Genomic DNA, 48901 nt, shown 5'->3' on the forward strand with positions numbered 1-48901 from the left:
AATCTACTACCGCTTCATCGGCAAAATCGACTGACCTTTCTTTTTTACCCAACAATATCTTTAATTAAGGGAGACGGGAATAAATATGCCAGATCTCAGTATACTTGTTCAACTTGCTGAATACTACGATGTTGAGATGAGAGAGCTCCTGGATGGAGAAAGGAGCCAGACTATGAATAAAGAGATGAAAGAAACACTGGACAAAGTTGCGGTGTATGAAGGATGGGTGAAACAAAAAGCATTAAAGGCTGGAAATCTTGCATTTGCATCAATGTTTGTGATTAGTGTGTTAGCGATTATTATTCAGATGTTATTAACTGTGGATATTCGCTTGGTTTTAGGAGAGACAGCAACTGCTTTGGTAGGAGGAATCCTGTACGCCTCTATTATGGTGTACAATGGAATATGGGATAAATGTTTGCCAAAAAGTGCTACTATATGGAGAGATTTTCTCACCAGTGTGATATGTGCAGGAATTTTTACAGTCATCTATGGTGTATGCTTATTCAGAATGGGAGCTACAGAAACACAGATAACACGATTAGCATTGGGATTTCTGATTGGTATTACTATTGTGGCATTTATTATTCTTAGGCTCTTGGCATTTATTAATCGAAAAAGAAACCAGAATTTGTCAAATGTTCAGGAGAAAAAGGAAATTTCCCTATCTAAGGTAGAATGGACAAAAATTTATAATGCACAGAATATAGTAGAGACAGAACAACTTGTAGAAATGTTAAAGCAAAATGGAATAGCAGCTTTTTCACAGGAAGCAGGTGCGAATGTTGCAATGCATGGAGCACCTGGATTTGGAATATATGGTGTGGATATATTCGTGAAAACCGATGATGCAGAGAAGGCAGTACAGCTGATTAAGAAGATTAATAACCAAGAGAATGAAGAAAATTTTTGACATTTTCACACATGCGTGCTAATATGATTATAGAAAAAGAGTGCTACCGATAGACGGTTAGTCCGATATATGTTTTGACAAAAATTGCCGCTTAGTTTACCAGACCAGGGCGGCTATTTTTGTGGTTTATTATTATCCTTGCCAAAGGTATATCCAAGACCAAAGCAGGTTAAGCCGAAGCTCACTACTGCTATAAAATCAACAATACTCATGGCTTAGCCCTCCTTTCCAGTGGATTCTCTTTCGAGTTTCTATGTAATCAGAGGGTCACAGTCCCTCTGCTGAAGGACTAACCGCCTACCGTTATGATAGCACCCATGTTTCGATTATAACAGTCAAGGTGGGAATCTGCAACCGGAAAGTTGACAGCTCATGAAAATCTGGCTGTGATACCATTTTGATACTAAAAAATGAAGAGAACAGAAATATAGCGTAGAAATCCTATAACACAGGACAATAAAGACACGAAAATCACAGAAAATAATGAGATTTTAAGAACCTCACAAACGTGAAGGTGGACGTACTGTAGGATCAGGACGTGTTGCTACAATCATCGAGTAATACAATCTGAAAATAGATTTGTTATCGCAAGATAACGTTGTGTCCAAATGTAAGATACCCGTAGAACTTCGGTTCTACGGGTTTTTCTGTTGCTTAAAAAAGTTAAATAAGTCGGAAAAGAATAACGAATGATAAAGAAAAACGGTTGCCGGGAGATTATCCTAACAACCGTTTGTGATAACAGAATGATAACAAAATATGAAATTTTCACCAATTTGATAACAGATACAGTGGATTTGTTCATATATCACAGATATGGGTGTGGATTAAGTCAGATCATATGTCTTAATGTCATTACCATCTGTGCCCTTCTTAACAATAGTGTGACACCCTATCGTTGTTCCCATAGCACGCAATTTCCATTCTTCCTGGGTAGCGTTCAGTTTATCCAGTTCTGCCTGTCTTTTATCTTCATCTTCAATAGCTAATATTTCAGCTTTTTCCTTTTCATAGACATTTTTAAATTGACACCATTTCCTGAAAAAGTCCTGCATTGTAGGATTTTCGAATGTCAGTGCAACCTTCTGCTCAGGTGTTTCAGCAAGTGAGAGGTTCACCGAATCATCAATAGAAAACAACAGAGAGAGTACATCTCCGACTGTTTCAATATTAAAATCCAGAAAAACACTTACATTTAATCCCAGTGCAGTTGCAATCTTTTCTAACTGATCCGGTTTCGGATTCCGGATTCCCAGTTCATATTTTCTGATTGTTCCTACGTTAATGCCGGACAGCTCGGCTAACTGTATCTGACTGTATCCTCTAAATTCCCGGAATGCCCGGATTTTTTTGCCAACCATAATGCTGCCTCCTTAATAATATTTGTGCTTCTATTCTAGCACAAAAGTGAATGATACAAAAGAGTGAGATTTAACAAATTGCCGATACGCAAGCAATAGGTATGGAATGGAAAAAATAAATTCGCAAATGTTTATTGACAAATTCACAAAAGTGAATTATTATAAGAGAACAACGAAAGAGTCACAAAAGTGACTGGAAAGGAGGACGCTATGAGAACTAATTATATGATGACTGTTGATGATGTCATGGAAGAATTAGGCGTGAAACGCAGTAAAGCATATTCCATTCTGAAGCAGCTTAATGATGAACTGGCAAAGGAAGGATATGTGGCAGTTCGTGGAAAGATTCCACGTCCCTACTGGGAAACAAAATTTTATGGATGCTCTCAGAGAGCAGTGTGAAGGAGGTTTTAAGATGTCAGCTTACAAGGACAAAACACAGGGAACCTGGTATGTGAGCTTCCGCTATATTGACTGGACAGGTAAGAAAACGCAGAAGCTGAAAAGAGGGTTCAAGACAAAGAAAGAAGCATTGAATTATGAAAAGGAATTCATAAGAAAGACTGCAGCGGATATGAAAATGGAGATGAACAGTTTTATTCAAGTCTATTTTGAAGATAAAAAGAATGAACTGAAAGAAAATTCAATCCGTAACAAGCAGCACATGATGAACAAGCACATTGTTCCGTATTTTGGAACAAGAAAAATGAATGAGATCACACCGGCAGAGATTATCCAGTGGCAGAACACCATTCAGGAAAAAGGTTGCAGCAAGACTTATGAGCGTATGATTCAGAATCAGTTAAATGCACTGTTTAATCATGCACAGAAAATTTACAATCTGAAGGAAAATCCATGTAAGAAAGTAAAAAAGATGGGGAAATCGGATGCTAATAAGCTGGAATTTTGGACGAAAGCAGAATATGACAGCTTTATCGCCGGGATTGAGCCAGAGAGTGAGGATTATCTGATATTTGAAATCCTGTTCTGGACAGGAATCAGGGAAGGAGAACTTCTGGCATTGAGTCTTTCAGACTTTGATATGAGTGGTAATCTTTTGCATATCAATAAGACTTATAACCGGATCAGGAAAAGAGATGTGATTGATACTCCAAAAACAGAAAATTCAGTCCGTACCATTGATATTCCTAATTTTCTTAAAGAAGAGGTGCAGGAGTATGCGAAGAAGCATTATGGATTTCCGGAAAATCAGCGGTTATTTCCGATTGTGGCGAGAACACTGCAGAAACGGCTTAAGAAGTATGAAGCATTGACCGGTGTAAAACCAATCAGAGTGCATGATATCCGTCACAGCCATGTAGCATATCTGATTTATCAGGGTGTAGAGCCACTGATCATCAAGGAAAGACTGGGGCACAAAGATATTCAGATGACATTAAACACTTATGGTCACCTGTATCCGTCACAGCAAAAAAAGGTAGCTGAGATGTTGGACAACAAACGTTAAATATGGAGGAAAAGACACATGAAAACAAAGAAAGTAGTCAGAAAAATATTTGATACGCTCAATTATAGTAAGAAGCTGAAGATAAGTTCCATTTTACCGGATCGAGATTCGGATTATGCGATTCTTCTTGAATTAGAGGATGGAAGCAAATTTGAAATTATCATTATCCCAACAAGGAGATTCGTATAAGGAGTGGAACTATGGCTACTAACAGACAAAAAGAAAAAGCCCAGACAAAATATCTGAGCAAGTTCTCTGATAATCAGATTCACTGATATATCATCTTGGCAGATTCAGTATATCACGAATTGAACGATACAACAATTCCCGAATATCTGTTCATCAGAGACTTGTCCGGAGGGGCAGGAGGTAGAAGTGACATTATTTGAACAGGTAAAAGAATGTGTGACAGCCAGACAGGCTGCGGAGCATTACGGGATTAAAGTAAAAAGAAATGGAATGGCGTGTTGTCCGTTTCATAAAGACCGACACCCAAGTATGAAGGCCGATAAAATATATCACTGCTTTGCATGTGGAGTGGGCGGTGATGCGATAGATTTTACAGCAAGGTTATTTGGAATATCACAGTATGAAGCTGCGAAAAAGATGATAGAAGATTTTGGACTGGATATAAAAATCGAAGACAGAAACAAATACAAAAGGATGCACCAAAGCAGGAATACTTTGATATCAAAGAAACCTAAAGTTGTGATGATCAGAGAAAAACTGGAGCAGTGGTTGAAACATGCAACAGACGTGCTGATCAGATATCTGAAATGGATTCAGTTCTGGAAAGAGATTTACAAACCAGAACCAGATGAAGAGTGGCACGAATTATTTACGGAGGCATTGGCAAATGAAAGAAAGATAAATGACTATCTGGACGTGCTGATGTTTGGAACAGGAGAAGAGATTGTAGAGTTTTTCAAGATGAAGAGAAGGGAGGTTGAAAAAATTGAAGAAAGAATTAACGAATATCAGCGAGAAGTCCTTGATGGAATTAGAAGATATTGTGAACGAGGAAATGCTTACAACAGAAGATGTCAATAATATGTTGGAGCATACGGATAAAGGAAGAACAAAGCAGACAATTAGAAATTGTGTAACCGTACTTCAAAATGATCCGGTATTGAAAAAAGCGATTAAACGAAATGAACTTTCTGGAAGGATGGACATTGTAAAAGAGGTTCCCTGGGAGCGGAGGAATAACAGTCCTACGGTTACAGATACTGATGAAAATAATTTGAAGATGTATCTGGAAGAAAATTATGAACTGACAAGTGAGCGTGTGATCAAAGCAGGAATAGATATTGTTTCCAATGAAAATAAATATCACCCAATTAGAGATTATCTGGAGAGTCTGGTCTGGGACGGAATTCCAAGAATAGAAAATATGCTTCCACATTTTCTGGGAGCAGAAAAGAGCAAATATACAATCGGAGTAATGAAAATGCACATGCTGGCAGCGATTTCAAGAATTTATGAACCGGGAATAAAATATGATATTATGTTGTGTTTGGTTGGGAGTCAGGGAGCCGGAAAGTCCACATTTTTCAAATATCTAGCGATAAAAGAAGAATGGTTCAGCGACAATCTGGATCATTTGGATGATGAAAATATTTACAGAAAACTGCAAAATCACTGGATTATCGAAATGGGAGAAATGAAGGCAACTATCACAGCAAAGAATATTGAACAGATAAAATCGTTTCTGAGCAGACAGAAAGAAACTTATAAAGTACCTTATGAAGTTCACCCGGAAGACAGACCGAGACAGTGTGTATTTTGCGGTACTTCAAATGATTTGAATTTCCTTCCGCTGGACAGAACCGGAAACAGAAGATTTGCTCCGGTGATGACAGATATGTCGAAAGCAGAAGTTCATATTCTGGACAATGAGGCAGAGAGCAAAGCCTATATCGAACAGGCTTGGGCAGAGGCAATGGTACTGTATCGACAGGGAAATGTGTTCTTAGGATTTACAAAGGAAATTGAGGAAGAGGCAAAGCGTCTGCAGAAAGAATTTATGCCGGAAGATACCAATGCCGGAATCATACAGGAATTTCTTGATGACTACGATGACGATTATGTATGTACAAGAATTCTGTTCGATGAAGCGCTACATCGAACCGGAGAAATGAAACAGTGGGAAGGTAAAGAAATTGCCAATATTATGAACAATGCGATTGTAGGCTGGAAACCACATGGTACACATCGATTCGGAAAGGAATATGGAATACAGCGGTCATGGAAACGGATGAAAGATTCGGTGAAGAAAGATAAAGACGGATTTATAGAAGTACCGGAACAGTTGGAAATACCGTTTGAGTAAAGATTATTGTAAACGATGTAAACGGAACTTGAAGAAAAAACTTAAAACGTTAACTTTTAAAATCTTTTGAACTCCGTTTACAAATTTCGTTTACAGACTGGAAAGGAGCAGAAAATGATGAAACAGGGAAGATTAGGATATAACAGCAGCAATGGAAGATATGGATTATTATCATCAGATTTATGGATTGATACAGGATTTCACTGCGGAGAAGGACTGGAAGTGCTGGTAGATGATGAATGGGTACAGACCAGAATGGAGATGAATCTGGCAAGAGAATGGTATCTGGTGGGAACACCTTATTGTGGAGATTTGGAATATGTGCAGGCGAGGATACCAGAATAAACAGATCTATGATTCACTTCGGTCGGTGCAGAACAGACGTCCATAAGGACGTTATGCCCCCGGCAGGGCGCAAGGGGACTTTTGATGGACGGTACGGCTGTCGAAAGTGCTTTTGCGTTACTTTTGACAAAAGTAACAAAAGAGGGGCTTGTCCCCGATACTTCTCGAACTACTAATGTTCGAGAAGGTTCCTAAATATCGTATCCGGCGAAAATTTCTTAAATATCGCCATAACTGGCGTAAATAAAAATTATGTGCCATGTCTGGCACTCGAGTAGAAAAGAGGTGAGAAAATTTATGATGAAACGGACAATCAGTGGCATGATCGGAGCCGGTTCACTGGCTCATAACAGACGGGATTTTGTAGCAGAAAATGTAGATCCGGACAGAGTGCAATTGAACATTTGTTATAAGAATGAGAATCTGAAAGAAGTTTATAAGGAACTGTTTGACGATGCTACGGAGAGATACAATGTCGGGAAAAGAAAGGACCGGCAGATTGCAAATTATTATGAAAAAATCCGACAGAGCAAACAGGAAAAGTTGTTCCATGAAGTGATATTCCAGATTGGAAATCGAGAGGATATGGCAGTGGGAACAACAGAAGGAAATCTGGCTGTAAAGGTATTGGACGAATATATGAAAGATTTCCAGAAGCGGAATCCGACACTTCGGGTATTTAGTTGCTATCTGCATCAGGACGAAGCTACTCCACATCTGCATATCGATTTTGTCCCTTATGTGACCAACTGGAAGGGAAAAGGAATGGATACTAGAGTTTCACTGAAGCAGGCATTAAAAAGTCTTGGATTTCAAGGCGGAAATAAGCATGATACAGAACTGAATCAGTGGATAAATCATGAAAAAGAAGTGCTGGCAGAAATCGCAATGCAACGTGGAATTGAATGGGAACAGAAAGGTACACATGAAGAGCATCTGGACGTTTATAATTTCAAGAAAAAGGAACGTAAAAAGGAAGTGCAGGAACTGGAGCAGGAAAAAGAAAATCTGACAGCAGAGAACGAAGGATTGATTTCTCAGATTGCGGACGCAAGGGCAGATATTAAACTACTGGAAGAAGAAAAAATTCAGTTCCAGAAAGATAAAGAAATAGCAGAAAAACGTGCCGAGAACGCAGAAACGGAATTGAAAAAACTGGAGGACAGAAGAGAATTCCTGCAACCGGTGATGGATAATGTCAGTAAGGAAATAAAAGAATATGGAATGATCAAAACATTTTTGCCGGAAGCTACAGCATTGGAACGTGCGGTAACTTATCGGGATAAGAAAATAAAACCCTTGTTCATTGAAATGAAGAATAAAATTGGTGCGATGGCTGCACAGGTTAAAGAACTTACCAGAGAAAGAGATAAGTGGAAAAGTAAGTTTCAGAAGAAAAAGCAGGAGCACGAGAACACTAAAAAGGAACTGGCAGAAGTTCAGAAGGATTATCAGAAATTATCCGGTGAGAAAGAAATATTGCAGGGATTTGCAGACAGATACAATCGACTTTTACGTATGCTGGGGAAAGATATGGTAGAAAGACTGGTGCAGGACGATATCCGGATGCAGGCGGAACTTGAAGCGAAAAAGCAGAAAGAACAAATGCCGAAAAAATAGGCGACCGTATACAATGGGCAAGAGAACGAAGTGAAGAACACAATGTACAGATAAAGAAGAACAAAACAAAATATAGAGAAATGGAGTTGTAAGAATATGAAGAAACAGATTTATGATGAAAAGAACGGACTGAACTACACACTGCATGGAGATTATTATCTGCCGGATCTGGAAATCAATGAGGAAGAACCCACATATGGGAAATATGGAATAATGCGAAAACAGTTTCTGAAGGAACACAGGAGTGCCAGGTATCAATATCTGGTACTGACCGGGAAATTGACGGAGCATTTGAATCAGGTCGATAAAGAAGCGAGAGAAAAAGTTGAAATGCTGGTGGAACAGATGGCTGAGCAGTGGGGCGTGACAGAAAAACTGAAGATGCAGGATCAGATGGAATGGGTTAGGAAAATGAATAATATTCGTAGCAGAGCAGTAGAGATTATAGATGTAGAATTGATTTGTGTTTAGGAGGACAAAGCGGCAGATATAATGTTAAAAGTAGTTGCGTGCGCACGCATATTGTATTATAATACTGGTGGTTAGGAGGAATATATCTATGAAACTATTAAAATGGCTTTCAGTAACAGACCGATTTTACAAAATCTATTTGGATAAACAGCTTGCCCCCTTTGGAATCAACAACAGCCAATATATGTTTTTGATTAAAATCTGTCGTTCGCCTGGCATTTTACAGGATTCTTTAATGGATATGTTTTATGTTCATCCGAGCAATATTGTACGGACAGTTGCGGCATTAGAAAAGCAGGGAATGATTATGCGTTCCCCAAATGATAAGGATAAGCGGACGTGTAAGCTGTATCCTACGGAACGTGCGCTGTCTGTAATTGATGAGATACAGACGGTATGTGAAAAGACAGAAGCTCTTTTATTGCAAGGCTTCAGGGAATCCGATAAAAACCTCTTTATTGATTTGCTGATTCAGGCAGGTGAAAATATTACAGCGGAACTCCGTATAGAAAGAAAGGGGGATGAATTTAATGACTGAGAATCCCCTAGGATATGAAAAAATTTCAAAACTGTTGAAAGATTTTGCCATTCCCAGTATTATGGCGTCTCTTGTCGGCTCAATCTACAATATTGTGGATCAGATTTTTATTGGTCAAGGGGTCGGTTATCTGGGAAATGCAGCAACCAATGTTGCCTACCCGTTCTCTACCATCTGCCTTGCTATTGCACTGCTGGTTGGAATTGGCAGTGCTTCCCGTGTTTCCCTCTGTCTTGGACGCAAAGAGCCGAAAGCTGCCGCCAAAGCAGCGGGAAATGGTATTGTTCTGATGGGGATTTTCGGAATTATTTATTTATTGGTTGGTGAAGCTTTTCTGTCTTTGCTCCTAAAGGCATTTGGGGCAACGACAGATGTATTTCCATATGCAAAGCAGTATGCTAGCATAACATTGATTGGAATGCCGTTTCTTATTGTAACGAATGGTATGAGCAATTTGATTCGAGCAGATGGAAAACCAAAGTATTCAATGGTTTGCATGGTTATGGGAGCTATTATCAATACCATTCTTGACCCTATTTTTATTTTTGCTTGCGATTGGGGGATTGCCGGCGCAGCTTGGGCAACAGTTATTGGGCAAATTTTTTCCTTCATACTCGCACTCCGTTATCTATGGCGTTTCCAAACAATCCATTTTGAAAAAGAGTCGTTTTTATTGGACATCAAAGAAAGTATGAAAATTTGCAGCATGGGAATCAGCAGCAGCTCAAACCAGATTGCAGTTACCGTGATTCAAATCATTCAGTACAATTCGTTGACTTATTACGGCGCATTAACAAAATATGGAACAGATATTCCCTTAGCTGCTTGCGGAATCGTTATGAAAACAAATGCCATAATCCTTGCGATTGTTGTAGGAATCTCGCAGGGAACACAGCCGATTATCGGCTTCAACTATGGGGCAAGGCAATACCATCGTGTACGGGAGGCTTACCTGCTTGCGGTAAAATGGAACCTTGTTGTTTCCACAATTGCTTTCATCGCATTTCAATTTTTCCCGCAATCTATCATTTCGCTATTCGGAGATGGGAACGAGCTGTATTTTGAATTTGCTGTTTTGTTCATGCGTACCTATCTTTTCATGGTGTTGGTAAATGGTGTGCAGTTGCTTTCTTCCAGTTTTTTTACCGCAATAGGAAAATCGTTAAAAGGTGCTCTGTTGGCATTAACAAGGCAGACCTTTGTGTTGATTCCGCTTACCCTGCTGCTCCCGCTTCGTTTCGGAATTATGGGAGTATTGCTTGCGGGACCTGTTGCTGATTTTTCAGCGTTTATGCTATCTGTTGTACTGGTGGGTATAGAATTAAAAAAACAAAAAAATGACATGTAAACAACAGCCCTATGTGAAAACATTCTTTTTCCGCCGTTAAGTAATCAAGAAGCAAAAACTTAAAAACCGTTGCGATAAATTTTATAAATTCACCACCACAATCTGCGCAAAACATGAGTCCGGTTAACGGATTTGCTTTGCCCTGTGCTATTGGGCGGTGCTTGGTCTCTCTGATTTTCTGAACCACATACCAGGTGTCTTCATCAACAATAGCTTCCTGCGTATCTCTGAATATCATCCAGTCCTCCGGATTAGTATATTGGGAATGCTTGTCTTCGCAAGATAGTAGGATGGACGCTCAACCTTTTCGTTTGTGAGTATTCTGGCAACCTGCATCGGTCCATTCCCTTCAATAATTAACTGGAAAATACGTCTTACCACAGCAGCGGCTTCTTCATCAACAAGCCAGTGGTTGTTATCTTCCGGGTCTTTTTTGTATCCGTAGATGGCATTAGAAGTCAGATGTTTGCCTTCCATACCCTTGTTGCGAAGTACAGACTTGATTTTTCTGCTGGTATCACGCACATACCATTCATTCATAATGTTTAAGAATGGTGCAAATTCATTGGATTCAGAATGTGTGCTGTCAACACCATTGGAAATGGCAATAAAGCGGACGCCTTTTTCTCGGAATAAAACCTCCGTATAAAAGCCTACTTCCAGATAATTTCTGCCGATTCGACTCATATCCTTGACGATAACACATCCGATTTTTCCTTCTTCAATGTCGGCAGTCAACCGCTTCCAATCCGGTCTGTCAAAGTTAGTACCGCTATATCCATCGTCGGTATAGTGTGCAAGGTTCGTAAACCCCTGTTCTTTGGCATACTTTTCAAGCATTTTCTTCTGGTTTACAATGCTGTTGCTGTCCCCATTCAGTTCATCATCTCGTGACAGTCTTTTGTAAAGTGCTGTTATTTTGTTGTTGTCCGGTCTCTTCATAAAATCTCCTTTCCGAGGTAGCAATACCTCTGTGACCGGGCATCTATGGATGAATTTATTCTATCATACAGGGTCACTGCTATATAATCTTGTGATTCGGGAACAGATTTTCTAAAAATGACCATAAAAATGACAGGGCATGTAACCCTGTCATAAAGTTAGAAATTGTTCCTTCACTTATAGGAGAAATTCGAGGGGATAAACGGAACTGTTTTTTTCTAAACAATAGTATGTAAATGTTTACGACAAACTGCGATTTTCCTACGATTCATCATATCTTATTTATCAGTTTTTCTATTCACGAATTCACTTCCTCCGGTGCATCGGTATTTGAATTATGTCCTGCATTTTTAATCCATGCAATAGGAATTCCAGTATTTTTATGCCATGCATTATTGTAACGAATACAAGAACCGGCATGATCTTTTTCTCCACATATCAGTTGAGCCGGACAGTTTATCCTGTATGGAAGATTAGTTTCCATTGCTTCTGCCAATATTCTAAAACCATGACCTGCGATTTTGGCATATCTTTTTTGGTCACCATCGTAGATCATCATAATATCATGCATTAATTTTCTACCATATTCGGATGTAGCCACACCATTTGTTCCCGTTTTCAATAATGATTTCCAAGGATAGTATCTATATACTGGCTCCATTTTTTTCAGAAGCCACAGCTCGATTCCTGTTACATATTTTCTTTGTAAAGGAGCAGAATCAATAGAAATAAATCCTTTCAGCTTGTTGGGAAATAATTCTGCATACGCTTGACCAACATAACCTCCCATGGATTGTCCTATAATCACTGGATACCGAATGTTTTCCAAGCTCAAAATATCATCAAGCCATTTCGCTTTATCCGACAAAGAAAAATTAAATTCAAACGGCCAGGATTTTGCATGACCAGGTGCATCCCATACAAAAACATTATATATGCCTTCAAAGAATTCAATTTGTTTATCAAATAGTCTATGGTCGGCAGTTAAACCTGGAAGGAAAATCAAGGTTGCTTTTTCTGGATCTTGTCCCAGATTTATCCAATAATGAATACATCCACTTTGCGTTTTATATATCTTTTCATTCATTGCAAACACTCTTTCAAATTCAAGTTTTCTTTATTATAGTACTGATTAAAACGTGATACAACATATAAGAAGGACGGGACTAAATAAATGTCCTGTCCATATCATTATGCTATGAATATATCAGTTGTCAGGGCTCCAGCCTATCCGCAAATACAGTTCATAATCACGCTTATCATCAGAAGCTCCATGCGGAAGCGAAACGGCATTTATTATTATGTATATCCGTGTGTGTACCGGGATAAAAAACTGACCTGCCTTGCCTATGCAACGTCGAAAAGTCCGTTAGGGCCATTTACTTATCAGGGGATAATTATTGATAATGCCAAATGCGACCCGAAATCCTGGAATATACACGGAAGCAGAGCCGGGAACCTATGAAATCAAAGTAACCTGTAAAGGAGATGTGGTACTGCATTCCGTGACCATTCAGTAAAGGAAATGCAAACCTATTTTTACAATAAATAACTCAAAACTATAATACGAAAAGAAAAATATATGCTATCTTTATCCAAAAGAGAAAGATTGGCAGGAGGATGAAACATGGAAACAGCAAAAATAAAAGAATTGGTCTCCAGAATGACTCTGGAGGAGAAAGCATCTTTGTGTTCCGGGCTTGATTTCTGGCACACAAAAGGAGTGGAACGTCTCGGAATCCCTTCGGAAATGGTCTCAGACGGACCTCACGGACTCCGCAAGCAGGACGATAAAGCAGACCATTTGGGAATCAACGACAGCATTCAGGCTGTTTGCTTTCCAGCGGGATGTGCAACCGCATCCAGCTTTAACCGTGAGCTGGTGACAAAACTTGGAGAAACACTGGGGGAAGAGTGTCAGGCAGAAAATGTAAGCACAATCTTAGGCCCGGCTATGAACATTAAGCGTTCCCCGCTGTGCGGACGTAATTTTGAATACTATTCAGAGGACCCACTTGTGTCAACGGAAATGGCAGGTGCGCTTGTCCACGGCGTCCAGAGCAAACATATCGGAACAAGTCCGAAGCATTTTATGGCAAATAACCAGGAATATCACCGCTTAACAAGCTCTTCAGAAATGGATGAACGCACCATGCGTGAAATTTACCTTGCTTCTTTTGAAGGAATGGTAAAGAAGGAAAAGCCGTGGACCATTATGAACGCATACAACAAGCTGAACGGCACATACCTTTGTGAAAATAAAGAAATGCTCACAGATGTGCTCCGCAAGGAATGGGGATTTGACGGCTATGTAATGACAGACTGGGGTGCGATGAATGACCGTGTGGAAGCTCTGAAAGCAGGCTGCAATCTGGAAATGCCGTCCTGTGAAGGCGCTACGGATGTGGAAATTGTTGCCGCAGTACAGGACGGAACACTGGATGAATCTGTACTGGACAAGTCCTGTGAAGAATATTTGAATGTTATTTTCAAATATGAGGAAAACAGAGACAAAAACGCGGTATTTCAGCATGAAAAAGACCATGAGACAGCCCGGGAAATCGAAGAGGAGTGTATTGTGCTTCTGAAAAATGAGGATGCGCTTCTCCCGTTGTCCGCAGACAAAAAGGTGGCTTTTATCGGCAAATACGCCGAGGAACCACGCTATCAGGGCGGCGGAAGTTCCCACATCAACAGCTTTAAAACAGAATCTGCAATGGACGCCGTAGAATTTCTCGCAACTGTAAAAAAGGAAAACATCACATTTGCCAAAGGCTTTGATGATGTTGAGGATAAAGTGGATGAAGCATTGGCTGCAAAAGCCGTAGAGGCTGCTGCTAATGCGGATGTGGCGGTAATCTTTGCCGGACTGCCGGACAGCTTTGAATCCGAAGGGTATGACCGGAAGCATCTTGGGATGCCGAACTGCCAGAACGCACTGATTGAAGCGGTGGCGGAAGCACAGCCGAACACCATAGTTGTGCTTCACAACGGCGCTCCGATAGAAATGCCGTGGCTCGGAAAAGTAAAAGCCGTGCTGGAAGCCTACCTGGGCGGACAGGCTGTGGGCGGCGCAGTGGTCAATGTGCTTTACGGAAATGCAAATCCAAGCGGACGATTGGCGGAAACATTCCCACTTCGGATACAGGATACGCCGTGCTATTTGAATTACGGCGGAGAACATGACAAATCGGTTTATTCAGAGGGCGTATTTGTGGGATACCGCTATTACACATCCAAAGAAATGGAAGTCCTGTTCCCGTTCGGATACGGATTGTCTTATACGACCTTTTCTTACGGCAATCTTACGGTGGACAAAAAGGAGTTTAAGGAAAGTGAAAAACTGCTGGTATCCGTAGACGTAACAAATACAGGCGCATGTACAGGAAAGGAAGTCGTACAGCTTTACGTAGCGCCGAAGGGCGGAACAATCATCCGCCCGGTACGGGAGTTAAAAGCATTTGAAAAAACAGAACTTGCACCGGGTGAGACAAAAACCGTCACCTTTGAACTTGACAGCAGAGCCTATGCATACTGGAATACGGAAATCCATGACTGGCATGTGGAGACCGGAGCCTATGAAATCCAGATTTGCCGGAATGCACAGGAAGTGCTTCTGTCAGAGGAAGTACAGGTAGAATCAGAAACCGTCCTGCCGAAAGTGTATACCCTCAATTCCACAATGGGAGAAATCATGGCAGACCCGAAAGGAAAAGCCATATTGGAACAGGCAATGGGTGAAATGGAAGGAATGGACGGCGAGAGTACAGAGGAACAGATGCAGGATGATTCCGGAGTGATCAACGACGAAATGATGGCGGCAATGATGGAAGCCATGCCGCTCAGACAGATGCTGAGTTTTGTACCGGGAGTGACAAAGGAAGCACTGAACCAGCTTGTTGCAGCGCTAAACGCAGCAGAATAAACATACAGATCTACAAAAAAATACCGGAACAGGGGATTCAAGTTTCCTCTGTCCCGGTATTTTTCTAGGACCACCAGGTGTCAGGCATTATTAAATTTCCTAACTCAAAAATTATTTAACAAACAACTCCCGCAGTGCTTTTCGGAATTCGAAGAAGAACAGTACTGCAGTGAATGTGACCGCCAAGAAGTCTGCAATCGGCTCAGCCATATACACAGCCATTGTCTGGTTGCTATGTAAGATTGCCGGCATGATGTAGATCAACGGAATGAGAAGGATGAATTTTCTCATAACTGCAACGATGATCGATGCTTTAGCTCTTCCGATAGATGTAAATGTCATCTGGCAGGCAATCTGGATACCGAACATAAACAGACATGCCAGATAGATGCGCAGCGCTTTTGCAGTAAATGCAAGCAATGTGGCATCGGAGGTGAACATTCCTGCAAATACCTGCGGGAAGATCATGACGCAGAGCCACAGGAAAACGGAGTATGTCAGACTGACCTTCAAAAGAAGTTTAAAGGCAGATTTGACACGATCCACATTTTTGGCTCCGTAGTTGTAGCTGATGATCGGCTGTGAACCTTGTCCGACTCCCTGCAGCGGAAGCATGGCAAACTGCATAACACTTGTCAGGATTGTCATTGCACCAACTGCGATATCTCCACCGTATTTCAAAAGAGAAGAGTTGAAACAAACGGAGATGATACTTTCACTTGCCTGCATCACAAAGATGGAAGAACCGAGAGCGAGTGAAGGCAGGATAATCTTAGACTGAAGTTTCATATTGCAAACTTTCAGTTTCAATGTTGTCTTTTTTCCAAACAGGAACGTCAGAACCCAGATGCAGGAGCAGGCCTGAGAAATAACAGTGGCAAGGGCAGCACCGCGGACTCCGAGTCCAAATCCAAAGATGAAGATCGGATCCAGGATAATATTGGTAACAGCACCGATCAATACGGAGAGCATACCGGTTTTGGCAAATCCCTGAGCTGTGATAAACGCGTTCATTCCAAGTGTGAGTTGTACAAAAAGCGTTCCGATAGCGTAAATGTTCATATAGGAAACAGCATATTCAATCGTGTTCTCACTTGCTCCAAAAGAAAGCAGGAAAGTCCGGTTTCCAATCAGAAGCACGATAGTAAGGATCGCAGATATGATGAGCTGTGTGAGAAAACAGTTGCCGAGGGTTTTCTCAGCAGACTCTGTATCTCTCTGTCCCATGAAAATAGATGCGCGCGGGGCCCCACCGTTTCCGACAAGGGCAGCGAATGCCGCTACGATCATGATCAGTGGCATACAAACACCTACGCCGGTCAGTGCAAGAGCACCTACATTTGGAATGTGACCAATGTAGATACGGTCTACGATATTGTAAAGCATGTTGATCATCTGTGCTGCAACGGTAGGCAGTGCCAGACGCAATAACAATTTACCGATAGGTTCGGTTCCTAAAAAATTCTTGTTCTCGTTCATTTCTCATTCTTCCTTTACAAATTATTTGTCTGAGTTCTGTTGCTGCATTTTGAATGCATTTTTTGCATTTTCCATCAGTTTCCGGTTCAAAAATTCCAGCTGCTCTTCCTCTTCTTTGGAAAAACCATGGAAAAGCTCTGTACGGAATGTCTCCTTTATCGTATCAATCTCATTCGTGATTGGAATTGCATCCGGAAGCAGCTCAAGATGAATCCTTCGCCGGTCATTTTCATCCGGAATCCGTTTCAGTAAAGATTTTTGAATCAGCAGTTCTACAGCCTGAGAGACATTTCCCTTGGAAAGCATCCGTAGTTCTACGATGTCAGCAGCTGTGTCACGACCCGGATTATTATAGAGAAAACTGATGATCGTTGTCTCAATCAATGTCAGCTTATGCCGTCTGCATATTTCTTTCAGCATACATTCGTACAGTTTGTTCAGTTGCCGGAATTGTACAAGAAAATGGGTTGAATTCATTATCCAAAACTCCTTTTGTGTTCAGATACAGAATGATTCGATTGAGTTCAACCAAAATGTATCACAGAACAGTTTTAAATAAAACAGTTCTAAAAAGAACTTTTAATTGTAATCATACGCACAAAAAGAGATTTGTCAAGAATAATTTGAAAAATTGTGTTACAAAATTATAATAATAAATTTATATTTATAATACGGAATACTCTTCAACTGTTAGAATAGTAAAAAAATGAACAAGCTGCATTAGGGAGGTCCGAATGAAAAAAATATCTTTAAACAAGAATTGGCAGTTTGCCAAAGGAACCATAACAATGATGGAGTTAATGATGGGAGACGCAGGAAATATAGAAAATATTGATTTGCCCCATGATGCCATGATTTATCAGGAAAGAACTCCGGCAACTGCGAATGCACATCAGACAGGATTTTATCCGGGCGGTGAATATACATACATGAAAAAGTGGGAGATTCCGGAAGCGTGGAGGGGATGTACAGTTGTTTTGGAATTTGAAGGTGTTGCAGATACCTGCCGTATTTATATGAACGGGGATCTTGTAACAGAGCATGTGAATCCATATACAGGTATTTTTGCAGACGTCAGCGGTTATCTGAAGTATGGCCAGGAAAATGAACTGAAAGTAGAAGTATGCAGTATAGAGCAGTCCAGCCGCTGGTATAGTGGTGCGGGGTTATACCGTTCTGTGTATGCATGGGTGGGAAAGACTGTGCATATTCCTGCCCAGGGGGTGCGTGTTACAACAAGAGAAGCTGACTGTGAGGCGGCAGTCGTGGAAGTAGAGGTTCCAATCTGTAATCGGGGAATGGTTTCCGAAACGGTACAGGTGGAAATTACATTGACCGGACCGAATGGGGCAGAAGCAGCCGCAGAGCACATACCGGTAACTGTTTTTGGAGAAAGCACGCAGATGTGCTGTCAGTGTTTGCTTGTAGAGCATCCTGCATTGTGGAGTGATGAAACACCAAATCTATACTCCTGCCGGATTACAATTTCTGAGGATGAAAATCCGATAGACAGTGTAAATATTTCAACAGGAATCCGTACACTTCGGCTGAATGCAAAACATGGTCTGTTGGTGAACGGTAAACCAACGAAACTGAGGGGGACTTGTATTCACCATGATAATGGGATTATCGGAGCGGCAACATTTCCAGATGCGGAGTATCGGCGTTGCCGCCAGATGAAGGAAGCCGGATTTAACGCTCTTCGAAGTGCACATCATCCGATGAGTAAGGCAATGCTGGATGCCTGTGATAAGCTGGGCGTGTTGGTGATGGATGAACTGAGTGATATGTGGACTCGGACAAAGAATCCCCATGACTATGCAAATTATTTTCCGACACATTGGAAGCAGGATGTGTGGGACATGGTGGAAAAAGACTATAATCATCCATGCGTGATTTTGTACTCGACCGGAAATGAGATTCCGGAGGCGGGCACTCAAAAAGGGGCAGAATGGAATCGGAGGATTCATGCAGAAATGAAACGGCTGGATGCCACACGCTATACGACGAACGGAATCAATGGTCTGATGGCAGGAAATGACCGAATGGGCGAAATTATGTGCCAGGCTACAGGGATGACTCCGGAGCAGCTTGAAGCGATGCAGCAGCCGGATGAGCAGAAGCGTGGAGGCGCAGATGAAATCAATGGGATGGCTGAGGTTATGGTGGGACCGCTGGCAGATGCGATTGCCACCAGTCCGATTCTGGAAGAAATGATAGGAGAATTTGCTGCGGCAAATGACATTGCCGGATATAATTATCTGACGGCATTACATGAAGAAGATCACATACGTCATCCGAATCGGGTTGTGCTTGGCACAGAGACTTTTCCGGCGGACATTGTTCATTTGTGGGATATCGTAAAGCGCAATCCACATGTGTTAGGAGACTTTACATGGACCGGATATGATTATCTGGGAGAGGCCGGATGCGGTATATTCCATTATAATGGAGGAGTGAATTTTTCAGCGCATTGGCCGGACAGACTGGCAGGTATCGGTGACATTGATATTCTTGGTGATCGTAAACCAATCAGTTATCTACGGCAGGCAGTATTTGGAATTGGCCATGCACCATCTATCGGTGTACTTCGGATGGATAAGGCAGGAATTGAAGTCGGAAAAACACCGTGGATGTGGAAGGATAACCTTGCAAGCTGGACATGGCCGGGATATGAAGGGGAAACAGCAAGTGTGGATGTTTATGCCAATGCAGATGAGGCAGAACTGTTCTTGAATGGGGAAAGTCTGGGACGAAAGTCGATTGGCGGAGTATATGTTGTGACGTATGAGGTACCTTATCATCCGGGAAAGCTAGAGGCAGTCAGTTATCTGAACGGAGTGGAGGCAGGCCGGGCTGTCTTACAGACAGCAGGGAAAGCGGTGAAGCTTAAGGTTGAAGCCGACCGGAATGAACTTCCTGCTGACGGAGAAAGTCTTACTTTCGTAAAAATCAGACTGGAAGACGCAGCAGGAAATTTCAATCGTCGGGAAAGTGCAGCAGTTACAATTAAAGTAGAGGGATGTGCTGCATTGCAGGGATTCGGAAGTGCAGACCCGAGCTGCGAAGGAAGTTACCAGTCTCATACATGGAATACCTATGACGGCAGTGTAATGGCAGTAATCCGGGCTGCAAAATGTTCGGGGAAGGCAGTCGTAACCATTTCAGCGGTAAATTTTGCAGAAGAAAAACTCGTTCTGAACATCAAATAGAAAGATGCCCCGCCTGATATATTAGTAGATTTTGTGGGTCTGATTCCGATACTGTGTCGGAGTCAGACCATATTTTTTCTTAAATACAGTCTGAAAGTAAGACTGACTGGAAAAACAAAGATAGTTACTGATTTCGCTTAATGTCTTATCCGAATATGTCAGGAGACTTTTTGCCTCTTCCAGCTTACACCGCATAATGAAGCTGCAGACATCGAAGCCGAGCTCTTTTTTGAACTTGTTTGTCAAATAAGAGCGGCTTCTTCCGATATGCTCAGCTACATCGCCAACCTGAATGGATTCGTTGATGTGGTGAGTAATAAACTGAATACACTCAAATATTTCCAGAGACATTCCCTGAGGAATTTTATTTTGCGAAACCCGTTCCGTAAAATCAATCAGCATAGAATAAGACAAGGTTTCAATGTGGGAAATATTCTGCAGCTTTTCACATTCACGGATATATACATCGGCAAGCTGGTAAGCCTGTTCCATATCCATTCCTCCGGCAATGGCACTTCTTGTAACAATTGCAACAGTTGTAATGAAAACATTCTTTTCCTGCCGGAGGGAGTTGTCAGCCATAAGACCACCCGATAATTCGGAGGGGGTGTTTAACAATGTTTTCATTTTTTCGACGTCTCCATTTTGAATATACTGCAGAAGTTTCTGTTCAAACTGGTAGGTATTATGAAAATGCTGTTCTTCCTTTGCATTCATCACCTGATTGGAATGTACATTGGAAAACTCGCTGATGCTGCTTGTGTTTTCCAGATTAAAATGCTGTCCAACAGAAATATATTCATCGTTGAAACACAGGTGAAGCCAGGCAAGTGTCTGGAGAAACTGGTTAAAGGAAATCTGAGGAATATTGACCAGAAATTGGAGTATATCCGGTTTGTGTTCCTGACTGATTGCCCATTCCTGCATGAAAGTGCGAAGTGTAAGATCTGAAATAGGTGTGCTGAATACAGGGCCAATGATGATTACGCAATCAGCATGCTCCGGCTTTATATAACCATAATAGCCGAAGGACTGCGAGATAAAATAGTCCGGGTTTTTTGTGAAATGTCGGAAACCGGACAGGATGCCTTTAAAAACAGACGGATCTTCCAAAATCGAAGGAAAGGAACAGTCATTGTCGGGTGAAGCGTGGTAATAGCCAATCGGTATGGAGGTTGATGCATAAAATAATTCACAAAATGCCTTTAAATCAGTAATCATGGAAGACTCCTCCAGGTAAAACCGTACTTTTAAACTCTCTTTGAAATGGATGTAATACTAATTATAAGGTGTTCTATTTATAAAAACAAGGACAAAATTGAAATATTGTAATCAATATTGTAATACAAAAATTATATGGTTTGATATTTTATTTTATAGATAACTCGTAACTGTGAGGGTACTGAACAGTTACGATAACTCAATGAAAGTATTTAAAAGGAGAACTCAACATGGGAATGGAAGATTTTTGGGAACAGCTTCCGACAGGAAAAGAAGATAAACCATTGCTTTTTGAAATGGGACCGCTGGAGTACGATTTTCATGATATTGACGGATTGTATTTTATGCTGGATCGTCGACTATCCGGCTGTCTGCTTATGATGTGGGCAAAGCCGATGAATCCGGATATTCAGGGAACCGTCACCTTAGATAGCAGGGTGGTATCCGGCTGTATCAACCAATATATGGAAGTTATGGGAAATATGTGGGTGCTTGGAATTCCGCTTCGGGGACTTGTGACAGAGTACGGTCGGGAATATCAACTTCACGTGGAAGGTTTTGTGGACATGGATGGGAATGAGATGAATCCGCAGGATTTTACGGTCAGAGGTGTGGAAAAAGTGAAACCGAAGCCGGAAGATGCAGCACATGAACAGATTGCACTGGAAGCCGCCAGGGAGGGAATCGTTCTTTTGAAAAATGAGGCGGAAGTTCTTCCACTGAAGAAGGGAACGGTATTGAATCTGTTTGGCAGAGGTATTCACGAATTTCGTATCGGAGCAGTGGGGGCAGGCAAAATCAATCCTCGCTACAGTGTTAATTTTGTGGAGGCTGTCAGGGAAGGAGAAGCTTATTCACTGAATGAAGAACTGGTTGAATTTTACGGCTGTGACAGGGATGAGATACCGGAGGACGAGATGTTGATGCGTGCAAAGAAATTGTCCGATACGGCAATCGTGTTCCTGACACGTGCAGCAGGAGAAAACCAGGATGCTTCCACGGCGAAAGGGGAATACTATCTGAGCGAGGCTGAAGAAGCACTTATTGCAAAAGTAACGGATACATTTGCAAAGACAATTGTGGTTTTAAATGTCGGATATCCGATTGATGTGACATTTGCAGAAAAGTATGCAGTTGCAGGACTTATATATTCGGGATTTGGTGGAATGCTTGCAGGACCGGCACTTTCGGATATCCTGAGCGGGGCTGTAAATCCGTCAGGGAAGCTGCCGGATACATGGGCAAAGGATTATTTTGATATTCCGTCGTCGAAAAATTTCTATGACTGTGTAGATAAAACACGTCTGACAGCAGATGAAAATATATATGTGGATACTTGTTACGAGGAAGACATTTATGTGGGATATCGTTATTTTACAACATTCAGGAAAAAAGTGGCGTATCCGTTTGGCTACGGATTAAGTTATACAGAGTTTTGTATCAGGCAGGAGAATATTCGATTTGACGGGGAAGTACTGGAACTGGATGTATATGTGAAGAATGTCGGGGAAAAAGCCGGAAAAGAAGTTGTTCAGGTTTATGTAGGCAAACCGGAATCAGAACTGGAGCAGCCGGAAAAAGAACTGGTATTCTTTGAAAAAACAAAGGAACTGCTTCCGGGAGAGGAACAGAAGATTCCTGTTCATGTTCCGGTGAAAGTATTGACTTCATATTCGGAAGAAAAAGCGGCGTATATTTTATCAAAAGGATATTACCGTATTTATGTGGGAAACAGTATTGAAGCAGCGGAATGCGGCGGATTCGACGAAGAAGAAACAAGAATAATCAAACAGGTAACCAATCTGCTTTGCTGCGATTACAAATTTACAAGATTATCCAAAACAAATCCGGATGATACATGGCCGACAGGAGCGCATTCCGGAGTGGTCAAAAATAAGTTGACATTTTTGCCTTATGAGAAGAGGAAACATTATCCTGCAAAGTTTGATATGGAGAAACCGGAAGAGAAGGTAACATTTGATGCTGTAAGAAAAAATCCGTCACGTGCGGCTGAGTTTGTGGCACAGATGTCACCGGAGGAACTTGCCCGCATCAGCATCTGTGCCTCGGCAGGGTGGGGAATGGAAGGTATCGGTGAGGCAGGTCGTGTATTTCAGACAGAAGGATATGATTTGCCGGACTTTCCGGTGAGCGATGGAAACAGCGGAGTCAATCTGAACATCAAAAATATTGGAATGCCGTCAGGCGTTACAATCTGTGCTTCGTTCAATAAAGAATTATCGGAAGCAATCGGGTGTGTAATCGGGGAAGAAGCGAAGGCATTGGGCATGCCGCTGGTTCTTGCACCAGCATTTAATATTCACAGAAATCCGCTAAATGGACGACAGCCGGAATATTTTTCGGAAGATCCGTATTTGTCCGGTGTCATGGCCGGATTTTATGCAAAAGGATTGGAAGGAGCCGGGATCGGAAGCTGCTATAAACATTTTATCGGGAACAACTGTGAATCTTCCAGAAAGCGAAATCAGAGTCTGATTTCCGAACGTGCAATCCGGGAAATTTATTTCCGAACTTTTGAATATGCGATGGATGTTCATATGCCAGCCAGCTTTATGACGGCGTATAATGCGGTAAACGGCTGCCCGACAGCAGCGGATGAAGAACTTCTACAGGGGCTTCTCAGAGAAGAAAATGGGTTTGCCGGTTTTGTAATGACGGATTGGACAACCTATGACAGTGTAGATGTGGCAGCAATGGTACAGGCGGGAAACTGCTGGATTACGCCGGGCTCTAATGATGATACATATACCGGTCAGATAAAGAAAGGATTGGAGAACGGTACCATAGACATGGCAAGACTTCAGGAGAATGTTACCGCTCTGATTCGTACAATGGCAAAATTTTCGTAACTGTTCAGTACCCTCACAGTTACAAATTTTCATAGAATAGAAAGAATCAGAAAAACAAAAAGAGAGAGGAAATGCATATGATTCGTGATTTGACAATAGAATACAGAAAAAATCCGATAGGAATCGATGAGAAACCACGTTTCTCATGGAAGTTGGAGAGTGAAAAGCAGGATGTTGTGCAGACAAACTACCAGATTCAGGTTGTCAGCGGAGGCCGGCTTATGTGGGACAGCGGCCGGGTGAAAAGCGACCAATCCGTTCTGGTGCCATATAAGGGTGCTGCATTGAAAGAGATGACTGTTTATCAGGTGCAGGTCAGTGTATGGGATAATTACGGAGAGCTGGGACAGGTGACAGGAAACTTTGAAACCGGTTTGATGAGAGAAGAAAACTGGAATGCAAAATGGATTACCCATACACTTCCGGCTGAAGAGACTGCATGTCCGGTATTTGTCCGCAGCTTTTCTCTGGACAGACCAGTGAAGAGAGCAAGGCTGTATGCGACTGCCTGTGGTGTATATGAGGCATTTATTAACGGAAGGAAAACAGGAGACTTGTTCCTGGCTCCGGGCTGGACATCTTATCATCACCGACTGCAGTATCAGACTTATGATATTACGGAACTCCTGGAAAAAGATAATGAGATTACGGTTACTGTAGGAAACGGGTGGTATAAGGGAGAACTCGGGTTTGATGCAAGACCAAATCTTTACGGCGACAGAACGGCTTTGCTGGCAATGGTGCGTATCGAGTACGAAGACGGGGAAATTATCTGCATCGGCACTGATACGGACTGGCATGTGGAAACAGGAGAAATTCTGTTTTCCGAGATTTATCACGGTGAGATACAGGATTATACAAAAGAAAGAAGGCAGGTAGGAAAGGCAGTTCTGTTTGAACATACGGATGATATCGGGCAGATTGTGGCGCAGGAATCCGAGCCGGTCCGGGTAACGAAACGGTTTGATGTAAAGGAAAGGATCGTGACTCCAAAAGGAGAATTGGTGTTTGATTTCGGACAGAATATGGCAGGACTGGTAGAAATACGACTTCCAAAACTTATTGGAGACAGATTAGTTATTCGATATGCAGAAACACTGGATAAAGATGGAAACTTCTATACAGAGAATCTGCGGACGGCAAGATGTACAGATACATTCGTATACGGAGAAAAGCAGGTGGGAATGCTTGTGATGCCGCACTTCACTTTCCACGGATTCCGTTATATTTGTGTGGAAGGCGCAGGAACGGAAACAGAGGCATCGGATTTTACGGCATGTGCAATGCACACAGACATGCAGCCGACAGGAACATTCACATCCGACAACACGTTGGTTAACCAACTGCAGAGTAATATACAGTGGGGACAGAGAGGCAACTTCCTCGATGTTCCGACAGACTGCCCACAGAGAGATGAACGGTTGGGCTGGACCGGAGATGCACAGGTATTCTGTGGCACAGCCTCCTATAATTTCCACACGGCATTATTTTTCCGAAAATGGCTGCGGGATATGGCAGCAGAGACCACTCCGGAGTGGGGCGTACCTCATGTTGTTCCGAATATTCTCGGAAATCAGGCGGGAGCAGCGGCATGGAGCGATGCTGCGACAATCATTCCGTGGACGATTTATAAGGTTTACGGGGATAAAGAGATGCTTGCGGAGCAATTCCCGATGATGAAGAACTGGGTGGATTATATACATGCGAGAGTCTCGAAAAACGGATTGTGGCAGAGTGGATTCCAGTATGGAGACTGGCTGGCGCTGGACATAGAATCCGGAAGCACCGACCGGACAGGCGGAACGGACAAATATCTGGTGGCAAATGCTTATTACGCATATTCGACCAGGATTGTGCGGGATGCTGCGGATGCATTGGGGTATGCAGAGGAAGCAAAAGCATACGGTGACTTATATGAAAAAATAGTAGAAGCCATTCATGTGGAATACGTGACAAGAAGCGGACGAATGGTCAGTGAGACACAGACAGCCTGTGTGCTGATGCTGTACTTTGACTTGATAAAACCGGAATTTCGTAATCGGATTTTGGAGACATTGGAGTTAAATATCGGGGCACACCATAATCATCTGACGACAGGTTTTGTGGGTACACCGTATCTGTGTCATTGTTTGTCAGAAAACGGTCTTCACGGGTTGGCGGATGAAATCTTTATGAAAGAGGATTTTCCGGGCTGGCTCTATGCAGTAAAGAAAGGCGCAACGACAATCTGGGAGCGTTGGAATTCCATTCTGCCAAATGGGGATTTTGACGAATCAGGTATGAACTCCCTGAACCATTATGCGTACGGTTCGATTGGAAGCTGGTTGTACGAAAAAGTTGCAGGAATACGCTGTATGGAACCGGGATATAAGAAAATACGGATTCAGCCGACGCTGACAAAGGGAATGACAGAGGTGTCCGCAGCTTATGAATCCATATATGGAACAATCGTAAGTGCATGGAGCTGTAGAGAAGGAAAAATCTGTGTGGATGTGCAGATTCCGGTGAATACAACGGCTGTTATCCAGCTTCCGGAGAAAGAAGCGGAATTTACGGTTGGTTCCGGCAGATATCATTACGAGTACAAAACGGATACAAATCTGAAATTCGAGAAATATTCGTTGGAGTCAACACTCGGAGAGTTGGTCGCCGAAGAACTTGGCCGCAATATGTTTGAAGAAATGATGCCGGGAATGCTGGAAGACCCGCTGATTCAGTTTGCATTGTCCATGACCATATCCGATCTGCTTGTGCAAGATGCGCAGGCAAAGCCAATGTATCTGGCAGTCATTGATGCGCTGAACGCTACAAATTCAAAATTATAAAAATTAAGCTAAAATTAAAATACAGACAAATAGGAATGTGATATTTTAAGCTTACAAGATATCAAGGAAATGTGATACGAAATGAAGGAGGGACACAATGAGTAAAAAACCATTAGGAAAGGACAAATTTGGCGTTCAGAAAGTAATGCGCGTGAAGGATTACTTCGGAGATGCTACGGGACAGTTCGCATTGAATGCGATGTCCACACTGGTAGGACAGCTTACATACTTCTATACGGATAAGGTTGGCATGGCTGCTGGGGCGATTGCAACAATGTTTATTGTCTGTAAGATTATTGACGCATTTACAGACCTGATTATGGGAAATATCATTGACCATACAAAACCGGGAAAAGAAAAATATCGTCCGTGGCTTTTGAAAGCGGGAATTCCGGCAGGTATTGTAATGGTTCTGATGTTTACGGTGCCGAAAATAGGAGATATGGGACAGATTATTTACGTGACAATAACGAACATTCTTCTGACAGCAGTATTATATACGGCAATGGCAATCCCTTATAACTCGCTTATGACCGTTCGTACGAACAGCCAGGAAGAACGAGGCATCATGGGAACATGGAGAGCGGCGACCGGTTATGTGGCAGGTATGATATTTGCAATCTGTATGATTCCGATTACGAATGCACTGGGCGGAAACCAAAACGCATGGATTAAATTTGGCTTTATCATGGGAATTATTGTAATACTGGCAGCCTTGATTTGTTATGCAACAAGCCGTGAGACAGCAACAGAGGCAGGAGCGGTAGTAGAAGCGAAAGAAGAGGATGAAGAAGTGATTCCGTTTAAGGAAGCGCTTGGAAAGCTGTTCCACAACAAATACTGGGTGATTGTTCTTGTGGTGAATCTGCTCTCATGCATTATATATGGTCTTACAGCGGGTGCGGGAGTATATTACTGTAAATGGATTTTCGGCAATGACAACCTGGTCGGCGTTCTCGGAGGAATCGGAATGATTCCGACCCTGTTAGGATTCATATTTGTAGGACCGATGATTAAGAAACTTGGTGTTGTGAAAACGCTGCTGGTGAGCTTTGCAATGGGTGCAGGAGCAAATATACTGCTTCTCTTCACAAAAGACATCTTTTTCTGCTACGCATTATTCGGAAGTATTACAACATTTGCAACCATTCCGATGATGTGTCTGGTTGGAGTTATGACGGCAATGTCAATTGATTATAATGAATATAAATATGGTGTAAGAATGGTAGCAACCTCCAACAGTGCATCCAGCTTTGGCGGTAAAGTGGGAAGCGGGCTCGGAACATCTATTATCGGCTGGTTCCTTGCGGCAGTCGGCTATGATGCTGCACTGACTGCAGCGCCGGCAGCTACAAAAATGGCAATTTACGGATTCACTATTGTAACACCGTTAGTGATATTTGTTATTATGTTTATTCTTGTAAGCAAGTTTGATCTGGAAAAAACACTTCCTGCGATGAAAGAAGAAATTGCAAAAAGAAAAGCACAGAATGCCTAAAAAAACGCCAAAAAGCTTCCTGTATAATTTAAATAGGTCAAGAGATTGACAAAAAAATACCTCAAGTAAAATTAGATTATTACTGACCGGCAAGTTGGTAAAATCTAACGAATACAAGAGGTATCTACAATGAATATTAAAGGTTCAAAGAAGAAAAATCAAGTTTTATCAGTAAATAAGAGATTCAACAGTAACGGATTTTATTCAGTGTATTGAGTGTGAATATAGCAAAAATTGCCGCTTAGTTTAGCAGACTGGGGCGGCTATTTTTGTGTCTTATTGCTTCCTATTGTGTATCCGAGACTGAAAGCTGTCAAGTATAGGCTAATAACAGCAATCAGACCTTCAAGCGTCAACATTGGCATCCCCTCCTTTAGCAAGATTTCCGTCAGCCGAGCTGGGGATTTCTATGTAATCGGAGGGGTGCTGAGTGCCGGTGGCACTCGTTTAGCACCGACCGTAACGGAGTGTAGACCACAGTCCCTCCGTAGAAGGACTAACCGCCTACCGTGTAGGTAGCACCCATAGAACGATCATAACAACCTGTGAGTGTATATGCAATCCTAAATTTGTTTTTATTGAGTGTTCACCAAAGAAGTTGTGATAACAGTATGATAACAAAATAATTCAAAATCAGAAAAACGCTCCGGATTTCCGGCTGAAAATGATAATAAAAAGACAGAAATATACGAAAAAAACGTCTTAATATGCAAGACCGATACCGCGAGGGTGGACGTACTGTAGGATCAGGACGTGTTGCTACAATCATCGAGTAATCACTGATTAATATATATTGAGTACCGCAAGGTACATTGTGTCCAAGCGTAAGATACCCCGGAACCGTAAGGTTTCCGGGGTTTTTCTGTTGCTTAAAGTATGATAAAATATGGAAAAAACGAACGGAGAAGGAAAGTAAACAAAGAAAAAAGTATATTTTATCACAAACTATGGAATTTGATGATTCCCATTGTTCTGCAGAATCTGATGCTGGCGCTGGTGGCGGTGGCGGACGCGTTTATGCTTGGGGGAATGGATCAGAATTATATTTCCACTGGCCTGTAGTGGTGATCTATGCATGTACCTGTATTGATGAAGTAGGAAAACTTCCATGGGTGCTGCATCATTTCCGGAAGTATAAATGGGTGAAGGATTTAACACGATAGTACTTTATATGTAAATATACAAAAATACCCCGGAGCAATCACGCTCCGGGGCATTTTCATGTAGTGGATTTTTATTTCGTTTCAGCCTCAGCATCTTCAGCCTCTTCGTCTTCCTCTGGAGCGGCTGCGTACTCACCGATATGAACAACAACGGCATCCTCAGGTGTGATGAAGTGTACCTGTTTGCCTTCCGGAATCGGGAGGTCTTTTACATGGATGTCACGGACATCTGCAGGATAGCCGTCGAAGTCGATGACGATAGTATCCAGCAGGTTGGCAGGATCTGCTTTGTAATGAACTTCTTCTATTTCCTGTTCAACAATACCCTGAACCATATCGGTGTGCTCCAGTTTGATAGCTACGGTTGTGGATACTTTTTCACCGGCAACCAGAGCCTGGAAGTCCAGAGCCATCAACTGTTTCTCAATTGGATTATAATCAATGTTCTTTACCAGGGCATCGACTTTTTCGCCTTCGATGTCCAGATAAATCTGAGTTCCTTCTTTATTTGCTTTAATGAATTTTGCGGCCTCGGCACCATTGAACTGAAGTGCTACTGGCTCTTTCATTTCTTTTCCACTAAGAATTCCTGTGACGTAACCCTCACGTCTTAATTTTTTAGCCTTTACATTCGGGTTTCTTTTCTCTGCTTTCAATGTGATCATGTCAAATTCCTCCTCCTGATGCATGGATTCCGGTAATGTTGCTGTTCGCGCTGTTCGCAGTAACACGAATTCTGCATTTCTTTTCTGACTGGGATTATTATAGCACTTCTCAGGCTAAGTGGCTAACAAAAAGTTAGAAAATTTGAGAGAAATATTTTGTATTGTTTGACTTATACACGAAACTTCAAGAGTAAAATTAGACAAAAACATAGCCGGAATTTGAGATTTTACAGAAAAAATTAAAACAACATGAAAAATTGCACAAATTAAGCGGCAATGAAAGCCCCAAAGTTGCCATTTATTTTGGGCAGAGATGAGTAGTGAATGCAAAATCTGATTTATTAGCCTGGTTCAGGAATGGAAAGATAAGGCAGAAATTTTACCCAGGAGAAAGAATTTAACGGAATTGCATATAATTTCCGAAATAATTTAACACATACTTCACAATCACTTATCGTAACCACGATATCTGGATATCCGGAAAACTTCTATACTAAGAACCATGCGAGCGAGGAGAGAAAGGAGATAAGTGATGTCAGAAATTGCACTTAGAAATGTATGTAAGCAATTTGATTCGGAACATTACGGTGTAAAGGATTTTAACCTTGATATACATGACAAAGAATTTGTGATCTTCGTAGGTCCGTCCGGATGTGGAAAATCCACAACCCTGCGTATCATTGCAGGTCTGGAGGAAATCACAGACGGTGAGCTGTGGATCGACGGAGAACTTTCCAATTATCTGGAACCAAAGGAGCGAGGAATGTCCATGGTGTTCCAGAACTATGCTTTATATCCAAACATGACAGTTTACGGAAATATGGCCTATGCTCTGAAGATCCGCAAAATGCCAAAAGACGAGATCGATAAAAAAGTCCATGAGGTGGCAAAGATCCTGGAGATCGAGCAGCTTCTTGATCGAAAACCGGCGGCCCTTTCCGGTGGTCAGAAACAGCGAGTTGCCATCGGAAGTGCTATTATCCGGAAGCCAAAAGCCTTCCTGATGGACGAGCCTCTTTCCAACCTGGATGCAAAACTCCGTGCACAGATGCGAGTGGAGCTTGTGAAATTACATAAACAGCTGGATACCACCATTATTTACGTAACACACGACCAGACAGAGGCCATGACTCTTGGGACTAAGATTGTGGTCATGAAAGACGGTCTGATCCAGCAGGTAGGAGCACCGCAGAGCATTTACGGCAATCCAGTGAATCTCTTTGTGGCAGGTTTCCTGGGTTCCCCGTCCATGAACTTTTTCCAGTGTACCGTAAAAGCAGAAGAAAACAACCGCACAGCCCTTCTTCTGGATGACGCAAAAACTGTAAAAAAAGTTTATTTGGATGGTACCAGGGGAAAACAGATCGCAGACAAATACAACGGCAGACACGTGATCCTGGGAATCCGTCCGGAAGATATTTACGAACTTGATGAGGCAAAAAAACTTGGGATCGAAAAGGACAGCGTAAATGTGGATGAGCCCGTAGTAAACCGGGAAATGCTGGGAGCGGAAGTAATCCTCTATTTTGATGAGCAGGGCAAAACCCTGGCAGTACGCCTAAATCCGGAGAATCAGACCCAGGTTGGAGAAAAAGTTTCCTTATATTTTGACATGGATAAAGCCCATGTGTTTGATCCGGAAACCGAAGAAAATCTTTTTTACAGGGAGGAGAAATAATCATGGGAAATAACAGCAAAAGTAAGATCACACCGTACTTATATCTGGTACCCTGTATGCTGATTTTTGGAGTTTTCCTGTTTTATCCGTTTGTAAAAACAATCTATTTAAGTTTGTACAAAACAAACAAAATGGGCCAGGCAAAACTGTACGTTGGCCTGGACAACTATAAAGAACTGATTCAGTCCGCATCCTTTATCAACAGCCTGAAAGTAACCCTGATCTTCGTTCTGATCGTGGTGGTCGGTGGCATGCTTCTTGGCCTGATTGCCGCAGTGCTCTGTAACAAAGCATTTCCGGGAATCCGGGTGTTCAGTACTTCCTATGCGCTGCCAATGGCTATCGCATCCAGCTCCGCGGCAATGATCTTCCAGATCATGCTTCATCCGGCAGTTGGTATTGTAAATAAGCTTCTTGGTCTGGACATCAACTGGCTGAACGATCCGAACACCGCACTGATCTGTGTGGCAGTTCTCACAGCATGGCTGAACAGCGGAATCAACTTCCTGTATTTTTCCGCAGGACTTGGAAACATTGATGAGACCATTTATGAGAGAGCTTCCGTAGACGGAGCCAGCAGTGTGCAGCAGTTTTTCAGCCTGACACTTCCGGGACTTTCCCCGATCATGTTTTACACACTGGTAGTAAATATCATTCAGGCCTTTCAGTCTTTCGGCCAGATCAAGATCCTGACAGAAGGCGGACCAAATGAGTCTACCAACGTAATCGTCTATTCCATTTACAGGGACGCATTTTTCAACTACCGGTTCGGAAGTGCGGCAGCCCAGTCTGTGATCCTGTTTATAATCATCATGATCATTACACTGATCATGTTCCGTATTGAAAAGAAGGGAGTAAATTACTGATGAGTCAGATGGAAAATGTGGCAGTTCCCGCTGTGGGAAATCTGTCAAAAGAAGAACTTCTGAAGCTGAAAGAAGCCATGAATGCAAAAGCACTCACAAAGAGAAGAGCAAGAACCGCCCTTTGTGTGGCTGCCAATGTGGTGTTTGCGGTTCTGATTCTGCTTCCGCTGCTTTACGCCATCAGTATTGCGCTGATGCCTTCTAATGAACTGTTTACTACAGAGTTAAATCTCTTTCCCAAAAATCCGACCTTTTCCAACTTTATCAATGCATTCCGCACCGTTCCGCTTCTCCGTTTTATTTTGAATTCCTTTATTATGGCGGGATGCATTACCATCGGACAGATCATTACCTGTTCTCTTGCTGCTTTTGCGTTTTCTTTCCTGGAATTCAAAGGAAAAGGTATTCTCTTCATGGTCGTGATGGCAACCATGATGGTTCCAGGAGAGGCAACGATCATTTCCAACTACCTGACCGTATCAAGCTGGGGAATGCTGGATACTTACCAGGTACTGATCGTGCCTTACCTTACATCCGCAATGGGAATTTTCCTGTTCCGTCAGTTTTACATGACTTTCCCGATCTCATTGTATGAATCGGCAAAACTTGACGGTTGCAGCAACCTGAAATTTATCGTAAAGATCCTGCTTCCGCTGACAAAATCCGCCATCGGAGCCATGGCAGTGTACACCTTCATCAATGCATGGAACATGTACATGTGGCCGCTTCTTGTAACAGGTTCCAATAACATGAGAACCGTTCAGATCGGTATCAGTATGCTGGACAGCGTAGATTCCCAGTCCATCACCCTGATGATCGCAGGTGTTGTCATGATCATCATCCCGTCCATTTCCATCTTTATCATTGGACAGAAACAGCTGATCCGTGGAATGTTCTCAGGAGCAGTCAAAGGATGATCCTGGAGCGGACAATAATCCCGGAGCATTTTTTCCGCAGGGGAAAAGATATTGCAGCGCCGTAAGGCCTGCAGTTCATCTTATATAGAAAGAAGAAAGAAAAAAAGAAAATTTTTCAAGAGGAGAAAAAAGTTATGAAGAAAAAAATCATCGCAGCTTTTCTTACCGCAGCAATGACCATCGGTTCACTCTCCGGAGTGACTGTATTCGCCGCAGATGCTTCCACAGATGAAAACGTGGAGATGGCAGATGCTTCCGACGTAGACGGAACAACCATTACTTTCTGGCATTCCATGGGTGGCGTCAATGGCGAGGCAATTGATACACTGGTAAAAAAATTCAACGATGAGAATGAATATGGAATTACTGTAGACGCTCAGTATCAGGGCGAGTACGATGACTCCCTGAACAAACTGAAAAGTGCACAGATCGGAAACATGGGCGCAGATCTTGTACAGGTATACGAGATCGGAACAAGATTCATGATCGATTCCGGTTGGATCGTTCCCATGCAGCAGATGATCGATACGGACAGTTACGACGTATCCGAGATCGAGCCAAACCTGGCAGCTTACTACACCATCGACAACGAGCTGTACTCCATGCCATTTAATTCATCTACACCGATCATGTATTATAATAAGGATATGTTTGACAAAGCAGGCATCACAGAAGTTCCGGACAGCCTGGAAGGAATCGGTGAGATCGGACAGGATCTTCTGGACAAAGGCGGCGCAGGCGAGGTAATGTCTCTTGGAATCTACGGATGGTTCTTTGAGCAGTTTATCGGAAAACAGGGCCTTGAGTATGCAGACAACGGAAACGGACGTAAAGATGCTGCAACAGCTGTAGCATTCGATGAGAACGGCGCTGCAAAGAACATCCTCACAGCATGGAAAGACCTTAACGACAAAGGTTTCGCTCCGATCGTAGGAAAAGGCGGCGATGCAGGACTTGCTGATTTCTCCGCAGGAAAAGCAGCCATCACACTTGGTTCCACAGCTTCCCTGAAACAGATCCTTCAGGATGTAAACGGAAAATTTGAGGTTGGTACCGCATACTTCCCGAAGATCAAATCCAGCGATGAGGGCGGTGTTTCCATCGGTGGTGCATCTCTCTGGGCACTGAACAACAATGATCCGAAAAAACTCCGTGCAACATGGGAATTCGTAAAATTCCTCATCTCTCCGGAATCTCAGGCTTACTGGAATGCACAGACCGGATACTTCCCTGTAACTGTAAAAGCTCAGGATGAGCAGGTATTCAAGGACAATGTTGAGAAATATCCTCAGTTCCAGACAGCGATTGACCAGCTTCATGATTCTTCCGCAGACTATGTAGGCGCTCTGTTAAGCGTATTCCCGGAGGCAAGAGCTACTGTGGAATCCGAGATCGAGAGCATGCTCAACGGAAAAGAAGATGTGGATGCAGCTGTGAAAAACATGGCAGATTCCATCAACAAATCCATCGAAGAGTATAATCTGGTGAATGAATAATCGCAAAAAGCGCAAAAATTGAAAAAGAAAAATAAACAGAAACAGCTAAAAATCCCTGGAAAAATTCCGGGGATTTTTGCCATATTTACAGAGAAAAACGGTGTGACAGGAAAATATCAGAATAAAAATAAGAGGAATCTCTGGACGTAAGAGTATATATTGGCTATAATGATATGGTTAATAACAACTCCTAAGGAAGGGAGAAAAATCTGTGAACAGAAGTAAAAGAGAAGATTATAAAAGATTCGTGGTGTTTTGTCTGGCAAGCTTGATCATTATTGCACAGACTGCGATCTTTGCTTATGTGTGGTACGATTTTTACAGCAGCCTGATCCTGAAACCATTCTGGAGAAAAGGTAATTGGGTGCTGATCCTGATCTATGCACTGATCTATCTGATGTTTGCCAAGCTTTACGGAGGCCTGAAGGTAGGTTATCTGAAGAGGATCGATGTGTTTTATTCGCTGACACTGGCAAGTATCTGTACCAATGTTGTAACGTATTTTCAGATCACTCTGATCAACCGCTGGTTCCTTTCAGCCGGCCCGATCATAGAGATGACACTGGTTCAGATCGTGGTAACCATCCTCTGGATATGGGGAAGCCGTTTTATTTATTCCAAATTGTACGGAGCCAGAAGACTTCTGGTGATCTATGGCGACCGTGACCCCGGAGATGTCATCCACAAGATGAATACCCGAAAGGATAAGTACGATATCAGCGGTAAGGTACACATCCGCGAGGGAGAAGAGAAGATTCACGCCATGATGGAAAACTATGAAGGCGTGATTATCTGGGATCTTCCGTCTCAGATCCGAAACAAGTATCTGAAATACTGTTTCTCTCATTCCATCCGCTGTTACATGAGCCCGAAGATTTCCGATATCATTCTGCTGGGAACGGACAGAATTCATCTGTTTGATACTCCGCTTCTGATGTGCAGGAACCAGGGACTTTCCATGGAGCAGCGCGCAGCGAAGAGACTTCTGGATATCGTTGTTTCCGGCCTTGGTATTATTGTATCTTCCCCGATCATGCTGATTATTGCCATCGCGGTGAAGGCTTATGACGGCGGCCCGGTATTTTATCTCCAGGACCGTCTCACCTACAATGGAAAAGAGTTCCGCATCCGGAAATTCCGGAGCATGTGTGTGGATTCCGAGAAGAATGGAGCACGTCTTGCATCCAAGCATGACTCCCGAATCACACCGGTGGGACATGTTCTCCGTAACCTGCATCTGGATGAGCTTCCGCAGCTGTTTAATGTATTTGCGGGAGATATGTCTCTGGTAGGCCCCCGTCCGGAACGAGACGTGATCATGCAGGAATACGAGCAGGAGATCCCGGAATTCCATTACCGTCTTAAGGTAAAAGCAGGACTGACCGGTTATGCACAGGTCTACGGCAAATATAACACCACACCGTACGACAAGCTGAAACTGGATCTGTTCTATATTGAGAACTATTCATTCCTTCTGGACATCAAGCTTCTGTTTATGACTGTGAAGATCTTTTTCCAGAAAGAAGTATCCGAGGGTGTGGATGACGATCAGAAGAATGCCCTGAAAGATTCACAGGATAAATAGGAAATAATACGAAATCAAAAAGTGCGTGTCAGGCTGGTTCTGGCGCGCATTTTGTAAATAAAGAAAAGGGAGGTTGTTTTTATGGAAAAACCACTGGTTTCCGTGATCATGCCGGTTTATAACGGTGAGAAATATATTGGAAAAGCAATTAAGTCCGTGCTGGCACAGAAGGTTCCAACAGAACTTCTTGTCATTGATGACTGTTCCACAGACAAAACAGAATTAACCGTAATGAAATACATGGACAGCGGAAATATCCGTTATATCCGAAACAAAGAAAATATGGGAGCTGCCCGTTCCAGAAACTGGGGAGTAAAGGCCTCAAAAGGAAAATATATTGCTTTTCTGGATGCGGATGACTGGTGGGAAGAAGGAAAGCTGGAAGCGCAGGTAGAAACAATGGAACTTACCGGTTGTGATATCTGTTCTACAGGAAGAGAGCTGATGCAGCCGGATGGACATACCACAGGGAAATACATTCCGGTAAAAGAACGCATTACCTATCATGATCTTCTGAAACACAACAGTATTAACTGTTCTTCAGTGCTTCTCCGGCGGGAAGATGCCCTCGCGTTTCCCATGGAGCATGATGACAGCCATGAAGACTATATTACCTGGCTGAGAATCCTGAAAAGAGGGGGATTTGCAGCAGGAATCAACAAGCCATATCTGAAATACCGGCTCAGCGAAGGTGGCAAGTCCAGAAACAAACTGAAGTCTGCGGCCATGACATATCAGGTTTACCGGTATGTGGGATACGGTCCTGTAAAAAGCCTGTTTTTCTTTGTTTCCTATGCAGTTCACGGAGTCTGGAAATACCGATGAAAATACTGGAAACAGATAATAATACTGGGAAATATTAAGTTTTTATTTCCAAATTCATAAATATATGTTATAATTTATTCATATTTTAGCCAAATAACCTGTACTGCAGGCTGTTTGGCTATGAGCAAGTAGCGAAGCGGATTACGAATATCCGTATGAATAAGGTGGAAACAAATGAGACAGAGAACTGAAAGCCAGGGAGTCCCGTATTCTTATCTGGTTGATAACATTAAGGTATTGTTGATTTTTCTTGTTGTATTTAATCATCTGATTGCGTTTCAGCTGGTTAAGGCAGACGTAGTGGTGCGTTATGTGTGGTATGCAATTACCATTTTTCATATGCCTGCGTTTGTTTTTATGTCCGGCTATCTTTCCAAGAAACCGCAGGATGTACTGAAAAATGTGAAAAATCTGCTGATTCCTTATATTCTTGGATACAGTCTGACCTGGTATGCAACAATTTGGATCGGCAAACGGATGGATTATGAACTGCTTCGTCCATCTGGTACCGTCATGTGGTATGTGCTGGCACTGTTTATCTACAGACTTACCATAGAAGCACTGGGTAAGGTGAGATTTATTGTGCCGTTAAGTATCGTTTTTGCACTGTGGGCAGGAACAAGACCGGAATTTACAACTTATCTTTCCTCTTCAAGGATTGTTGTATTTTTTCCGTTTTTTGTGGCAGGCTATCTGTGGAAAAGTGATTATACCAAGGTAGTCCGTAAATTTAAAGGAAAATGGGTTCTGATCCCGATTTCGGGACTGCTTTTATATGCAATTCCGAATTTTATGATTGCAAATAAAATTCCGATCGATATTTTCAGAGGAAATCATACGTATCAGTTATCCGGAATGGATGATATCACAGGAATGCTGATCCGTCTTCTGATGTATCTGGTATCGTTTGTGCTGGTACTTACATTCCTGGCGCTGATGCCGGATGTGAAACTTCCGATTACTTTCATCGGAAGAAACACCATGGGAATTTATTTTTTCCATTATCCGATCATGATTGTGCTCAACGGACTTTTACTGCTCAGCATTCCGCAGATGCTGAATGTGTGGGTGCTGTTCGGAGTTTCCTGGATTTTTGTACTGATTCTGGGAAGTACGCCGGTTTCCTTTAGTTATAACGGTGTGCTGAATCTTCTCACACTGCTTGTGTTTAAGAGAGAAAAGCAGGTTCAGGATGAAGGTCTGGAAGAGGAATATGATGAAGATGACCGTTATGAGACTATGCTGAAGAGAAAAAAAGCAATCGAGGAACTGGCGGCCACTCTTGAGGAAGAGCATGCCGAAAAAGTCAAAGAAAAAACTTCGGGTAATACGACTCCAGATAAAAAAGAAGAATTTTTTACAGAAGAAGAGCTGGAAGAGGAAGAAGAAATAGAAGAAACACAGGAGTTTGAGGAATTACAGGCATTGGATGAACTCCTGAACGCAATTGAACCTCAGGAAGAGATGGAAGCGCTGATGGAAAAGGAAGAACAGAAAGAGCAGGACGAATAATGAAAAGAGTCATTACTTACGGTACCTTTGATCTGTTCCACCAGGGACATTACAACATTTTGAAAAGAGCAAGGGAACTGGGGGATTATCTCATTGTAGGAGTTACCAGTGAGAGTTACGATATAGAACGGGGCAAGCTGAATGTTCAGGACAGCCTTCTGAAACGAATCGAAAATGTAAGGAAGACAGGCTTTGCTGACGAGATTATCGTAGAGGAGTACCAGGGACAGAAACTCAGCGATATTACCAAATATAACATTGATCTCCTGGTAGTAGGATCTGACTGGAGAGGGAAATTTGATTACCTAAAAAATTACTGTCAGGTTGTCTATCTGGAGCGTACCAAGAATATTTCCAGCACCAAACTCAGAAGTGAGGGGACGATTTTCAGTGTTGGAATTGTGACAGATGATACGGAAGACAACGGAATGGTTATGGAATCCAAGTTTGTAAGCGGGCTCCATGTGGAGAGTGTTTATTCCGAAGATATCTTTGTTGCAAGAGAATTCTGTGACAGATATGAGCTGGATTCTTACGGTACAGATTATGAACGTTTTCTGGGCGGGCTGGATATTATTTATATCAAGTCCGCCCAGAAGAACAGAGCGGACTATATAAGGCGGGCGCTGGAACGGGGGAAATATGTAATCAGTGACACACCAATGACGCTGAACCCGGAAGAAATGGAAGAACTGTTTGCGCTGGCCAAGGAACACAGGGTAGTGCTTGTGGAGAAGCTTACCCTTGTTTATCTGCGCGCTTTTACACAGCTTGTATGGCTTACCCACGGTGCACTGGTGGGAGATGTGGTAGCTGTGAAGTGTGCGGTTTCCCAGGATGATTTTGAAGGTGGAAAAAACTTCAATGAGACAGTGAGCCAGGCGCTCTGTGCATGTATCAAACTTCTTGGAAAAGACTACCTGGAAGTCAACACCAATGCGGTAAAAGGCAGTGACGGAGAATTTATCTACGACATGATTACGGTAAAGTATCCCAGGGCACTGGCAACCATAGAGATCGGAACAACGGTAGATGTGGAAAATGAACTTGTGATCATAGGAAGCAAAGGCCGGATTACAGTTCCCAATGACTGGTGGAATACCGGGTATTTTGAGGCGAAGGTAGAAGGACAGGAATTCCTGAAACGCTACAGCTTTAACTTTGAGGGAAACGGTCTTCGGTATCTGCTTCAGGAACTGATGATTATGATCCGTGACAGACGTACGGAATGTACGCGGTTTTTCTATGAAGAATCCGAAACACTGGCTGAACTTTTGAAAACGATTGATCAAAGAGGTTAACAGATGACAGAAAAACAGGAGCTTCTTTTGCAGCTCTTCCGAGAGGTTGACGCAATCTGCAAAAAGCACAATCTTAGATATGTAATGGCCGGGGGAACCCTGATCGGTGTCCTTCGAAATGAAGGATTTATTCCGTGGGATGATGATGTGGATATCTACATGCCAAAGAGCGACTGGGATAAATTTGTGGAAATCTGCAAAACAGAAATACCACAGAACAGAGCGCTCTATTGCTCAGATGTAGACAGAACTTACACCAACGGGTTTCCGAGATATGGAGGTACGGACAGCTGTGCGATCCATAAGCATCAGATTATCGGAGACGATAAGGCCGGAGAGATCATAGATGTCCTTACTCTTGATCCCATTCCGGATGATGACAGAGAGTATGAGAAGTACAGAACCCATATGATGATCTACACAGATCTTCTTAATATCAGCATGGTTGTGGGTGCAAGATGGGAAATTCCTGCTTTTCAGTATCTTTACTGGCTGTTCCGCTATAAATTTTTCGGAAAAGACAGAACCCTCAAAAAACTGGAAAAAATCATGTTTTCTTATAAAGAAGAGGAGTGCAGCCGCTACGCCATGCGCTGGGGTGGCTGCCCGTTTCTTTTTGACAAAGATATGATGTTCCCTGTGAAATATATGGATTTTGAAGGGGAAAAAGTAATGGTTCCCCACAGGACAAGCGATTACTTGATCTGGCATTACGGAGATGAATGGTCTTATATACCGCCTCATGGGGAAAGAGAATCCCATGAGTCTATTTATGTTCCGGGCGCTTCTTATCAGGAGATCCGGGATGAATATATGCCGAGAATCGACAAAAACCGAATCCGCAGGCAGATGACATTTCGGAAATTTTACTGCCTTCTGATGGCAAAAGGTGACCATAAACTGGATAAGAAACGAAACCGTATCCGTGCAGGTGTAATCGCAAAAGATCTGGGAGCAAGGTTCCTGAGATCGGAGAAATCCCTGGAAACACTGCTTCTGGAAAAACGCTACGATGTACTGAATGAGATTTTTGACAGTTATTACCGCACACAGCTCAGTGTGGAATTTATCGGACGTGAAGATTACAAGGGAATCCAGCCGTTTTATCATCCGACTCTGGTTCCTGTGGAAGACGCTGTTTTCCAGGCAGCCATGCTGACACTGATTTATACGGAACGGGTCGGCAAGGCATGGAGAATGTATGAGGTTCGCAGAAAACTGGATCACCTTACTCCGGAAATGGAACAGACCGTGGAAGACATCCGCCTGTTCCGAAAAGCAGCCACTCATTATGAATTCCGTGAGATGAAAGAAGCGGAAACAATAGTTGATGATCTTTTGAAAAAATATCCGGATGCTCCGGGATTTGTGAAATTTAAGTGCAGATTTATCATGGCACGCATGGAAGAGTCCGGGAATACTTCTGAAGCGGAAAAATTCCTGGCATCCTGCAGAAAGCTCTTTCCACAGGACGGATATTTTATGAAATATCAGGGAGATCTTTTCTGGAAAAAAGGGCTCTGGAAAGAAGCGTTATCCGGTTATGCCCGTGCAAGGGAATGCACAAACAACGGAATTGTACATCTGGAACTGGACAAGTTCTTTAAAGATAAAAAAACATCCGCAATAAAAGAATGCAGAAAACTTCTGGACGGCCATCAGAAAGACGAGGCCCTTTCCATGATGGAACTCTGGAAAAAACTGATGCCGGAAGATGAGGAAATTGACGGAGCACTTTATCTGGCAAAAGTATCTGCTGTCCGGACAAAAGCAGAACTGGAAGAACTGGTAAATGAACTTTACCTGAAAACAGGCATTTCTGATAAGATAGAAAAAGAGGCTCTTTCAGAAGAGATGCTTTACAGGGAAGCACTTACCCAGGCATGGCAGAGATTTGGATATCCGGAAGTTCTGGCAGCTTACCATACCAGACTGATTTGTACAGATGATGAAAGCGAGATGGAATATCTGGCAGAAGAAGTACGGAGCTTTCTGTTCCATAAACAGTGGCAGGGAGAAACCTATAAACTTCTCGGAGATATCCGCAGAAAACAGGGACAGACAAAAGAAGCATTTGAAAACTACTTCAAAGCCCTGGAGAATATGCAGCATCCATATCTCAAAACAGAGCTTTCCAGAATTTTTCTGGAAGATCTTTATAAGGGAAGCAGAAGAGCGGCATTTTTTGCAAAGAAAGCAGATGTCTCGGAATTTTTAAGTGTCTGGCTGGACAAATATGGAAGCCAGGAAGAGATCCAAAAGCTTCTGAAAAAGATCGTATAATTATGAAAAATCAACAGAAATGAGGCAGAGTGTATTGAACAGAGAACAGCAGAAAATACTGGAACTTCTTAAAGAAATAGATACCATATGCAGAAAAAATAAAATCACATATTTTCTATCTCCGTACTTTACCCTCTGCGCGGTAACCGGAAGACCTTTTCCGCAGAATCCCACAGCCGGGAATGTATACATGAAAACCGGCGATATGGAGCGGTTCAAAAACGCATTTGAGGAAGAACCGGAATTAAGAAGAACACTGGAATCTATGGATAATAACAAACGCTTCCCGGGATTCTTTCTCCGGTATACAGATAAGGATACGCTGTATTACACCATGGATAACTACGGAAGATATCAATATCCCGGAATGGCGGTAAAGATTGTACCGCTGCAATGTGAGTATGGCCCGAAGAAAAAATATATGTGGAACCGGATGCGGGAAGATGGCTGGAAAAAAATCCGCGGAAAAAACGGTCAGTGGAAAACTAAAAGGGATTTTGCATGTATCTGGATGGTGCGTTTCCTTTCACTCTGTGGAAGAGGCTGGCTGGCAAAAAGTATTTTCCGGGATCTGATTCATCAGCCACAGAAAAACGTTCAGACTTATGTGATTCGTTTCCAGAACCAGAATATTTATTATCCTGCATATATTTTTGAGAACCCACAGGAAGTGGAACTTGAGGGAGAACGCTTTTTTGTTCCGGGAGATACCGATAAATATCTCACCATTGCCTTTGGAAAAAATTACGCAGATAAGGCGCCGGAAAATTATCGTCCAGCACCTACAACTATATGCAGTGCACTGATTCCCTGTGAAGAATTTATGCAGCAGTACGGCGGAGAGGCAAAAAAACTTGCCGCTGAAAGAAAAAGGCGAGAGGCCCGCAGAAAATACGGAATGAACTATAAACAGTACTTTAACCAGTGCTGGACATACGCGAAGTTCTGCGGAACAAAATATACCTGTGCAAGAGCATACAGGAAGAAAACAGGATATATCCGCAACCTGTATAAGAACCAGGATTACGTTCAGCTGGAAAACATTTTTTCGGAATATACAGGAATGATGAATAAATGTCTGAAGTATGATGAAATATTTGAAGCGGATCCGGAAATACTGGATATATATATGAATTATCTGGAGAAAACAGGAAGGACACCGCTTCTTGAGAAGGTAAAAGAATATGTCTAATAAGATGAAGCTTACAGATTATGTTGTAGATTTTCTTGAAAAAAAAGGAATTCATGATTTTTTTGGATATCAGGGAACCATGATTGCACATCTGGTAGATTCCATCGAGAAGAATCCGGATGCCAGAAGTCATTCCAGTTATAACGAGCAGGGAGCTGCTTTTGCGGCCTGCGGCTATGCTCAGGCGAAGGATGCCTGCGGCTGCGCCTATGCTACAAGCGGCCCGGGAGCTGCCAATCTGCTCTCCGGTGTGGCAGATGCTTATTTTGATTCACTTCCGGTGATCTTTATTACCGGACAGCTCAATACCTACGAGTATTCCGGTATTGCAGGCCTTCGTCAGCAGGGATTTCAGGAAATTGATATGGTTTCCATGGCGAAGCCGGTAACCAAGTATGCCGTACAGGTCCGTGATCCAAAAAACATCGTCCGGGAACTGAACCTGGCATGGCAGATTGCCAACACAGGACGAAAAGGCCCGGTTCTTATTGACCTGCCCATGAATGTACAGAGAGGTGAGGTAGAAGATCCGGTTTATGATATGAAGTTTTCCGAGGAAGAGATCGAAGCAGCCGTCTATGGCAAAAATGATCCGGAAAATGGAGCTGCTTTTTACAGGGATGCCGTTGCAAAGGCGGATTCTTCTGACGCAGGGGAAGCCGCAGAATATATCCTGACGAAGATGAAAGAGGCGAAACGTCCGGTATTCATGATTGGCCACGGAGCAGATGGAGAAACGGAAAAAATGCTCACAGATCTCGCACGGGCCCATCACATTCCTGTGATCACAAGCGTACTTGCCCGGTCCGCTCTGGGCTTTCGGGATCCGCTGAATTTCGGATGCATCGGCGGTGCCTATGGACATCGTTATGCAAATATGATTGCCAACGCAAAAAGCGACCTTCTGCTTTGTTTTGGAATTTCTCTCTGTACCCGTCAGATCGGAACGAAAGTTCATGAATTTGCCAAAGGAGCGGAGATTATCCGGGTGGATATTGACCCTTATAACCTTCAGAGAGAAATCCATGAGGGAAGAAAAGGGGAGAAATGTTTTTGCGTCAGTGCAGAGGATGTGGTGCGTAAACTGACAAAGCAGCAGGTACAAATCGGTTCTTATGAAGAATGGCTTGCCATCTGTCAGAAAATCCGAAAAGAGCTGGAGCAGGTGGACGATGAGACACCGCAGCGCTATCCGAACCGTATGATCGCATACTTAAGTGATCAGCTATCCGATACAGGAGCTGTTGCTGTGGATGTGGGACAGCATATGGTCTGGAGCTACCAGTCTTTCCACAACCAGCAGGGCCAGAAGACACTTTTTTCCGGCGGACATGGCGCCATGGGATATGCACTTCCGGCAGCGATCGGCGCTTATTATGCTACAGGGAAACCGGTGGCATGTATCTGCGGAGACGGGGCCTTCCAGATGAATATTCAGGAACTGCAGTGGGTGAAACGTGAGAATATCCCGGTAAAAATGATCGTAATGAACAATGAGGCGCTGGGAATGATCCGCCATCTCCAGAGAGATTATTTTGACTGTGTGTATGCGGACACTTCTGATGGCAGCGGATTTTCATCCTGTGATTTTTCCGATGTGGCACAGGCTTATGGAATTTCCTCAAAGCGCATCCAGGGAGAAGATGTGGAAAAATATGCAGGTGAGTTTCTGGAACAGGATGGACCGGAGCTTCTGGAGATCATGTTGGAAAACGGCACCTACGCATACCCGAAGACCTGTCTGGGTGAGCCGATCCATAATCAGCAGCCTTATATACCGAAACCGATATTTGATGAACTGATGGAGTTATAAAATGGGAAAAATAACTGTAATCACAGGCGGAACTTCCGGAATCGGAAGGGGGATCGCCGAAAAGATCCTGGCAGAGTCAGCGAAAGAAGACAGGATCTTCGTAACATACGGACATGATGAGAAGAAGGCGGCCGCTTTTCTGGAGAGCCTTCCTGAGGAAAAAAGATCTCAGGTGATCCTGATGAAGGCAGATATGTCTTCCTATGATGAGATGATGGTTTTTGTGGAAGCGCTGAAGAAACAGGCTGACCATATTGACTGGCTGGTAAGCAACGCCGGGATCAGCACCTATGCAAAATATGAGGATTACAGCTTCGAGGAGTGGACACGGATCGTAAACACCAATCTTTCCGTGCCGGTATTTATGGTCAAAGAGCTGAGACCCCTGATGGTGGAGGGCGGCAGCGTGCTCTTTACCGGTTCCTATGCAGGGCAGCAGGCATATTCTTCCTCCCTTGTATACGGAGTCACCAAGGCAGCCATTCATTTTCTGACCAAATCCCTGGTAAAAGAATTTGAGCCAAAAGGCATTACCGTCAATGCTATTGCACCGGGATTTATCGAAACCCCATGGCACAGCGCCCGCACTCAGGAGAGTTACGACCGCATCAACAGAAAGATCGCTCTTCACAGGTTTGGAACTGTGGAGGAAGTGGCGGATATGGCTTATGCGGTGCTTTCCAATGGATATATGAATGGTAGCGTTGTAGATATTCATGGAGGTTACGATTACTTCTGAGAAAACTGTTAAGAAAATATTAAAAAGGCTTGACTTGCACCAGTGCTCTGTGATAAAATTGACGAGCGACATGGAAGTTAGGTCTTTTTTTTATGCCCGAAAATGACGACGGATATACGTTCCGGGCGGCGTAAAAAGGCCGTGCAAATGAAAACACTGGAGGTGGAAGTTGTGCGCGTTAAGATTACATTAGCATGCACCGAGTGCAAGCAGCGTAACTACAATATGACGAAGGAGAAAAAGAACCATCCTGAGAGAATGGAGACCAAGAAATATTGTAAGTTCTGTCATACACACACTCTGCACAAGGAAACAAAGTAATCACAGAGATTTGTGAGGTTATGCTATGGAAAAACAGAAATCTGCGGATAAGCCGCAGAAGAAAAGTTGGTTTCAGGGACTTCAGTCAGAATTTGAGAAGATTGTCTGGACAGACCGTCCCACACTGGCAAAGCAGACTGTTGTGGTCGTGATCATCACGATCATCCTGGCAGTGGTTATCAGTGTAATGGATTCCGGAATTCTGGAATGCATTAATTTCTTAATGAAGTAAGGACAAGGTGATTATATGTCAGAAGCAGCAAAATGGTACGTTGTCCATACCTATTCCGGGTATGAGAACAAGGTAAAAGCCAACATTGAAAAGACGATCGAGAACAGACACCTGGAAGACCAGATCCTGGAGGTACGTGTTCCGCTGCAGGATGTAGTGGAGATGAAGAACGGAACCTCAAGACAGGTTCAGAAAAAGATGTTTCCAGGCTATGTGCTTCTCAATATGGTGATGAATGACGATACCTGGTATGTTGTCCGTAACACCAGAGGTGTTACAGGATTCGTAGGACCGGGATCGAAGCCTGTGCCTCTTACAGAAGAGGAAATGATGCCGCTTGGTATCCAGAAACCGGATATCGAAGTGGACTTCGCAGAGGGCGACATGGTAGTCGTTACTGGTGGTGCATGGAAAGATACTGCAGGTGTGATCACAGGTATCAACATGCAGAAACAGACAGTAACGATCAATGTTGAGCTTTTCGGTCGTGAAACACCGGTAGAGATAAGTTTCACAGAAATCAAAAAAGCTGAGTAATTAAAAAACAAGGTAACAGCAAGTGGGAGGGACACACCCCCGCCAATACCACATAGGAGGTGCCGAAAATGGCAAAGAAAGTAACAGGATATATCAAATTACAGATTCCGGCTGGTAAAGCAACTCCAGCACCACCTGTAGGTCCGGCTCTTGGACAGCACGGTGTAAACATCGTACAGTTTACTAAGGAGTTCAACGCAAGAACAGCTGATCAGGGAGATCTTATCATCCCGGTTGTCATCACTGTTTACGCTGACAGAAGTTTCAGCTTCATAACCAAGACTCCGCCGGCAGCAGTTCTTCTTAAGAAAGCTGCAAACATCAAATCTGGTTCCGGTACACCGAACAAGACTAAAGTAGCTAAAGTTACTAAGGCACAGGTTCAGGAGATCGCTGAGCTGAAGATGAAAGACCTCAATGCAGCATCCATCGAGGCTGCTATGAGCATGATCGCCGGTACAGCAAGAAGTATGGGAATCGAAGTCGTAGACTAATAAATACCGAAGCTTAAGTTCGGGGTTCCCGTAGAAAAAGTGAAATTTTCAAGTGGGAGGGCTTTTCCCCGCAAATACCACAGGAGGTTATAGAAATGAAACGAGGAAAGAAATATGTGGAAGCTGCGAAAGCAGTAGACCGCGCAACATTATATGATGCACCAGAGGCTATCAGCCTTGTTAAAAAAGCAGCTGTAGCTAAGTTCGACGAGACCATCGAAGTTCACATCCGTACAGGCTGCGATGGACGTCACGCAGATCAGCAGATCCGTGGAGCAGTTGTTCTGCCACACGGAACAGGTAAAAAAGTTCGTGTACTTGTATTTGCTAAAGATGCTAAGGCAGAAGAGGCAAAGGCAGCAGGAGCAGACTTCGTAGGAGCTGAGGACCTCATTCCGAAGATCCAGAACGAGGGATGGCTTGACTTTGACGTTGTAGTTGCAACACCGGATATGATGGGCGTTGTAGGTCGTCTTGGTCGTGTACTTGGACCGAAAGGTTTAATGCCAAACCCGAAAGCTGGTACTGTAACAATGGACGTAACAAAAGCTGTTAACGACATTAAAGCAGGTAAGATCGAGTATCGTCTTGACAAATCCAACATCATCCATGTTCCGATCGGAAAGGCTTCCTTTACCGAGGAGCAGTTAAGCGACAACTTCCAGACGCTTATGGGAGCTATCACAAAGGCTAGACCTAGCACACTGAAAGGTCAGTATCTGAAGAGCGTTACAATCGCTCCGACAATGGGACCTGGTGTTAAGCTTAACCCGATTAAATTAGCTCAGTAATAAATTTTAAATACCCTGTACAGAGGAGGCTCTGCACAGGGTATTTTTTTGTGTGACAGTAAAAATAAACCCCCTGCTATGCAGGGGGAGGGAAGATCTTTAGATATAAGTAATCTCCTGTGT

Annotated in this window: 40 protein-coding genes and 1 pseudogene; 34 read left to right on the top strand and 7 right to left on the bottom strand. The window is 42.9% G+C overall.

Going from position 1 to position 48901, the window contains the following annotated elements:
- Positions 1-85 precede the first annotated feature (85 nt).
- Positions 86-913 (top strand): putative signal transducing protein, encoded by an 828-nt coding sequence (locus tag GPK88_RS08295; RefSeq protein ID WP_252197719.1) that lies wholly within the window; start codon positions 86-88, stop codon positions 911-913.
- Positions 914-1740: 827 nt separating this feature from the next.
- On the opposite strand, the gene GPK88_RS08300 is transcribed toward GPK88_RS08295, so the two are convergent.
- On the bottom strand, positions 1741-2274 hold the full coding sequence (locus GPK88_RS08300) for a helix-turn-helix domain-containing protein (RefSeq protein WP_173762049.1): 534 nt from the start codon (positions 2272-2274) through the stop codon (positions 1741-1743).
- A 210-nt stretch (positions 2275-2484) separates the two neighbouring features.
- Between GPK88_RS08300 and GPK88_RS08305 the strand changes: the two genes are divergently transcribed.
- From GPK88_RS08305 to GPK88_RS08350, 10 genes are all read left to right on the top strand, one after another.
- Positions 2485-2676, top strand: a complete 192-nt coding sequence (locus GPK88_RS08305; protein ID WP_009243123.1) for a helix-turn-helix domain-containing protein — start codon at positions 2485-2487, stop codon at positions 2674-2676.
- Between the two features lie 13 nt (positions 2677-2689).
- Positions 2690-3742 carry a site-specific integrase gene (locus GPK88_RS08310; RefSeq protein WP_215707683.1) on the top strand — a complete coding sequence of 351 codons (1053 nt, stop codon included), beginning with the start codon at positions 2690-2692 and terminating at the stop codon, positions 3740-3742.
- 18 nt (positions 3743-3760) lie between these two features.
- Positions 3761-3931: a hypothetical protein gene (locus GPK88_RS08315; RefSeq protein WP_165854697.1), complete on the top strand. Its 171-nt coding sequence runs from the start codon at positions 3761-3763 to the stop codon at positions 3929-3931.
- Between the two features lie 216 nt (positions 3932-4147).
- Positions 4148-4792 carry a CHC2 zinc finger domain-containing protein gene (locus tag GPK88_RS08320; RefSeq protein ID WP_243005660.1) on the top strand — a complete coding sequence of 215 codons (645 nt, stop codon included), beginning with the start codon at positions 4148-4150 and terminating at the stop codon, positions 4790-4792.
- A complete protein-coding gene (locus tag GPK88_RS08325; RefSeq protein WP_044925412.1) occupies positions 4737-6074 on the top strand; it encodes a virulence-associated E family protein in 1338 nt (445 codons plus the stop codon). Before GPK88_RS08320 ends, GPK88_RS08325 begins: the two co-directional genes overlap by 56 nt.
- 117 nt (positions 6075-6191) lie before the next feature.
- Positions 6192-6419, top strand: a complete 228-nt coding sequence (locus GPK88_RS08330; protein WP_055066584.1) for a DUF5348 domain-containing protein — start codon at positions 6192-6194, stop codon at positions 6417-6419.
- A gap of 297 nt (positions 6420-6716) precedes the next feature.
- A complete protein-coding gene (locus GPK88_RS08335; protein WP_275945171.1) occupies positions 6717-8039 on the top strand; it encodes a plasmid recombination protein in 1323 nt (440 codons plus the stop codon).
- Positions 8040-8135: 96 nt separating this feature from the next.
- Positions 8136-8510: a TnpV protein gene (locus GPK88_RS08340; RefSeq protein WP_117998135.1), complete on the top strand. Its 375-nt coding sequence runs from the start codon at positions 8136-8138 to the stop codon at positions 8508-8510.
- Positions 8511-8598: 88 nt separating this feature from the next.
- Positions 8599-9048 (top strand): MarR family winged helix-turn-helix transcriptional regulator, encoded by a 450-nt coding sequence (locus GPK88_RS08345; RefSeq protein WP_055056235.1) that lies wholly within the window; start codon positions 8599-8601, stop codon positions 9046-9048.
- A complete protein-coding gene (locus GPK88_RS08350; RefSeq protein ID WP_330385184.1) occupies positions 9041-10396 on the top strand; it encodes an MATE family efflux transporter in 1356 nt (451 codons plus the stop codon). Before GPK88_RS08345 ends, GPK88_RS08350 begins: the two co-directional genes overlap by 8 nt.
- Positions 10397-10490: 94 nt before the next feature.
- Here GPK88_RS08350 and GPK88_RS08355 read toward each other — a convergent pair.
- Both GPK88_RS08355 and GPK88_RS08360 read right to left on the bottom strand, forming a co-directional pair.
- Positions 10491-11338, bottom strand: a pseudogene (locus GPK88_RS08355) (recombinase family protein); the annotation flags it as partial.
- A 298-nt stretch (positions 11339-11636) separates the two neighbouring features.
- The gene (locus GPK88_RS08360) at positions 11637-12425 is read right to left on the bottom strand and encodes an alpha/beta fold hydrolase (RefSeq protein ID WP_215707684.1); all 789 of its coding nucleotides are present in this window, start codon (positions 12423-12425) and stop codon (positions 11637-11639) included.
- A gap of 540 nt (positions 12426-12965) precedes the next feature.
- Here GPK88_RS08360 and GPK88_RS08365 point away from each other — a divergent pair.
- On the top strand, positions 12966-15263 hold the full coding sequence (locus tag GPK88_RS08365; protein ID WP_117943785.1) for a glycoside hydrolase family 3 C-terminal domain-containing protein: 2298 nt from the start codon (positions 12966-12968) through the stop codon (positions 15261-15263).
- A 111-nt stretch (positions 15264-15374) separates the two neighbouring features.
- Here GPK88_RS08365 and GPK88_RS08370 read toward each other — a convergent pair whose 3' ends face one another.
- Together GPK88_RS08370 and GPK88_RS08375 are read right to left on the bottom strand one after the other, a co-directional pair.
- Entirely contained in the window at positions 15375-16742 is a 1368-nt protein-coding gene (locus GPK88_RS08370) for an MATE family efflux transporter (protein WP_117943786.1), read from the bottom strand.
- Between the two features lie 21 nt (positions 16743-16763).
- Entirely contained in the window at positions 16764-17162 is a 399-nt protein-coding gene (locus GPK88_RS08375) for a MarR family winged helix-turn-helix transcriptional regulator (RefSeq protein WP_252197721.1), read from the bottom strand.
- Between the two features lie 314 nt (positions 17163-17476).
- Between GPK88_RS08375 and GPK88_RS08380 the strand changes: the two genes are divergently transcribed.
- Complete coding sequence (locus GPK88_RS08380) at positions 17477-19954, top strand: glycoside hydrolase family 2 protein (RefSeq protein ID WP_117998137.1); 2478 nt, start codon at positions 17477-17479, stop codon at positions 19952-19954.
- A gap of 21 nt (positions 19955-19975) precedes the next feature.
- On the opposite strand, the gene GPK88_RS08385 is transcribed toward GPK88_RS08380, so the two are convergent.
- Positions 19976-21175, bottom strand: a complete 1200-nt coding sequence (locus GPK88_RS08385) for a helix-turn-helix domain-containing protein (protein WP_117943789.1) — start codon at positions 21173-21175, stop codon at positions 19976-19978.
- Positions 21176-21405: 230 nt separating this feature from the next.
- Between GPK88_RS08385 and GPK88_RS08390 the strand changes: the two genes are divergently transcribed.
- The 4 genes from GPK88_RS08390 to GPK88_RS08405 all read left to right on the top strand — a co-directional run bounded on the left by GPK88_RS08390 (position 21406) and on the right by GPK88_RS08405 (position 29531).
- Positions 21406-24045: a glycoside hydrolase family 3 protein gene (locus GPK88_RS08390; protein WP_117943790.1), complete on the top strand. Its 2640-nt coding sequence runs from the start codon at positions 21406-21408 to the stop codon at positions 24043-24045.
- Positions 24046-24122: 77 nt separating this feature from the next.
- The gene (locus GPK88_RS08395; protein WP_117943809.1) at positions 24123-26870 is read left to right on the top strand and encodes an alpha-L-rhamnosidase; all 2748 of its coding nucleotides are present in this window, start codon (positions 24123-24125) and stop codon (positions 26868-26870) included.
- Between the two features lie 97 nt (positions 26871-26967).
- On the top strand, positions 26968-28368 hold the full coding sequence (locus GPK88_RS08400; protein ID WP_117943791.1) for an MFS transporter: 1401 nt from the start codon (positions 26968-26970) through the stop codon (positions 28366-28368).
- 947 nt (positions 28369-29315) lie between these two features.
- Positions 29316-29531, top strand: a complete 216-nt coding sequence (locus tag GPK88_RS08405) for a hypothetical protein (protein ID WP_215707687.1) — start codon at positions 29316-29318, stop codon at positions 29529-29531.
- A gap of 71 nt (positions 29532-29602) precedes the next feature.
- Here the strand turns inward: GPK88_RS08405 and GPK88_RS08410 are convergent, their stop codons facing one another.
- Positions 29603-30196, bottom strand: coding sequence for a 50S ribosomal protein L25 (locus GPK88_RS08410; RefSeq protein WP_173762052.1), 594 nt, complete (start codon positions 30194-30196; stop codon positions 29603-29605).
- A gap of 532 nt (positions 30197-30728) precedes the next feature.
- Here GPK88_RS08410 and GPK88_RS08415 point away from each other — a divergent pair.
- The 17 genes from GPK88_RS08415 to rplA all read left to right on the top strand — a co-directional run bounded on the left by GPK88_RS08415 (position 30729) and on the right by rplA (position 48778).
- Positions 30729-31874: an ABC transporter ATP-binding protein gene (locus tag GPK88_RS08415; RefSeq protein WP_173762053.1), complete on the top strand. Its 1146-nt coding sequence runs from the start codon at positions 30729-30731 to the stop codon at positions 31872-31874.
- 2 nt (positions 31875-31876) lie between these two features.
- Positions 31877-32740 (top strand): carbohydrate ABC transporter permease, encoded by an 864-nt coding sequence (locus tag GPK88_RS08420; protein ID WP_174095968.1) that lies wholly within the window; start codon positions 31877-31879, stop codon positions 32738-32740.
- Complete coding sequence (locus GPK88_RS08425) at positions 32740-33657, top strand: carbohydrate ABC transporter permease (protein ID WP_173762055.1); 918 nt, start codon at positions 32740-32742, stop codon at positions 33655-33657. Before GPK88_RS08420 ends, GPK88_RS08425 begins: the two co-directional genes overlap by 1 nt.
- A 134-nt stretch (positions 33658-33791) precedes the next feature.
- Positions 33792-35153 carry an ABC transporter substrate-binding protein gene (locus GPK88_RS08430; RefSeq protein WP_195565948.1) on the top strand — a complete coding sequence of 454 codons (1362 nt, stop codon included), beginning with the start codon at positions 33792-33794 and terminating at the stop codon, positions 35151-35153.
- A gap of 211 nt (positions 35154-35364) precedes the next feature.
- Positions 35365-36738, top strand: coding sequence for a sugar transferase (locus GPK88_RS08435; protein WP_173762056.1), 1374 nt, complete (start codon positions 35365-35367; stop codon positions 36736-36738).
- Between the two features lie 81 nt (positions 36739-36819).
- Complete coding sequence (locus tag GPK88_RS08440) at positions 36820-37563, top strand: glycosyltransferase family 2 protein (RefSeq protein ID WP_173762057.1); 744 nt, start codon at positions 36820-36822, stop codon at positions 37561-37563.
- Between the two features lie 174 nt (positions 37564-37737).
- The gene (locus tag GPK88_RS08445) at positions 37738-39075 is read left to right on the top strand and encodes an acyltransferase family protein (RefSeq protein WP_173762058.1); all 1338 of its coding nucleotides are present in this window, start codon (positions 37738-37740) and stop codon (positions 39073-39075) included.
- Positions 39075-40376, top strand: coding sequence for an adenylyltransferase/cytidyltransferase family protein (locus GPK88_RS08450; protein ID WP_173762059.1), 1302 nt, complete (start codon positions 39075-39077; stop codon positions 40374-40376). The genes GPK88_RS08445 and GPK88_RS08450 overlap by 1 nt, the downstream gene beginning before the upstream one ends.
- A gap of 3 nt (positions 40377-40379) precedes the next feature.
- Positions 40380-42659: a LicD family protein gene (locus tag GPK88_RS08455; RefSeq protein WP_148445445.1), complete on the top strand. Its 2280-nt coding sequence runs from the start codon at positions 40380-40382 to the stop codon at positions 42657-42659.
- A gap of 19 nt (positions 42660-42678) precedes the next feature.
- Positions 42679-43851, top strand: a complete 1173-nt coding sequence (locus GPK88_RS08460; RefSeq protein WP_215707685.1) for a LicD family protein — start codon at positions 42679-42681, stop codon at positions 43849-43851.
- Complete coding sequence (locus tag GPK88_RS08465; protein ID WP_244092685.1) at positions 43844-45664, top strand: thiamine pyrophosphate-binding protein; 1821 nt, start codon at positions 43844-43846, stop codon at positions 45662-45664. The genes GPK88_RS08460 and GPK88_RS08465 overlap by 8 nt, the downstream gene beginning before the upstream one ends.
- A gap of 1 nt (position 45665) precedes the next feature.
- Positions 45666-46403: an SDR family NAD(P)-dependent oxidoreductase gene (locus tag GPK88_RS08470; RefSeq protein WP_173762061.1), complete on the top strand. Its 738-nt coding sequence runs from the start codon at positions 45666-45668 to the stop codon at positions 46401-46403.
- Positions 46404-46574: 171 nt separating this feature from the next.
- Positions 46575-46724 (top strand): 50S ribosomal protein L33, encoded by a 150-nt coding sequence (gene rpmG, locus GPK88_RS08475; RefSeq protein ID WP_044961412.1) that lies wholly within the window; start codon positions 46575-46577, stop codon positions 46722-46724.
- A 25-nt stretch (positions 46725-46749) separates the two neighbouring features.
- Positions 46750-46956, top strand: a complete 207-nt coding sequence (gene secE, locus GPK88_RS08480) for a preprotein translocase subunit SecE (RefSeq protein WP_118515828.1) — start codon at positions 46750-46752, stop codon at positions 46954-46956.
- 15 nt (positions 46957-46971) lie between these two features.
- Entirely contained in the window at positions 46972-47493 is a 522-nt protein-coding gene (gene nusG, locus GPK88_RS08485) for a transcription termination/antitermination protein NusG (RefSeq protein ID WP_015525332.1), read from the top strand.
- A 68-nt stretch (positions 47494-47561) separates the two neighbouring features.
- The gene (gene rplK / locus GPK88_RS08490) at positions 47562-47987 is read left to right on the top strand and encodes a 50S ribosomal protein L11 (RefSeq protein WP_015525333.1); all 426 of its coding nucleotides are present in this window, start codon (positions 47562-47564) and stop codon (positions 47985-47987) included.
- A 95-nt stretch (positions 47988-48082) separates the two neighbouring features.
- Positions 48083-48778, top strand: coding sequence for a 50S ribosomal protein L1 (gene rplA, locus GPK88_RS08495; RefSeq protein ID WP_015525334.1), 696 nt, complete (start codon positions 48083-48085; stop codon positions 48776-48778).
- Positions 48779-48901: the final 123 nt, after the last annotated feature.

The sequence above is a fragment of the Blautia sp. MCC269 genome (assembly GCF_018785655.1).
Taxonomy (GTDB): domain Bacteria; phylum Bacillota; class Clostridia; order Lachnospirales; family Lachnospiraceae; genus Blautia_A.

Bases quoted from the DNA above. Each gene is read 5' to 3' on its own strand.
- GPK88_RS08295 (WP_252197719.1), top strand. From the start codon at position 86: ATGCCAGATCTCAGTATACTTGTTCAACTTGCTGAATACTACGATGTT.
- GPK88_RS08300 (WP_173762049.1), bottom strand. From the start codon at position 2,274: ATGGTTGGCAAAAAAATCCGGGCATTCCGGGAATTTAGAGGATACAGT.
- GPK88_RS08305 (WP_009243123.1), top strand. From the start codon at position 2,485: ATGAGAACTAATTATATGATGACTGTTGATGATGTCATGGAAGAATTA.
- GPK88_RS08310 (WP_215707683.1), top strand. From the start codon at position 2,690: ATGTCAGCTTACAAGGACAAAACACAGGGAACCTGGTATGTGAGCTTC.
- GPK88_RS08315 (WP_165854697.1), top strand. From the start codon at position 3,761: ATGAAAACAAAGAAAGTAGTCAGAAAAATATTTGATACGCTCAATTAT.
- GPK88_RS08325 (WP_044925412.1), top strand. From the start codon at position 4,737: ATGGAATTAGAAGATATTGTGAACGAGGAAATGCTTACAACAGAAGAT.
- GPK88_RS08330 (WP_055066584.1), top strand. From the start codon at position 6,192: ATGAAACAGGGAAGATTAGGATATAACAGCAGCAATGGAAGATATGGA.
- GPK88_RS08335 (WP_275945171.1), top strand. From the start codon at position 6,717: ATGATGAAACGGACAATCAGTGGCATGATCGGAGCCGGTTCACTGGCT.
- GPK88_RS08340 (WP_117998135.1), top strand. From the start codon at position 8,136: ATGAAGAAACAGATTTATGATGAAAAGAACGGACTGAACTACACACTG.
- GPK88_RS08345 (WP_055056235.1), top strand. From the start codon at position 8,599: ATGAAACTATTAAAATGGCTTTCAGTAACAGACCGATTTTACAAAATC.
- GPK88_RS08350 (WP_330385184.1), top strand. From the start codon at position 9,041: ATGACTGAGAATCCCCTAGGATATGAAAAAATTTCAAAACTGTTGAAA.
- GPK88_RS08360 (WP_215707684.1), bottom strand. From the start codon at position 12,425: ATGAATGAAAAGATATATAAAACGCAAAGTGGATGTATTCATTATTGG.
- GPK88_RS08365 (WP_117943785.1), top strand. From the start codon at position 12,966: ATGGAAACAGCAAAAATAAAAGAATTGGTCTCCAGAATGACTCTGGAG.
- GPK88_RS08370 (WP_117943786.1), bottom strand. From the start codon at position 16,742: ATGAACGAGAACAAGAATTTTTTAGGAACCGAACCTATCGGTAAATTG.
- GPK88_RS08375 (WP_252197721.1), bottom strand. From the start codon at position 17,162: ATGCTGAAAGAAATATGCAGACGGCATAAGCTGACATTGATTGAGACA.
- GPK88_RS08380 (WP_117998137.1), top strand. From the start codon at position 17,477: ATGAAAAAAATATCTTTAAACAAGAATTGGCAGTTTGCCAAAGGAACC.
- GPK88_RS08385 (WP_117943789.1), bottom strand. From the start codon at position 21,175: ATGATTACTGATTTAAAGGCATTTTGTGAATTATTTTATGCATCAACC.
- GPK88_RS08390 (WP_117943790.1), top strand. From the start codon at position 21,406: ATGGGAATGGAAGATTTTTGGGAACAGCTTCCGACAGGAAAAGAAGAT.
- GPK88_RS08395 (WP_117943809.1), top strand. From the start codon at position 24,123: ATGATTCGTGATTTGACAATAGAATACAGAAAAAATCCGATAGGAATC.
- GPK88_RS08400 (WP_117943791.1), top strand. From the start codon at position 26,968: ATGAGTAAAAAACCATTAGGAAAGGACAAATTTGGCGTTCAGAAAGTA.
- GPK88_RS08405 (WP_215707687.1), top strand. From the start codon at position 29,316: ATGGAATTTGATGATTCCCATTGTTCTGCAGAATCTGATGCTGGCGCT.
- GPK88_RS08410 (WP_173762052.1), bottom strand. From the start codon at position 30,196: ATGATCACATTGAAAGCAGAGAAAAGAAACCCGAATGTAAAGGCTAAA.
- GPK88_RS08415 (WP_173762053.1), top strand. From the start codon at position 30,729: ATGTCAGAAATTGCACTTAGAAATGTATGTAAGCAATTTGATTCGGAA.
- GPK88_RS08420 (WP_174095968.1), top strand. From the start codon at position 31,877: ATGGGAAATAACAGCAAAAGTAAGATCACACCGTACTTATATCTGGTA.
- GPK88_RS08425 (WP_173762055.1), top strand. From the start codon at position 32,740: ATGAGTCAGATGGAAAATGTGGCAGTTCCCGCTGTGGGAAATCTGTCA.
- GPK88_RS08430 (WP_195565948.1), top strand. From the start codon at position 33,792: ATGAAGAAAAAAATCATCGCAGCTTTTCTTACCGCAGCAATGACCATC.
- GPK88_RS08440 (WP_173762057.1), top strand. From the start codon at position 36,820: ATGGAAAAACCACTGGTTTCCGTGATCATGCCGGTTTATAACGGTGAG.
- GPK88_RS08445 (WP_173762058.1), top strand. From the start codon at position 37,738: ATGAGACAGAGAACTGAAAGCCAGGGAGTCCCGTATTCTTATCTGGTT.
- GPK88_RS08450 (WP_173762059.1), top strand. From the start codon at position 39,075: ATGAAAAGAGTCATTACTTACGGTACCTTTGATCTGTTCCACCAGGGA.
- GPK88_RS08455 (WP_148445445.1), top strand. From the start codon at position 40,380: ATGACAGAAAAACAGGAGCTTCTTTTGCAGCTCTTCCGAGAGGTTGAC.
- GPK88_RS08460 (WP_215707685.1), top strand. From the start codon at position 42,679: ATGAGGCAGAGTGTATTGAACAGAGAACAGCAGAAAATACTGGAACTT.
- GPK88_RS08465 (WP_244092685.1), top strand. From the start codon at position 43,844: ATGTCTAATAAGATGAAGCTTACAGATTATGTTGTAGATTTTCTTGAA.
- GPK88_RS08470 (WP_173762061.1), top strand. From the start codon at position 45,666: ATGGGAAAAATAACTGTAATCACAGGCGGAACTTCCGGAATCGGAAGG.
- secE (WP_118515828.1), top strand. From the start codon at position 46,750: ATGGAAAAACAGAAATCTGCGGATAAGCCGCAGAAGAAAAGTTGGTTT.
- nusG (WP_015525332.1), top strand. From the start codon at position 46,972: ATGTCAGAAGCAGCAAAATGGTACGTTGTCCATACCTATTCCGGGTAT.
- rplK (WP_015525333.1), top strand. From the start codon at position 47,562: ATGGCAAAGAAAGTAACAGGATATATCAAATTACAGATTCCGGCTGGT.
- rplA (WP_015525334.1), top strand. From the start codon at position 48,083: ATGAAACGAGGAAAGAAATATGTGGAAGCTGCGAAAGCAGTAGACCGC.